Origin of the sequence: Caecibacteroides pullorum (assembly GCF_019239235.1) — a bacterium.
Lineage (GTDB): Bacteria > Bacteroidota > Bacteroidia > Bacteroidales > Bacteroidaceae > Bacteroides > Bacteroides pullorum.
Genome location: NZ_JAAZTS010000007.1, coordinates 1 through 57,671, shown reverse-complemented (window position 1 = coordinate 57,671; position 57,671 = coordinate 1). Strand labels below are relative to the sequence as shown.

The window sequence follows — 57,671 nt, the reverse complement described above, 5'->3', positions numbered from 1 at the left end:
GGTGCAGCGGTTGCAGCGTATGATGTTCGAAGATGCCGAACATCTTTTTCTCGAGCGGATATTTCGCCACGCCATAGTGGTGGTAGAGTCCCGCCTGCGCCGCCCAGCAGATATAGAGCGTCGAGGTCACGTGTGTGCGTGCCCAGTCGAATATTTCCGTAATCTCGTTCCAGTAGCCCACCTCTTCGAAGTCCATCTGCTCCACGGGCGCCCCTGTGATAATCATGCCGTCATACTTCTCGTTCCTCATGAGTTCGAAGTCCGTATAGAAAGCCTTCATGTGTTCGATGGGCGTATTCTTGGGCGTATGACTTTTTATCTTCATGAAAGAGATCTCTATCTGTAGCGGCGTGTTAGACAGCAGCCTGACGAGGTCCGTTTCCGTTGTTATCTTCAGGGGCATCAGGTTGAGGATGACGATTTTCAGGGGTCGTATGTCCTGTCGCGTGGCTCGCGAGTTGTCGATGACGAATATGTTTTCCCGCTTCAGCAGTTCGATGGCGGGCAGTTTATCGGGCAAGTTGAGTGGCATGGCATTTACATCTTTAGTTTCAGAGGGTCAAAGATAGTGCAAACTGAGAGAAGCACAAAGCGAAAACGAAGTTTTCAGACTTTTAGATGAGGTAGTGAAGAAAAAAACGGCATTTTCACTTTTTAATATTTTTATTTTTTTTACTTTTGCCACCGATAACATTTCTAAAAAATTAATACCATGAAAAGACATCCGATTCTTACAGGTGTAGTCTATCGTTTAATGGGAGGAATTTTATTGCTCTTCCTATCCTGTAGTACTGAAAACAATGCATTTGACATGCAACCTGGCGACATCCCCATCACGTTCTCGGGCACTATCAGTGGACAATTACTCACAAAAGTTACCGCAACATCTTTCGAAACAAACGACCGTATCGGCCTGTTTGCCACGCTGACACCCAACTCTCTCGATGGGAAGAGATATATAGACAACCTGCAACTGACATGCAACAGCAACGGCAGCTCCTTCACGCCAGCGCGGACGGTCTTTTATCCCGAAGGAGGAGGGACACTGGACTTCGTAGGCTATCACCCTTACCAAAAGGAAGGACTCGAAGCAGGGAGCACTACTTTATCTGTCAGCATCCAGTCCGACCAAAGCACACCTGAGAATTTCTCGGCAAGCGACTTCCTGACTGCCAAAAAACAAAATGTGGGAAGCAGCGAAAACGACGTGACACTGAACTTCAAGCATCGATTTGCCAAACTGAAATTTACCATTATCCCTGGCGAAGGCGAGGATGCGGTGAGCATTCTGGAGGACGATCCGAACATTATCGTCACCAATATCTACTCGCAAGCCAGCTACAATCTGACGGACGAAAGCATCACCAATCCGCAGGAGCCTACAGACATCCTCACCTACGGTTCGTGGAGCAACAGCGGAGAAAAACTCACAGGCAAAGAAATAATCATCATTCCGCAAAGCTTGACACAAACGGACAATAGCATTCTTATGGAATGGAACGGAAGGGTATACACCTGCCTGATGCCGGAACAAGTGATGAAGACAGGTACCCAATGCGAAATATCCATCACCGCCACCCAACAGGGAGGAGAATTTCTGACCGGCATAGCAGGTACCGTAAGCGACTGGACTACCGTCGACGGGCAAACGACGGACAACAACCAGGAAAACGTAGCCATCCACACGGCCATCTTGTCTTTCCGAGAGTCTGACGTTTATCGCATCTACCACGAAGGGAAGGCCCTGGCAGATGTGTGCAAGGAATATTTAATTTCGGACGAACTGACCTCCAGCGCTGTCGTCTACTATCCCATATCGGAGGAAACAGGGCGGCCCGACCTGACACGAGGAACTGTCCTGCGGCTGATGGACACGCCCGATGCCATCTGCGGAGGAACAATCGTCTGGAATACGGAAGCAAACAGCTTCACTTACAACCAAGGGAGCCAAACGAGCATCAACAAATTTTACGTATCCGAAGACGGAACGATCAGCCTGACCTCGGGCAGCAATGCCGTAAGCTGCGACGTCGTGAGCCTGACCATACGCGACACCCGCGACGCACAACCGTCCTCCTACCCGATCGTCAAAATAGGAACGCAGTACTGGATGAAAGAAGATTTACGGGCAACCTGCTATAAGGACGGAACACCCCTGAAGAAATTGGAGAAACTCGGCACAGAAGCCGCCTACTTCAAGCCGGAAGGGCTGGAGTACTATTTCTACAATGGCGAAGCAATTCTGGCCGGCGAATTAAGTCCCGAAGGCTGGAGCATTCCAAGCGACAAAGACTGGGAGGCCCTAAAGAGTTACACTGGCGACAACACCTCGCTACTGAAAGCAGGAACATGGCTGCTTGAGACGGACAACGCCGGGCAGGAGCAAGAAGGAGACGTGGCTCCCGTCAACAACCTGACCGGGTTCAGCGTCTATCCACACGGTACTTGGCTCAGTAGTAAGCACAATAATAATGGCCGCCTGAACGGATATTGGGCACTGAAAGAAGGCAGTACGGAGATAGCCGACAAAATGATATTCTTCACTGGAGGCAGCAACAACTTCTACCTGTCCGATCCGATTGTAAATGGGAAAGACTACTACAAAGCCGCATCCATCCGTTGCATCTTGAAGTAACCCCAATAAATCACCCGCCCCTCATTCCCTGAGGCAGCGGGTGTTTCATTCAGTGTTTGTGTGTTGTCGCATGCAGCACAGGGCTACATCATGCAGCTGGTGATGCCCAGCGTAGTTCCAATAGCGGTCAGGATGGTGACCAGCGTCTGGATAATGGTTTTCCAGATTGTTTTCTTGTCCATTTCGTTAATTGAGAATTGAAAATTGAAAGTTGAAAATTTTAATTCAATTGAAAGTTGAGAATTGAAAATTGAAAATTAATTTCGGCCGCATTCTTCATTTTCCATTTTCAATTCTCCATTTTCAATTTACAGCGGGCTTCCTCCTTCTTCTTCGTCCTCGCCGCCGGGCTCGGGTTCAGGGGTAGTGTCTTCTTCGAGGGCGCCGCCGGCGGTGTAGACCGTCAGCTCGGTCAGGCGGGCGGACTTGCGCAGCTCGGCGTTGCTCCAGGTCTTGGTGTTGCGCACGTTCAGGTGGACGCCGGTAATGAGGCTGGTGGTCCACGCCTCGGCCGTCTCGGCTCCCTTCGAGGAGATGCCCACGGAGAAGAGGCCCAGGTCGCCCAGGCGGACACTTTTGCCGTCGAGCACCAGTTCCTTCAGGCAGGCGAGCATGTCGATGAGGACACCGTGGATGACGCCGCGCGAGTAGGGCGAGTTGTGTTCAGAAATGTGGGTGACGAAGTCTTCGAATTCCACCGTACGGTCCTGCACGGCGCGGGCGTACCACTTGGCGGGTGCGTCGGGGTCCTGCGGCGACTTGGCCGCGTAACGTCTGTACTTCAATGTTCCGATTGTTAACATAGCTTTGTTCGATTTAGTTCGTGTTGGTTGTTCGTGTTTATTCTCTCAGTTGGGAAGCTCCGCCGGGCCGGCATCCGTCGTGGTTTCCCCTTGTCGACAAAGCAAAGATAGGGCCTCTCCACCACGTGGCCAAATAAAAACAACCGCCAGAAAGTGAAAATGTGTTAACAAAACAATAGATTATGTTAATAAAAATAACACATTGATTTACAGTGTATAAAACAGCGTTTTCGCGTGCGGAAAGCATTGTTTTCTCATTTCCGGCACATCGGGCAGGTAGTTGTCTGTCTGCAAGAGGTGATGGAAATGGATTTTCGTAAACTGTCATCTGTCATTTGTCATTGCGAAGGTTGTTCGGCCGCCTTTCAATGACAGAAATGACAAATGACAGTTTTGTTTATTCGACTTTTGAGAGAGTGTGTGTTTTTATTTATATTATATATATAATATACTATATTAGTGCGCACGCACTTTTATGAAAAAAGAGAAACTGTCATTTGTCATTTGTCATTGAAGGTTTTTGTAAGCACCTGTATATTAATCATATAGGTGTTTTTGCAATGACAATTACAAATGACAGCATTAAAAAAAGGGAAAGAAAATGGCGTATTTATGGAGTTATTTTCCGCATTTTGAGAGGAAAATACGGACTAAATGTCGGAAACAGGTTAAAAATCGCCGCAAGAAATAGTCGTTGAATGCCTTTGTTTTTCAGCAAAAACGGATAGAAATTGACGAATTTATTCAGAAAATCCCTCTTAAGAAGAATTTTTCAACTTGTCTTTTGGGAGATTGAGCGACGTGAGAGATCAAAGACTCCATTACAAAAGCAACTATTCCTTTTTTCTATGGCCCCATTTCCTTATCTTTGCCCCACTATAGCAAACCTAAACAAGAAAAGAATGACGAAACACTGGATAGCCACCTACGGAGGACACTACCGCGCCCTGATCCGACTGGGACTGCCCATCGTGGTGGGACAGCTGGGCATGATCGTGCTGGGATTTGCCGACACCCTGATGATAGGGCACCATAGTACCACGGAACTGGGAGCGGCATCGTTCGTGAACAACCTGTTCAACCTGTGCATCATCTTCAGCACGGGATTCAGCTACGGACTGACACCCATCGTGGGAGGACTCTACGGCAACAAACGTCTGGCGGAAGCCGGACAGGCACTGAAATGCAGCCTGGCTGCGAACACACTGGTGGCGGGGGTGCTGGTGCTGCTCATGGGAGCGCTCTACCTGAACATCGGACGACTGGGACAGCCGGAGGAACTGCTGCCGCTCATCAGGCCGTATTACCTGGTGTTGCTGGCATCGCTGCCGTTCGTACTGCTGTTCAACGGATACAAACAGTTTACAGACGGCATCACGGACACGCAGACAGCCATGTGGATCTTGCTGGGAGGAAACGCCCTGAACATAGCGGGAAACTACGTGCTGATAAACGGTAAACTGGGACTGCCCGAACTGGGACTGCTGGGCGCAGGACTGAGTACACTGGCTTCGCGCATCGGCATGGTCATCGTGTTTGCCGCCATCGTGGGAAGAAGCCGACGATTCGCACGCTACCGGGTGGGCATGCTCAGAAGGCCGTGGGCGGCGGACGTGTTCCGACGGCTGAACGCGCTGGGATGGCCTGTCGGACTGCAAATGGGGATGGAAACGGCTTCGTTCAGCCTCAGCACGGTGATGGTGGGATGGCTGGGCACGCTGGCGCTGGCTTCGCACCAGATCATGCTGACCATCTCGCAGTTTACGTTCATGATGTTCTATGGCATGGGGGCGGCTGTGGCCGTGAGGGTGAGCAACTTCAACGGACAGCACGACACGACCAACGTGCGACGGGCGGCGTATGCCGGATTCCACCTCATCGTGGGCATGGGCATCGTACTACTGAGCATCGTCTTCGCCTGCCGAAGCCACGTGGGAGGATGGTTTACGGACAACGCCGAGGTGTCGGCCCTGGTGTCGGCCCTGTTCTTCCCCTTCCTGATCTACCAGCTGGGCGACGGACTGCAAATCAACTTCGCCAACGCCCTGAGAGGCATCGCAGACGTTAAACCGATGATGTTCATCGCATTTATTGCGTATTTTGTCATATCTTTGCCTGTAGGATACCTCTGCGGATTCGTGCTGGGCTGGGGGCTGCCGGGCGTATGGATGGCTTTCCCCTTCGGACTGACCAGCGCCGGCCTGATGCTGTGGCTGAGATTCCGCCAACAAACCAAGTAGACTATGCGAAACAAGAAAAACGTATCGCGCGTGAAAATCAGCCTGGGCTATGCCCTGATGCTGGCCGTACTGCTGTTCTCGCTGTTCTTCGTCAACCGCGAGATGGGAAACCTGACGCTCTCGACAGACCGGGACATGCAATGGGAGGACAGCCTGATGACGCTGCTGCGCGAGAAGGACAATAACACCATCAGACTGCTGCGCATGCTGAGTGCCGCCAGCGACAGCCTGATGTCGACCAACGACATCGAACAGGTGATAGCGCAGCACGACACCATCATCATCCGACAACGCGTGCAACAGCGCGTCGTAAAACGACAGGACACCATCCGTACTCCTAAAAAGGAGAAGAAAAGCTTCTTCCGCCGCCTGGGCGAGGCTTTCGTTCCCCCCAAGGAGGATACGACCATCCAGGTGCGCACGACGACGGAAGTGGCCATGGACACGGTGTATGACACGTACAACCCCGTGGACTCCCTGCAGGAACGGCTGAAGGCCGTGACCCAGAAGAGGCAAGAGAGGCAGGTGGGCCTGCAGCAACGACAACGCTACCTGCGCCGCCTGGACAAGATGCTGAACGCACGTATCGACAGCCTGCTGAAGGGCTACGAACGGGAGATGCTGAGGGTGGCACGCGAGACAGACATCAAGCAGGAGCAGATGAGGCAGCACTCGGCACGTATCATCGGAGGCATCGCCGTAGGAGCTGTGCTGCTGGCAGCCTTCTTCCTGGTACTGATAGGACGGGACGTGACACGCAGCAACCGCTACCGCCGCGAACTGGAGGAGGCACGCCGACGGGCAGAAGAACTGCTGGCCACGCGCGAAAAACTGATGCTGGCCATCACGCACGACTTCAAGGCGCCGCTGGGCTCGATCATGGGCTATGCCGACCTGCTCTCCAGGCTGACCGTGGACGAACGGCAGCGCTTCTACCTGGACAACATGAAGACATCGTCGGAACACCTGCTGAAACTGGTGGTGGACCTGCTGGACTTCCACCGCCTGGACCTGCACAAAGCGGAGGTGAACCGCGTCAGCTTCCACCCGGCACGCCTGCTGGAAGAGATCAGGGTGAGCTTCGAACCGCTGACGGCCGCCAAAGGGCTGGCCCTGCACTGCGAGACGGCGCCCGAGCTGGAAGGAACCTACATCTGCGACCCGCTGCGCCTGCGGCAGATCATCAACAACCTGCTGTCCAACGCCGTAAAATTCACGGAAAAGGGAAGCATCACCCTCAGCGCCCGCTACGAAGAACGACGGCTGGTAGTGGCCGTGACCGACACGGGTAAGGGCATGGAGCCGGGCGACCGCGAACGCATCTTTCAGGAATTTACACGCCTGCCGGGAGCACAAGGCAAGGAAGGATTCGGCCTGGGGCTCTCCATCGTACGCATGCTGGTGCAGCTGCTGGAGGGCGAAATCGAAGTGGACAGCAGGCCCGGCAAGGGAAGCACCTTCACGCTGCGTGTGCCTATCTATCCTGTACAGACCGGCAGCAACGAGGCAAGCACCCCCACCCCAACCGAGGAACCAACCGAGGCGATGGACGGAAGTCCTGCCACGGCAACGAAACGGGTGGTGCTGATCGACGACGACCGCATCCAGCTGACCTTGACGGAGGCCATGCTGAAACAGGGGGGCCTGGAGGCAGTCTGTTGCCAACAGGTAGACGAGCTGCTCGACGCCCTGCGTACACAAGACTTCGACGTGCTGCTGACGGACGTACAGATGCCGGCCATCAGCGGCTTCGACCTGCTGAGCCTGCTACGGGCATCGAACATCCCGCAGGCACGCACCATCCCCATCATAGCCGTCACAGCCCGCAGCGACATGCAGCGCGAGGAATTCGTGGCACATGGATTTGCAGGCTGCCTGCACAAGCCCTTTACCGTGGCCGAACTGCTGGCCGAACTGGCGCAGGAACAACCGAAGGAAGAAGAGCCTAGGCAGACTGTGCAACCGACTTCGGAAGGAACCTATAACTTCGCTGCACTGACAGCCTTTACGGAGAACGACCCGGAGGCTTCGCGCACCATCCTCGAAAGTTTTACGACGGAAACACGCCTGAACCGAGAACGAATGGAGCAGGCACTGGACAAGGCCGACATGAAGGAAGCGGCCGCCGTGGCCCACAAGATGATCCCCCTGTTCGTGCTGTTGGAAGCCCACCGTCTGGTAGCGGTCCTGAGGGAACTGGAAGCGGCGGCAGACGCACCCTTCTCGGCTGAATGGGAAGAAAAAATACGCACGATCCTGACGCTGACAGCCGAAGTGCTGGAATACGTTCCTTCCTGAGAAAACATTTGTTGAATTAATCGGAAACAAACCAACATTTCTCGCTGGAATTTGTTTACTTTGTAGTCAAAAACAAGTCTCAGAAGATCGTGACACAAGAAAACCCCATAGAGAATACAGAACCGAAGAGGAAAAGAAGAAAATGGTTGAGGGCAGCCCTCTGGGTGGTATCCACTCCGATTGTCCTGTTTGCCGTGCTGATGGTGCTGCTCTACATTCCGCCTGTGCAGAACTTCCTGCGCAAACAGGCCACAGCCCTGGCCTCCGAAGCCACAGACATGGATATCTCGGTGGAGCGCATCGACTTGCGCTTTCCCCTGAACCTGCTGGTAAGCGGCGCACAGGTAGTACAGCCCGCTGACTCGTCGGCAACACAACACCCCGATACCCTGCTCAGCCTCAACAGCCTGAACGTACGCATCCAGGCATGGCCCTTACTGAGGGGGAAGGTCGAGGTGGACAACATCACCCTGACCGGCGTCAAAGTGAACTCGGCTGACCTCGTGGAAGGAATGCTGATCAAAGGTGCCTTGGGGCGTTTCTTCCTGAGAAGCCACGGCATCGACCTGCTGAAGGAAGAAGTGACCCTGAACGACGTGGAGCTGGAGAACTCGCAACTGATGGTACAGCTGAAAGACACGACGGACGCTGAACCCGAAGACACGACCTCGACACCCGTAAAATGGAAACTGGCCCTGCAACACCTGAAGCTGAAGAACATAGCCGCCACCCTGGTCCTGCCACAAAACACGACTTCGCTATCGGCCTACATCGACGAGCTGGGCATCACCAATGCCGAAGCCGACTTGGGGCAACAACGATACGGCTGGCGACGTTTCCTGCTGGCAGGTGCCTCGTTCCGCTACGACGTGGGAACAGGGGAGGCTGCTGAGGGCTTCGACGCCTCGCACATCGCCCTGCGTGACATCAGGGTGGGTATCGACTCGGTCCTCTACTACGGACGTAACCTGAATGCTGTCATCCAGGAGTGTACCTTGAACGAACGGTCGGGCCTCAGCCTGTCGTCGTTCAGCGGACGGATCTTTGCCGACTCCACCCTGATACAGATACCCGAACTGCACTTGCTCACTCCTCACAGTGAAATCAAGCTGGGGGCGCAATCCTATTGGAAACTGGTGGAAATGCCTACAACAGGACACCTTTCGGCCCATCTGGAGGCTTACATCGGCAAGCAGGACGTCATGCTGTTTGCAGGCAACCTGCCCGAAAGTTTCAAAGAAGCATATCCCTTCCGCCCGCTCGTCATACGGGCAGGAACAGAAGGCAACCTGAGCCAGATGCAAATCTCGCGCTTCATGGCCGACCTGCCGGGCGCCTTCTCGCTGAGAGGCGGAGGAGAACTGTGGAACCTGACGGACAGCTTGCGCCGATCGGCCAAAATGGACCTGAACATGCAGACGCAAAACATCGGATTCCTCACGGCGCTGACAGGTACAGCCAACAAAGGAAGCCTGGCCATCCCCGACAGCATGGAACTGACAGCCAACCTCGGTCTGGAAGGAAGCCGCCTGTCCGCCCTGCTGGAACTGAACGAAGGAAAGGGACGAATGGCTATGGACGCTTCGTATGACCTGACATCGGAAGCCTACCACGCCGACCTGGCCATCGACTCCCTGCAACTCCACCACTTCCTGCCCAAAGACAGTCTCTACATGCTGACCCTGCACGCAGGAGCCAGAGGACAGGGTACAGACTTCACCTCACCACGCACCCATGCCGACGTAACCGTCAGTCTGGACGGCATCCAATACGGACGCTGGCACCTGAGCGGCGTAGATCTGAAGGCCAGCCTGAAATCGGCCCTGGCCACAGCCCAGCTGACCAGCAACAACGCCCTGCTGAAAATGACCACCCAGGCCAGTATGCGCCTCGGACGGAGATACATGGACGGACAGCTGCAGATGGACGTAGCCGATGTAGGACTGTATCAGTTGGGAATATTGTCGGCTCCCCTAACCCGACCGCTAGCCTTCAATCTGGAGGCCGAAGTGCGACGCGACACAGTAAGAATGGAAATGAAGGCCGGCGACATGAACATGTGGCTACGCGCCCAAGGGACCGTCAACCATCTGATAGAGCAAAGCAACCAGTTCGTCGCTCTCCTGATGAAACAAATTGACGATCGAAAACTGGACCACGCCGCCCTGCGTCGTGCGCTTCCGTCGGCAGGCATGTTTGTCAAAGCCGGCAAAGACAACCCCGTGAACGACCTGCTGGAACAGCATCACATGGGATTCAACGAACTCAAGCTGGGCTTCGGCTTTACCCCCGACTGGGGCATCAACGGACGTGCATCGATCGACGGCTTCCACACAGACTCCCTGCAACTGGATACCATTTTCTTCGCTGTCCATCAGGACACCACCCGCATCAGGCTGCAAAGCGGCGTCATCAACACACCGCAGAACCCACAAATCGCATTCCGCTCCCTGCTGACGGGCGAAGTGCGGAGTGAGGATGCCGAACTGACACTGGACTTCGAAGACGAAAAGGGCGAAAAAGGCATCCTATTCGGCATCAACGCACGCCCCCTGACCGAAGGGAACGGAAAGGGAAACGGCGTATTACTGAACCTAACACCTGAAAATCCTATCATAGCTTACCGCAAGTTTTCGTTTGCAGACCAGGCTAACTGGATCTACCTGCACAAGAACATGCGTGTCTATGCCAACGTAGACATGGATAGCGATGACGGAGTTTGTTTCCGCATGCAGTCCAACCGTGAAGATACCGTTTCCCTCCAGAACATCGGTGTTGAGCTGAGCCGCTTCCGATTGAGCGAACTGAGCAAGGTGATGCCTTACCTGCCACAACTGACAGGCCTCTTCTCCGCCGAAGCCCATTACATACAGACAGAAAATTCCCTACAGGTATCTGCCGAAGCAGACATAAAAAAACTGACTTACGAGAAACAGCCGGTAGGCGACATCGGCCTGGGAGTGACCTGGCTGCCTGGCGAAGGAAAGACACACTACCTGAGTACTTACCTCCTGTATAACAATCAGGACGTGTTGACTGCCGACGGGGCCCTGATGCAACAGGGAGAAAAAAGCCTGATGGACATCAGCGCAAATATCACCCGTCTGCCACTGGCCATGACCAATGCTTTCGTGCCCGACCAGATGGCCACCCTCAGCGGCAAGGCAGACGGCGAATTACAAATCAGTGGAAGCATGGATCAACCGACAGTGAACGGCAACCTGGCACTGGACAGCGCCAACGTCTACGTCAAAATGTTGGGGGCACGTTATTGGATGGACAACCGTCCGCTCCGACTGGAGAACAACCGCCTGGTGTTCGACAAGTTTGCCATCTACACAACCAGCAACAATCCTTTCGCCATCAATGGCTATGTAGACTTCCGCAACATGGAACGGCCGACAGCCAACCTCAACCTACAGGCCCGCAATTATACACTGCTCAACGCCAAACGGACCCGTGAAAGCATGGTCTATGGTAAAGTGCAGGTCGACCTGACGGGTACAGTCAGCGGTCCGCTCAACGCACTGAAGATGCGAGGCAACATGAACCTGCTCGGCACGACCGACGTCACCTACGTACTAACCGACTCACCCCTCACCGTGGAGGATCGTCTGGATGGACTGGTATCGTTCGTATCCTTCCGCGACACGCTGTCGGCAGCATCGGCTCCCGTGGCCAACGTGCCGCTTGGCGGCATAGACATGCTGATGTCTGTCCACATCGACGATGCCGTACGCCTGCGGGCCGACCTCAGCCCCGACCGCTCGCAATACATCGAGCTGGAAGGCGGCGGCGACCTCTCCTGGCAATATACCCCTCAGGGCGACATGAGCCTGACGGGACGCTATACCTTCAGCGGAGGCGTCATGAAGTTCTCCTTGCCTGTCATCCCGCTGAAAGCCTTCCAGATCGTGAGCGGTAGCTACGTGGACTGGCGAGGTGACGTCATGAATCCGACGCTGAGCCTGAAAGCCCAAGAGCGCATGCGCGCCTCCGTGTCTGACGGCGACGACGGCAGCGGATCGCGCATGGTGAACTTCGACGTGTCCATCGCCCTGAAAGGACGACTGGAAAGCCCCGAACTGGTGTTTGACCTCACTGCGCCCGAAGATGCGACCGTTGAAAACCAGCTACAAAGTATGGGAGCTGAAGAACGCAGCAAACAGGCCATCACCATGATGGCCACCGGCATCTACCTGAACGACAGTGGAAAAGGAGGAGGCCTGACGATGGGCAGCGCCCTGAACAGCGTGCTGCAAAGCCAGATCAACGCCCTGGCAGGCGGCATGAAAGGGGCCAGCTTCAGCGTCGGCATCGAAGACCGCACTTCTGCCGAGACGGGCGACAAACAGACTGACTACAGCTTCCGCTACTCGCAACGCCTCTTCAACGATCGCGTACAAATCATCATCGGCGGCAAGGTGTCTACCGGCGCCAATGCCACCAACGACGTGGAGTCTTTCATCGACAACATCTCGCTGGAGTACAGACTCGACCCCTCGGGCACACGCTACATCCGTGCCTTCCACAACAAGAACTACGAGAGCGTGCTCGAAGGGGAGATTACCGAGACCGGCCTGGGCCTCGTCCTGCGCCGCAAGATGGACCGCCTGAGCGAACTTTTCATCTTCCGAAGGAGAAAGTCGCAGGTACCCAAGCCCGAGGAACCCGCCGAGACGCCTGCCCGCCCCGCGTCCGAAACCGATAACCGTTTGTAAGAAATTGGATTTATGAAGAAGATTACAGCATACATGACCATCGCCCTGCTCCTGGCCGCCTGCTCCACCACGAAGCACCTGCCCGAAGGAGAAGTGCTCTACACAGGGCAGAAAGCGATGATTGTGCACAATCCCACCCCGACCAAGGTGGGCGAAACCGCCATCGAAGAAGTAGAAGCCGCCTTGGCGACTGCTCCCAACAACTCCCTGTTGGGCAGTTCGACCGTGCGTATCCCCTTTCCCTTCGGTCTGTGGGTCTACAACGGCTTCCAAAAATACGAAAAGGGGCTGGGTAAATGGATCTTCAACCGCTTCGCCGCCAAACCCGTACTGATGTCTGCCGTCAACCCCGACATCCGCATCAAAGCGGCTTCTAACCTGCTACGCGACTATGGCTATTTCAACGGGACAGTCAGTTACGAGACGTTCACCGACCCCAAAGACTCGCTCAAGGCCAAGATACAATACACGGTGGACATGCGTAATCCCTACGTGATAGACACTGTGACTTTTCGTGACTTCAGTCCCCGTACCCAACGCATCATGGAGCTGGGACGGCGCCGCTCGCTCATCAGTCCGGGCGAACAGTTCAATGTGCTCGACCTCGACGGCGAACGCACCCGCATCAGCACCCTACTGCGCAACGTAGGCTGCTACTACTTCCGCCCCGACTACCTGACTTACCAGGCCGACACCACGCTGGTGCCGGGCGGACACGTCAGCATGCGCATGGTGCCCGTGCCGGGTATGCCGTCTGTGGCCGAGAAACCTTTCTACCTGGGTCGAAAGACCATCGAGATCCTGGGCAAGAACGGCGAGGCGCCCAACGACAGCGTGGACTACAAGGGCCTGCGCATCTACTACCACGACAAGCTGCGCGTACGCCCCAACATGCTCTACCGTTGGACCGACTACAAAGGCTTCCGCCTCAAGCGCCAAGTGCAGGACAGCACCGGCATCAGCCGCCAGCGCTCTGCCGAGAATCTCTACAGCCTTTACAAACAGACGCGTGTGCAGGAACGCTTGGGCAATGTGGGTATCTTCCGTCTGCTGGAAATGCAGTTCACCCCACGCGACACGGCCTTCGTCTCCGACACACTCGACCTGAACATCCGCCTGGCACTGGACAAGCCCTACGACGCCGAACTGGACTTCAACATCAAGCTGAAGAGCAACAACCAGGTAGGGCCCGGTGCGTCGTTCACGCTGACCAAGAACAACGTCTTCGGCGGCGGTGAAAGCTGGAATGTAGAACTGACAGGTTCGTACGAATGGCAGACGGGTGCCGACCACTCGTCGCTGATGAACAGCTACGAGTACGGCATCTCTACGTCGCTCGTCTTCCCCCGTGTGGTCTTCCCCCGCATGGGCGACCGCGAGTATGACTTCCCCGCCACGACCACCTTCCGCCTCTATGCCGACCAAATGAACCGTGCCAAATACTACAAGCTACTGGCTTTCGGCGGCAACGCCACCTACAACTTCCAGCCGAAGCCCACCAGCAAGCATAGCCTGACACCCTTCCGCCTGACCTTCAACGTGCTGCGTGACCCGACACAGGCCTTCCTCGACCTGCAGGCGGAAAATCCCGCCCTCTACGTCAGCCTGCGCGACCAGTTCATTCCCGCCATGGAGTATACCTATACTTACGACAACCTGTCCCAGCGCAAGAACCGCCGCAGCAGCCATTGGTGGCAGACAACCCTAACCTCGGCGGGCAACCTGACCTCGTGCATCTATCGTTTGGCAGGGCAACCCTTTAACAAGCAGGAAAAACAACTCCTGGGTGTACCCTTCGCCCAGTTCGCCAAACTCAACAGCGAGTTCCGCTACAACTACCGCATCGACCGTAACCAGTCGCTGGCAGCACGTGTAGCAGCTGGCTGTGTCTGGTCGTACGGCAACATGCTCTCCGCCCCCTATACCGAACAGTTCTACATCGGTGGTGCCAACAGCGTCCGTGCCTTCGCCGCCCGCAGTATCGGCCCCGGTGGTTATGCCCCTGCTAATGCTGAGACTGACAAGTACGGCTTTATCAACCACGTGGGCGACATCCGTCTGGAAGCCAATGTAGAATACCGCTTCCACCTCATCGCCGACCTCCACGGCGCCGCCTTCCTCGATGCGGGCAACGTCTGGCTGCTCCGCCCCGATGCAGGACGCCCCGATGGAGCCTTCACGCTGAAGAAATTTCCCGAACAGATCGCCTTGGGCACCGGCATTGGTCTGCGCTACGACCTGGACTTCCTCGTCTTCCGCCTCGACTGCGGCGTCGGCCTCCATGATCCGTCGAAACTCTATCGTAACGGATATTACAACATCGGCAAGTTCAAGGACGGCCTGGCCCTGCATTTCGCCATCGGCTACCCGTTTTAGAAGAATTTTGTACGATATTGCCAAAGAATGTATCATTTTATTCCTCTTCCTGCCGTTTATTTCTTACATTTGCCAAGTGAAAAAGCAAGAACACACTAACCTTTAAATAATTAATTGATTATGAAACCTACTCTTTTCTTATTGGCAGCCGGCATGGGCAGCCGCTACGGAGGCTTGAAACAGCTGGACGGACTGGGTCCCAACGGCGAAACCATCATGGACTACTCCATCTACGACGCCATCAAGGCCGGATTCGGCAAACTCGTCTTCGTTATCCGCAAAGACTTCGAACAGGACTTCCGCGAGAAAATCCTCTCCAAGTATGAAGGACACATCCCCTGCGAACTTGTATTCCAGTCGCTCGACGCCCTGCCCGAAGGCTTCACCTGCCCCGAAGGCCGTACGAAACCCTGGGGAACAAACCACGCCGTCATGATGGGCGAGAATGCCATCAAGGAACCGTTTGCCGTCATCAACTGCGACGACTTCTACGGTAGCGACTCCTTCCAGGTAATGGGCAAGTTCCTGGCCAATCTGCCCGAAGGCTCAAAAAACGTTTATTCAATGGTAGGCTTCCGCGTAGGCAACACGCTGAGCGAGAGCGGTACCGTCAGCCGCGGTATCTGCACCACCAATGAGAAGCACCTGCTGACTTCCGTCGTAGAGCGCACCAAGATCCAGCGCATGGACGGCGAAGTGAAGTACATCGACGACAACGGCGAGTGGACTGCCACGCCCGACACGACTCCCGTCAGCATGAACTTCTGGGGCTTCACTCCCGACTACTTCGCCTACAGCAAGGAATTCTTCAAGACCTTCCTCGCCGACCCGAAGAACATGGAGAACCTGAAGAGCGAATTCTTTATCCCGCTGATGGTGGACAAGCTCATCAACGACGGCACGGCTACGGTCGAGGTACTCGACACCACCAGCAAGTGGTTCGGCGTGACCTATCCCGAAGACCGTCCCGACACCGTTGCCAAGATCAAGGCACTGGTAGACGCCGGCGAATATCCCAACAAGCTGTTCTAAACGGGCAAGGGATTTATACCTTTATATATAGAGCCGCCACGGTTGCAGACATGCAGCCGTGGCTTTTTTCATTTTATTACGTGACATATTAACACGATATTGTATGACTCCCTGACACAGTGCTTCGTTAAGGTGTCACGCAGTGCTTCGTTAAGGTGCCACGCAGTGCTTTGTTAGGATGCCATGCAGTGCTTTGTTAGAGTGTCATGCAGTGTTTTGTCAGAAGGTCATATCATAAGAATGGCCAACAGAGATGAGAAATATACATTGAACTGATAAATTGTATATTCTCGCTAAGATATGTATGTTGTATTACAGCGGTTGTTATGATTATTTGATTTGAATGTTTCTATAGCCGTAGCGTCGCGTCGCACTCCGCCGCGAGCGCTGGATGGTGGGTAACGAAGAGCAGCGTCCGTCCCGCGGCGTGGCGGCGGAGGCGGGCGATGAGCGTGCGCTCCGTCTCGGGGTCGAGGGCGGAGGTGGCCTCGTCGAGCAGCAGGATGCGGCCGGGGCGCAGCAGGGCGCGGGCGATGGCGATGCGCTGCGCCTGCCCTTCACTGAGGCCGCCACCCTGTTCGGAGAGCGGCGTGTCGAGGCCCTGCGGCAGGGCGCGGACGAAGTCGAGGGCCACGGCGGTGTGCAGCGCCTCGTCCAGCTCCTGGGGCGTAGCGTCGGGGTTGCCCATCAGCAGGTTGTCACGCACGGTGCCGCTGAACAGCGTGTTGCCCTGCGGCACGTAGACGAAGTTGCCGCGCGTGCGGGCCGAGACGGGGCAGGCCGTCGCGCCGTCGGTGAGGGTGATGCGCCCCTCCTGCGGCTCGGCCAGGGCCAGGAGCAGGCGCACGAGGGTGGTCTTGCCACGGCCCGTCTCGCCCATGATGGCGGTGCACGTGCCGGGCTCGAAGCGGTGGCTGAAGCCGCTGAACACGGGCGCGTCGCCCTCGGAGTAGGCAAAGCGCAGGTTCTCCACGGCCAGTACGGGCGTGCGGTCGAAGCGGATGGCGTCACCTCCGTCTTCGGCGGGCAGGCGCTCCAGCTCGAGCAGGCGGTCGGCGGCGGTCAGGGCGTTGACCACGGAGGGCACGAGGCGCGAGAGGTCGAACGCCGGACGCTGGATGCGGCCCACGAGTTGCAGGAAGGCGGTGAGCGTGCCCACGGTGATGCTGCCCGTGCTCAGGCGCAGGGCGCCCCAGATGAAGGCGGTGACGTAGCCTCCGGCAAAGGCGGCGGAGACGGCCATGCGGGCGGCCAGCGAGAAGCGCGTGCGGCTCAGCACCTGCGAGCGCAAGTCGTCCTGTAGCGTGCCGAGGCTGCGGATGCGTCCCTCGTCCTGCTCCAGCGTCTTGATGACGGTGCGGTGCTGCAGGGTCTCCTGGATGACGGCCTGGATACGGCTGTCGCTGCGGCGGATGTCGTGGGTGAGGCGCTTCATGCGGCGCAGGTAGAAGCGCGCGCCCAGCAGGAACAGCGGCAGGATGCCCACCACGAGCCACGGCAGCACGGGGTCGAGGACGTAGAAGAAGGCGAAGGCAGCCACGAGCTGCACGACGGTGACCACGGCGGTGGGCAGCGAGGCGGTGAGCAGGGTGACGATGGCCGTGGTGTCCTGCTCCACGCGGTTCACCACATCGCCCGTATGCAGTTGCTCCAGCGCGTTCCAGCGGCTGCGCAGCAGTCGGCCGAAGAGGCGGTGGCGCAGGGCGTTGGCGGCCTCCACCCCCATGCGGGCGGCGACCCACGTATCGGCGGCGCCACAAAGCAGTTGCAAGGCGAGCAGGCCGACGGTCGCGGCGGCCATCACGGTCAGGCTTCCGGCGCGGGCACCGGTGGCGATATCTATCAGCTGCTTCGACGTGTAGACGAAGCCCAGGGCAAAGGCGGTGCCCAGGATGCCGATGAGGCAACTCAGCAGGATACGTCCGCGCTGTCCGCGCGACAGGTCCCAGAGATAGGCCAGAAGGAAGCGGTTCGTTTTCATGGGCAAAGGCGTTTTTTCAGCAGGTTCAGCTGGATGGCCAGCGTCCCCTTGATGAGGGTCACGGGATAGAAGCAGGCTTCCACGGGGGCGTAGCCGTAGAGGCGGGCCACACGGCGCGTGGCGCGGCAGAAGGTGTGCCACTTGCCCCGCCAGTAGCCCTTGGGGCGCGGCGCGACGCGGCGGTCATGCTTGCCGAAGTTGCCCGTGGCGAAGATTTCGTCCACCAGGTCTTCGCCCAGGCGTCGGCAGCCCTCGGTGTCGAAGGGCAGGCAGTCGGACGGCAGGCCCAAGCGGCTGACGCAGACATAGCCGAAGGCACGGGCGGCGCGGAGCAGTCCCAGGCGGCGCAGGTCGCGAACGAAGCGAGCGTCGTCGATGTCAGCCCGGCGGGTGCGCAGCAGGCAGCACCAGTCGCACAGCTGGCGCAGGCCGATGCCGCTGTTCAGGAAGTGCTCGAAGGCGTGGAGGAAGATGTAGAGGGCGTTGAACGTGGGCGGCGGCGTGGGCATGCCGATGCGCCGCTCGGTGCCCTGCGGATACCACTCACGGACGAGGCGACAGAAGCGCCGGTTGGCCAGGGGATTGTTCGTGCGGTTGACGAGGCGGTGGTTCTCGATGTGTACACCGTCCAGCTCGTAGCTGGCGTGCTTGTCGGACTCTTCGCCCGTCTCCTGCGCTCCGGCCTCAAGCAGGAGGCGGTTGGCACGCGGCTGCCCATCCTTGCCCAGATAAATGTCGATGTCGCCGCACTGGCGGTGGCGGGGCTGGCGGTAGCAGGCGGCCATGCCCTGCCCCTTGAGCAGGACGGGGTGGAGGCCGGCATCAGTATAGAGTCGGTCGAGGCGAACAATCATGCGGTCGAGGCGATCGTTGGCCTGCTCGATCTGGAGCGTCTGCGCCGCCCATTGCAGGTAGAGCGGACGGGGCGGTCGCAGGTCGGCAGGCAGGGTGTTCAGCCCGTCGAACACGACGGCCAGCAGCGACTGCGTATGCGCCAGCCGGTGGAGCTCCTGCCACTGGGCGGGAGTCAGTCCTCGGAAGAGAGCCGCGTCGGCGGGCGTGCCCCACAGCCCGGCGCGGACAAGCGAGAAGAAGGCTTGCTGCATCATGGCTCGGTCAGCTGAGGATGCCGCAACGTTGCAGCGACTGGATGAAGGCTTCGGCGTCGCGGCGCGCCTGCTCGGAAGCCACGTCGTAACGCTCGGTCAGGGCCGCGGTCAGGGCGTCGACGTCAAAGTCTTCGTCGCGGAAGCGCTGCCACAGGTAGGCGGCCGTGCGGTTAAGGTTGATGATGCGGCTGAAGTCCACGTTCGTGGAGCCGTCGTGCATGACGATGTATTCCTCGCCAATCTGATGAAGCATGAATTCGGGTTTGATTTTCATATTCAATTATCCATTATCAATTATCCATTCTTATATTCTCCTGTATATCGCCAGTAACCACCGTCTGACGGGCGTGAGCCGCCGCCACCAGCGGGAGTAACGGAGCCAGACGGCACCGTCCGTGGGATACGTCCGCCCCTTGCGGATGACGGCGGTCAGCAGGCCGACGACGCGGCCGGTGTCTGTCCGCTCCGTCTGGTGCAGGTTGCCGTCGCCCAGCAGTGTCAGCTCGTCGCCCCGACGACACACGATGCGGTGGAGCACATAGCGATGGTCGTCCGTCAGGGCCAGTACCACGGCACCAGGTTGCAACTGGGCGTCGGTGCAGGGACTCAGTACCACGCGGTCGCGGCGGTCAACGATGAACGGGTTCATGCTGTTGCCGCGCGCTGTCAGCGTCACCGTGTGCCCTTGGCGGATAAGCTCGGCCACCTCGGGGATGAGCAGGTCGTTGGGCAGGCTCTTCTTCATGACGGCTGTCCTCCTCTGGCTTGAGTGACGGTCTGCATGCTGAGACGTGCGGCGGCCTCATCGGGCAGGCACTTCAGATGGCAGACAGGGATGCGGGTGGCGATGCGCGTCACGGTGTCGATGATACCTTTATAGATGGCCGCGTCCTGTTTGAGGCATGAGCACGAGGGCAGCAAGGCGGCGAAGGCGTGCGTGGCCGTCAGGCGGCTGATGTCGTTGGCGGGCGCCTGCTCCAGGCGAACGAAGGCGCCGACGGGCACCGACTCGTTCAGATAGCAGGGCGTCTTGCCACTCCAAGGCGTACCATAGACGGTGATTTCGCCCGTCTTGGGGTCGAGAGCCACCACGGGGTTGTCGTCGTTCAGCAGGCGGCTCCCTTCGATATGCTTCAGCCAGAGGCGGGTGTGCGTGCTCTTGCCCGTGCCGCTCTTGCCCAGGAAAAGATAGCCACGCCCTTCGTAGCAGATGACAGAGGCGTGCACCATCAGCGTCCCCCGCTCGGCGGTGGCGAAAGTGTAAATCATCATCAGGAAGTTGTTCACCACAAACGGCGCCATCGGGTGCAGAGCCTCGGGCAGGCTGATGACGTTGCGGCGGAAACGGTCGGTGCAGTCGGCATAAGCCTCGACGGCGAGGTTGTCCAGCGGGGCGATACCGATCCGATAGCTTCCGTCGGCCCGTCGCCGCAGGGTGCAGCGGGCATTCTCCCATTCGAAGGAGACGGGTTGCGGGAAGGTGTCTTCGACGTCAGTGACGGCAGTAACCTCACTCGGGCAGATGTCCACTTCGATGACTTTCGCGGCCTTCTCTCCCTCCTCCACGGGGAGGACGAACGGGGCGAACGAAGGCAGCAAGGCGGACGGCTCCAACGGCTCGGCACCGCCAATGCGGAGAACGTGCGGCCCGACGCGATAGTAGGTATTTGTCTGATTCATTTACGCTTTGTTTAAGGCTTCAAAGATAAGCAGAATTGTTGATAATTAATAATTGATGGGCGAGAATTGTCCACAGTTCGCCGCGAATCGTTACCTTTGCAGGCTCAAACGAAAAAAGACATTGACTCTATGATATCTGTAGAAGGACTGAAAGTGGAATTCAACGCCACGCCCCTGTTCGAAGACGTGTCTTACGTCATCAACAAAAAAGACCGCATCGCCCTGGTGGGCAAGAACGGGGCGGGCAAATCGACCATGCTGAAGATACTGGCCGGATTGCAGCACCCCACGGCGGGTACGGTATCCATCCCCCGCGAGTGTACCATCGGCTATCTGCCGCAGGTGATGGTACTGAGCGACGAGCGGACAGTGATGCAGGAAGCCGAGCTGGCTTTCGAACACATCTTCGAGATGCAGGCCGACATCGAGCGCATGAACCAGGAACTGGCCGACCGTACCGACTACGAGAGTGAGGACTATCAGAAACTCATCGACCGCTTCACGCATGAGAACGACCGTTTCCTGATGATGGGCGGTACCAACTATCAGGCCGAGATAGAGCGCACGCTCCAGGGCCTGGGCTTCAGCCGTGCGGACTTCGACCGCCCCACAAGCGAGTTTTCGGGTGGATGGCGCATGCGCATCGAACTGGCCAAGCTTCTGCTCCGCCGCCCCGACGTATTGCTGCTGGACGAGCCTACCAACCACCTGGACATCGAATCCATCCAGTGGCTGGAGAACTTCCTCGCTACGCGCGCCAACGCCGTGGTGCTTGTCAGCCACGACCGTGCTTTCCTGAACAACGTCACGACCCGCACCATCGAAATATCCTGCGGACGCATCTACGACTACAAGGTGAAATACGACGAGTTTGTCGTCCTGCGCAAGGAACGCCGTGAGCAGCAACTCCGTGCCTACGAGAACCAGCAGAAGCAGATTGAGGATACCGAAGCTTTCATCGAACGTTTCCGCTACAAGGCTACCAAGGCCGTGCAGGTGCAGAGCCGCATCAAGCAACTGGAGAAAATCGAACGCATCGAGGTGGACGAGGAAGATAACTCCGCCCTGCGCCTGAAGTTTGTCTGCTCCAGCCGTAGTGGCAACTATCCTGTCATTTGCGAGGATGTGGCGAAAGCCTATGGCAACCACGTAGTTTTCCACGACGTCAACCTCACCATCAACCGTGGCGAGAAGGTGGCCTTCGTGGGCAAGAACGGCGAAGGTAAGTCTACGCTGGTAAAGTGTATCATGGGCGAAATTTCCGACTACACGGGTAAACTGACGCTGGGACACAACGTACAGATAGGCTACTTCGCGCAAAACCAAGCGCAACTGTTGGACGGCGAGCTGACGGTGTTCGACACCATCGACCGCGTGGCTGTGGGCGACATCCGTCTGAAGATACGCGACATCCTGGGTGCCTTCATGTTCGGCGGCGAGGCATCGGACAAGAAGGTGAAGGTACTCAGCGGAGGCGAGCGTACCCGCCTGGCCATGATCAAGCTCTTGCTCGAGCCGGTGAACTTCCTCATCCTCGACGAGCCGACCAACCACCTGGACATGCGCTCCAAGGACGTGCTGAAGGAAGCCATCCGCGACTTCGACGGCACGGTAATTATCGTGAGCCACGACCGTGATTTTCTCGACGGGCTTGCGACTAAAGTCTATGAGTTCGGCGGCGGAGTGGTAAAGGAACATTTGGGTGGTATCTACGACTTCCTGAAAAAGAAACAGATCGAGAACCTGAACGAATTGCAGAAGTCGCCTTCCCTGTCGGAATCACCTACGGGAGCCAAGAAACCGTCGGCGGCGGAAGCTCCCCAAGTCTCAGCGGGCCGCCTGTCCTACGAAGAGCAGAAGGAACTGAACAAACGACTGAAGAAACTGGAGCGACGCGTAGCCGATTGTGAGGCCGAAATCGAACAGACAGAGGCCGCCATTGCCATCCTCGAGGAAAAGATGGCTACGCCTGAAGGAGCTTCGGACATGTCGCTCTACGAACAGCACCAGAAGCTGAAGCAGCAACTCGACCGCGTGATGGAAGAATGGGACGCCGCTTCGACCGAACTGGAGGAAGCCAAAAAATAAGCAAGAAAATGTAAACTTTTAAACAATAGAGATTATGAATTTGAAGTATTATTTCCCCGTTGCAGCCCTTTGCCTGGCATTGGCATCCTGCAACACAGGCAAGCAGCAGACGGCTCTGACCGCCGGCATCGACCTTGCCAACCTGGACACAACCAACCTGCCGGGTACGGACTTCTACCGCTATGCCTGCGGCGGTTGGATCAAGAACAATCCGCTAACCGACGAGTATTCCCAGTATGGCTCGTTCACCGTCCTGGCCGAAAACAACCGCAAGCAGATTCAGGGCCTTATCGAAGAACTGGCCGCTACACAACACGAGGCAGGCTCTGTCGCACAGAAGGTGGGCGACATGTATAAGATTGCCATGGACAGCGTCAAGCTGAACCAGGAAGGCGTAGCTCCCATCAAGGCCGAACTCGACCAGATTGCCGCCCTGAAGGACAAGAAAGAGCTTTACCCGTTGCTGGCCGAAATGTACAAGAAAGGTATCGCCGCCTACCTCGCCATCTATGTAGGTGCCGACGAGATGAACAGCAACATGAACGCCGTACAGATGGCCCAATATGGCCTGAGCATGGGCGACCGCGACTATTATCTGCTCGACGATGAGGCTACCGTAAAGATTCGCGAGGCCTTCAAGGAACATGTAAAGAAAATGTATCAGCTGGCCGGCTTCGACGCCGCTACCGCCGAGCAGGGTATGAAGGCCGTGATGGACGTGGAAACTCGTCTGGCCAAGGCCTTCCGTTCGCGTGTAGAGCTGCGCGATCCGCATGCCAACTACAACAAGATGGCGATGGACGACATCAAGAAGCAATACGCCACTTTCGACTGGGATGCCTATCTGAAAGGACTCGATCTGAACGATGTGAACGAAATCATCATCGGACAGCCCGCTTCGCTCGAGGCATCGGTCAAGATTATTGATACTCTGCCCCTCGACCAGCAGAAACTCTATCTGCAATGGAAGCTGATTGACGCCGCCGCCAGCTACCTGAACGATGCCATGAAGGAGCAGAATTTCGACTTCTATAGCCGTACGATGTCGGGTGCACAAGAGATGCAACCCCGTTGGAAGACGGCCGTAAGTGTGGTTAGCTCCATGCTGGGCGAAGCTGTAGGTCAGATGTATGTGGAGAAATACTTCCCTGCCGCCGCCAAGGAACGTATGGTGGGTCTTGTGAAGAACCTGCAGACGGCCTTGGGCGAACGTATCCAGGCCCTCGAATGGATGGGCGACTCTACCAAGGTGAAGGCTCTGGAGAAGCTCTCTACCTTCCACGTAAAGATTGGCTATCCTGACAAATGGAAAGACTATAGCGCACTGGAAATCAAGGACGATTCCTATTGGGCAAACATCGAACGTGCCAACCTATGGGGACATGCCGAAATGGTGGCCAAGGCCGGAAAACCTGTTGACAAGGACGAGTGGCTGATGACACCTCAGACGGTAAACGCCTACTATAATCCGACAACCAACGAAATCTGCTTCCCTGCCGCCATCCTGCAACCGCCGTTCTTCGACATGAACGCAGACGATGCCTTCAACTACGGAGCCATCGGCGTAGTAATCGGCCACGAAATGACGCACGGATTCGACGACCAGGGCCGCCAGTACGACAAGGACGGTAACCTGAAAGACTGGTGGACGGAAGAAGACGCCAAGAAGTTTGAAGAACGTGCTAACGTGATGGTAGCATTCTTTGACAGCATCGAAGTAGCTCCTGGTGTACATGCCAACGGTAAGATGACGCTGGGCGAGAACATCGCCGACCATGGTGGCTTGCAAGTTGCCTTCCAGGCCTTCAAGAACGCTACGGCTGGTGCTCCGCTCGAAGTGAAAGACGGCTTTACACCCGAACAGCGTTTCTTCCTGGCTTATGCAGGCGTATGGGCCAACAACATCCGTCCTGAAGCGGTACTTCAGATGACGAAGATCGACGTACACTCGCTGGGCGAATGGCGTGTGAACGGCGCCCTGCCTCACATCGGTGCCTGGTATGACGCCTTCGGCATTACCGACAAGGATCCGATGTTCATCCCCGCCGCCGAACGCGTGTCCATCTGGTAAAATATCTTTCATTGCCGAAACGCATGGCGTATCGGCAGGAAAACTTTTGAAAATGCCCGAACTTCTCGTTGTGGAAGTTCGGGCATTTCTTGTCAAACAGAAAAGCATCGTTTTCCGAGGCGGAAAGCACCGCTTTTCGAGGAAGAAAGCAATGCTTTCCCAACAAGGGGCAACTGGGACGAAAAAACATAAACCGCTCATTCTTTTAATTATAGTAAATTTCTTGCCAAGGTGTATATGGGTAAACCAACAAAATTTGTAACTTTGCGGGGTTATTATATAATACGCATAAAAACCATATAGCCATGACGGAAGCAAAGAGAATCAAAACAGCATTGGTATCCGTTTACCATAAAGACGGTTTGGACGAAATCATTACCAAACTGCACGAAGAAGGTGTGGAATTCCTCTCAACAGGCGGCACACGCCAGTTCATCGAAGGACTGGGTTATCCCTGCCGCGCGGTAGAAGAACTGACCACCTATCCGTCCATCCTGGGCGGCCGCGTAAAGACGCTCCACCCGAAAGTGTTCGGAGGCATCCTGTGCCGCCGCGACGTGGAGCAGGACCTGCAACAGATCGAAAAATATGAAATTCCCGAAATAGACCTCGTTATCGTAGACCTCTATCCGTTTGAGGCAACCGTAGCCAGCGGAGCACCCGAAGCCGACATCATCGAGAAAATCGACATAGGCGGCATCTCGCTCATCCGCGCCGCTGCCAAGAACTACAAGGATGTGGTCATCGTAGCTTCGCAGGCACAGTACCAGCCCCTGCGCGACATGCTGATGGAGCATGGCGCAACGACTTCGATTGAAGAGCGCCGCTGGTTTGCCAAGGAAGCTTTCGCCGTTTCGTCACACTACGACTCGGCCATCTTCAACTACTTCGACGGCGGCGAAGGAAGTGCCTTCCGCTACTCGGCCAACAACCAGAAGACCCTGCGTTATGGCGAAAACCCCCATCAGAAGGGATATTTCTACGGCAATCTGGACGAAATGTTCGACCAAATCCACGGCAAGGAAATCTCCTACAACAACCTGCTGGACATCAACGCTGCCGTAGACCTCATCAACGAATTCGGCAATGACACGACGTTTGCCATCCTGAAGCACAACAATGCCTGTGGTTTGGCTACCCGTCCGACGGTGCTCGAGGCTTGGAAGGACGCCCTGGCAGGCGACCCTGTATCAGCTTTCGGTGGTGTGCTCATCACGAACGCCGTCATCGACAAGGCTGCTGCCGAGGAAATCACGAAAATCTTCTTCGAAGTCATCATCGCTCCCGACTATGACGTGGACGCCCTCGAAATCTTGGGTCAGAAGAAGAACCGCATCATCCTGGCCCGCAAGCAAGGCGCACTGCCCACGAAGCAGTTCCGTTCGTTGCTGAACGGCGTACTGGTACAAGACCGCGACCTCAAGGTAGAAACTCCCGAAGACTTGAAAGTAGTGACCGTCAAGGCTCCTACCGCACAGGAAATCGACGACATGCTCTTCGCCAACAAGATTGTGAAGAACTCCAAATCGAACGCCATCGTCCTGGCCAAGGGACACCAGTTGCTGGCCAGTGGCGTCGGTCAGACAAGCCGTGTGGATGCGCTGAAACAGGCCATCGAGAAGGCCAAGAGCTTCGGCTTCGACCTGCACGGAGCCGTAATGGCCAGCGACGCTTTCTTCCCCTTCCCCGATTGCGTGGAGATTGCGGGCAACGAAGGCATCACTGCTGTCATCCAGCCGGGCGGAAGCATCAAGGACCAGCTGAGCTTTGACTACTGCAACGAGCATGGCATCGCCATGGTGACAACAGGTTTCCGTCACTTCAAGCACTAAAAATAATGAAGAATGAAGAACGAAGAATTTGAGCGCATCGAAGTGCCTGCCTGAATTCTTGTTTTCCGTTCTTCATTCTTAATTCTTCATTCTTAATTCTTCATTAAAAAGATGGGATTATTCTCTTTTACCCAAGAAATAGCCATGGACCTGGGCACGGCCAACACCATCATTACCTCCAACGGTAAGATTGTGGTGGACGAACCTTCGGTTGTGGCCCTCGACCGCCGTACGGACAAGATGATTGCCGTGGGCGAAAAAGCCAAGCTCATGCACGAGAAGACGCATGAGAACATCCGCACCATCCGTCCCCTGCGCGACGGCGTTATCGCCGACTTCTACGCTTGCGAGCAGATGATACGCGGACTTATCAAGATGGTGAACACCCGTCACCGTCTCTTTTCGCCTTCGCTCCGCATGGTCATCGGCGTGCCTTCGGGCAGTACCGAAGTGGAGCTCCGTGCCGTGCGCGACTCGGCCGAGCATGCTGGTGGACGTGACGTTTACCTCATCTTCGAGCCCATGGCCGCCGCTATCGGTATTGGCATCGACGTAGAAGCGCCTGAAGGCAACATGATTGTGGACATAGGAGGTGGCTCGACCGAAATCGCCGTCATCTCGTTGGGAGGTATTGTGTCGAACAACTCCATCCGCATCGCGGGCGATGACCTTACGGCCGATATCCAAGAGTACATGAGCCGCCAGCACAACGTGAAGGTCAGCGAGCGTATGGCCGAGCGTATCAAGATCCATGTGGGAGCCGCCTTGACCGACCTGGGCGACGATGCCCCTGAAGACTATATCGTACATGGCCCGAACCGCATCACGGCCCTGCCTATGGAAGTGCCCGTATGCTACCAGGAAGTGGCCCACTGCCTCGAGAAATCCATCTCGAAGATCGAAACGGCTATCCTCAGCGCACTGGAGAACACACCACCCGAACTGTATGCCGACATCGTACACAACGGTATCTATCTGGCTGGTGGAGGCGCTCTGCTTCGCGGACTCGACAAGCGTCTGACAGACAAGATCAACATTCCTTTCCATATCGCCGAAGATCCTTTGCACGCCGTTGCCAAAGGTACAGGCATTGCGCTGAAGAATGTAGATCGTTTCTCGTTCCTGATGCGATAAATAATCAGCGGTTAGTGGTAAGCGGTTAACGGTGAGTAGCCATCTGAATGGGGATACTAACCGTTAACCCCTTACCACTAACCGTTCATCATTAACCACTAACCGTTATTAAGAGACGTGCGTGACCTCCTTAACTTCCTGTTAAAATACAACCACTGGCTCCTCTTCCTGTTGCTTGAGGCAGTCAGCTTGTTTTTGTTGTGCAACACCGGTCCTTACCAGCACAGCGCGGCTCTTTCGTCCGCCAACCTGATTGCGGGAAAAGTCTACGAAGTAACGGGAAGCATCACGTCCTATTTCCACCTGAAGGATGCCAACGAAGACTTGCTCGACCGCAATGTATGGCTGGAACAACGAGTCTTGCAACTTGAAAGCGCTTTATCCGGATACGTAGGCGACTCTGCCGTCCGCCAAGCGCTGGATCGCGACATGCCGCCAGGCACAGGAATCGAACAAAGCTTCAAGGCGCATGTGATAAAAAACAGCCTGAACCGAACAGACAACTACATAACCCTCGACCAAGGGAGTGCAGCTGGTGTCAAGCCCGACATGGCCGTAGTAGGTGCAGCCGGTGTAGTAGGAATTGTTTACCGCACTTCTCCAAGCTATTCGTTGGTCCTTCCTCTGCTCAACAGCAAGTCCAGCATCAGTTGCAAGATCCAGGGAAGCGACTATTTCGGCTATCTGAAATGGGAAGGAGGCGATCCCCGCTATGCCTATCTGAAAGACCTGCCTAGACATGCAGAGTTCAATTTGGGCGACACCGTTGTCACCAGCGGATTTTCATCTGTCTTTCCGCAAGGACTTATGGTAGGAGTCGTCGACGACATGGCCGACTCCAACGACGGGTTGTCTTACCTGCTCAGAATCAAACTTGCGACAGACTTTGGCAAACTGGGTTCTGTCCGTATCCTTGCCCGACGTGGCCAGGAAGAACAAAAAGCATTGGAACAAGAACAATGAGTTCTAAATTCAGAAATAAAAAAAATGACAATAACCTATCTACATAAAGCAGGATGGCTTGTCGCACTGGTTTTGTTGCAGGCATTGATATTGAACAACCTCCACATCGGCGGTTATGCCACCCCTTTCCTGTACATCTACCTGCTTTTGAAGTTTGAGGCAGACGTGCCGACAAACAGGCTGATGTTATGGGCATTCGTACTGGGGTTGATGGTCGATATCTTCTCAGACACCCCTGGATTGAATGCAGCCTCAACAGTACTTCTCGCTTTCGTCCGTCCTACCCTACTGAGACTTTTCGTTCCCCGTGACCTCCAAGAGACACTTGTCCCTGCCATCCATACCATGGGAATAAATGTCTTCCTGAAATATGCGACCACAGCTGTGTTACTGCACCACGCCGTATTGCTCTCACTTGAATCATTCTCCTTCGCCCATCTGCCAGAGTTGTTACTGCGGATCATCTCCAGCACCCTCTTTACCATGCTTTGCGTACTGGCTTTAGAAATGCTCTTCCAAAAAGGTAAACGATGAAACGAACTAAAAAATAAACAGACTGATGGCGAAAGATTATACATTCGAAAAACGGAAATACATCCTCGGCGCAATTGTCGTTTGCATCGTCCTGATATACATTCTCCGTCTGGCAGGACTCCAGATCTTCTCAGACAAGTACAAGCGCTACGCCGACAGCAATGCTTTCCTCAATAAAATACAATACCCCTCACGTGGAGCCATTTACGACCGAAACGGCAAACTGCTCGTTTTTAACCAACCGGCCTATGACATCACATTCATTCCACGTGAAGTGACACAACTCGACACACTCGATTTTTGCCGCTCACTGGGAATCACACGCGAACAGTTCCTGCAACGCATGGAAGAAGTCCGCAACTTCCGTAAAAATCCGGGCTACTCCAAATACACCCCACAAGTGTTTATGACGCAACTTTCGGCCGAAGAATGTGGCGTGTTTCAGGAAAAGCTCTATAAGTTCCCCGGCTTCTCCATCCAACGACGCACCATCCGCCAGTACTCCTACAATTCGGCCGGTCATGTCTTAGGCGATATCGGTGAGGTATCCATGCGCGACATTGAAAAAGACGACTATTATATCCGCGGCGACTACATCGGCAAACAGGGAGTCGAACGTTCCTACGAAAAATACCTTCGTGGCGAAAAAGGCGTAGAAATCCTGTTACGCGATGCACATGGCCGCATACAGGGACATTATATGGACGGACAACTGGACCGTCCGTCGGTACCTGGCAAGAACCTGAAACTGGGTATCGACATCGATCTTCAAATGTTGGGCGAACGTCTGATGCAAAACAAAATAGGCGCTATCGTAGCCATTGAACCTAAAACGGGCGAAATTCTCTGCATGGTGTCTTCTCCCAGCTTCGATCCACACATGATGATCGGCCGGCAGCGTGGAAAAAACCACCAACTTCTGGAAAAGAATCGCCAAAAGCCTTTATTGAACCGAGCCATCATGGGTACCTATCCTCCCGGCTCAACTTTCAAGACAACACAAGGTCTGATCTTTTTGGAGGAAGGCATTATTCAGGAAGACACCCCTTTTCCATGCTCCCATGGCTTTATTCACCGCGGGCTGCGGGTCGGATGCCACGGACATGCAGCTCCCCTCCCGCTTATACCGGCCATTGCCACTTCGTGCAACTCCTATTTTTGCTGGGGATTATACAAAATGATCGGTGACAAGAAATACGGTTCTCCGCAGGAAGCGCTTACCGTATGGAAAGACGATATGGTGTCACAAGGCTTCGGCTACCAGCTGGGAGTGGACCTGCCAGGAGAACTACGAGGCTTCATCCCCAATTCACAATATTACGACCGCATCTACCGAGGCTCTTGGAACGGATTGACAATTATCAGTATCGCCATCGGCCAGGGAGAAATTCTGGCCACCCCATTACAGATTGCTAATCTGGGAGCAACAATTGCCAACCGCGGCCACTTTATCACCCCACATGTCGTAAAAGAAATACAGGACAACCCGCTAGACAGCCTTTACCAGACAGTACGCACTCCGACAATCCGAAAGGAATATTACGAGGACATCGTGAAAGGTATGCGGGCAGCCGTTACGGGTAGTACAGGAAGCGGAACATGCCGGTTGGTAGGCACATTGCTTCCCGGAGTAGAAGCTTGCGGAAAGACCGGTACAGCACAGAATCCGCATGGCAAAGACCATTCCGTTTTCATGGGATTCGCTCCGATGAACGATCCCAAGATAGCCATCGTCGTTTATGTAGAAAACGGAGGTTGGGGAGCGACTTACGGTGTACCTATCGGTGCATTAATGATGGACCAATATCTGCATGGCAAACTTTCGCCACAGAACGAGATACTGGCCGAAGATTTCAGTAACCGAGTAATTATTTATGGCAACGAGGAGAGATAGTATTTGGAAATCGCTAGACTGGATGACGGTTGTCATCTATCTGCTACTGGTCATTTGGGGCTGGTTCAGTGTCTGTGGTGCAAGTTATGATTATGTAGACCGCGATTTTCTGGACTTTTCCACCCGCGCAGGCAAACAGTTCGTATGGATTATCTGTTCCTTCGGTCTAGGCTTTGTATTATTGATGCTGGACGATATGTTCTATGATACCTTCGCCTATATCATATACGCGGGCATGCTGGTATTGTTACTCGTTACCATCTTCATTGCACCCGACACAAAAGGATCGCGTTCATGGCTCATACTGGGACCGGTAAGTCTGCAGCCGGCCGAGTTTGCCAAATTCGCTACGGCACTGGCTTTAGCCAAATTTATGGGAGCTTATGGCTTTGTTCTCCAAAACTGGCGCAACGTGCTGACCATTGCTTTCCTGATAGCCTGCCCCATGCTGCTCATTGTAGGACAGCGCGAGACGGGGTCAGCCCTGGTCTATCTGTCTTTCTTTCTGATGCTTTACCGCGAAGGTATGCCGGGGGCGATTCTGTTTGCCGGAGTATGTGCCGTCGTTTACTTTGTTGTAGGTATCCGCTACGCCGATGTCACGATGCTCCATGACTCCACTTCCGTGGGCGAGTTCGCCGTGTTGTGCCTCATTCTGATTTCCGCCCCTATCCTGCTTCAGGTCTATCAACGCAACCGTGCCATAGTCAGTCAGATGACAATCACGTGTATTGCAGTGGTAGCCTTAGCCTGTGCCATATCCGGCTGGCTATGGACATTCAACGTGGTCTATGTGCTTTGGGGACTTTGCGCATGTGCTGCGGGATGGCTTGTATTTTTAGCCTTGCGCGAACGGAGGAAGATCTATGTACTTGTCTCGGCATTCATGATAGCCTCGGTAGGCTTCTTGTACTCGTGCGACTATGTTTTCAACCAGGTCCTGGAACCTCATCAACAGATCCGCATCAAAGTAGTACTGGGGTTGGAAGAAGACTTGGCCGGTGCTGGCTATAATGTCAACCAGTCGAAAATCGCCATCGGCTCGGGCGGTCTTTGGGGCAAAGGTTTCCTGAATGGAACACAAACGAAACTGAAATACGTGCCCGAGCAGGACACCGATTTTATTTTTTGTACGGTAGGTGAAGAGGAAGGATTCGTAGGCTCGGTATTCGTACTGTTGCTCTACATGTGCCTGCTCTTGCGTCTGATCCATTTGTCCGAACGCCAGCCTACCGTCTCGGGACGTGTCTATGGATACTCCGTGCTGGGAATCTTCTTCTTCCACCTGTTTATCAACATAGGCATGGTACTTGGCCTGACACCCGTCATCGGCATCCCGCTTCCATTCTTCAGTTACGGCGGTTCTTCTTTATGGGGATTTACTATTCTGCTGTTCGTATTCCTGCGGATCGATGCGGGGCGTGGGAAGAGGATGAGATAACCATCCTGACTCCAACATCGCTCACGCCTTGCAGAAGTGAGTCTTGCATAACTGGCAACAGGACAAAACGGCAAGTGGCAGGTGTATCCAGCCGAACCGTCGTCACATAGGATGCGTTATGATAAAGATTGGCAAACCCTTCTCCTGTCCACCGTCCTTCGCTATCGGCCAGCATCAATCGCAAGGTATCTGTACGGACAAGAGAATCCGCCGGAGAAGACAACATGCTGGTCAATGACAGAGCCAGATTGCGGTAAGGATAATTATTGCCATGACGCACATCCACATAGACATCCAGGCTTTTGTCGGGAACCGTAACAGTGGTTGTAAAGGACAGGGTGTCGTTCTTTCTCCACCCCCTGCCCTCTACAGCCTCATAATGGCTATACACGACGTTTTCTCCACAAGCCGTCAACAGGATTACGGCTGCCGTTGCCGCCACAAGCCGCATTACATCAACCTTGTGCATTACCGCTTCCTTTTTCTTCCCGCTTGCCATCATTCTTAACCGCAGGCTTGGCGTTTTTTTTCGACCTGTTGCGGCGGTTTTTCGAGCGTGAAGGTTCGGCCGTTTTTTCTGTCGAGGCCTCTTTATTTTCTTTCTTGGCCTCTACCGGAGCCTGTGCGGTTCCTTCCTGCTTTGCTTCTTGAGCCAGTACATCACCGCCTCCTTTATTTTTCTTCTTTTTCTTCTTGCCTTCTCCGTTTCCGCCACCTTTGTTTTCGTTGCCCCCCTTTCCTTTGCGGTTGCGATCAAAGCGGGTCACGCTTTCCTGTTCCAACAAGTCGGCCGAAACCTGCTTCTTTTCATTATCCGCTTCTGCCAACGTATCAGGCGCCGCTCCTTTGCGATTCATATTGATTACCTCAAAAGCACGGCGGGCAGGAATGGTAACCAAGTTGGCAGGAATAGACTTATCGCTCGAATAGGTCACCTGTCCGGCCAGAATATCCGCCTTAAAGTAGAACCACTCGGCATCCTTGGTACGCAGCGTAATCTCCTTGCTGGGCAATCGTTTCTGAGCTTCGACATAGACATCCACCTCATAGTTGAGGCAACATTTCAGTTTGGCACATTGCCCGGCCAGCTTCTGCGGATTGGGCGAAATGTCCTGATAGCGTGCGGCTCCTGTAGAGACAGATACAAAACTGGTCATCCACGTGGCACAGCACAACTCACGGCCACAGGGTCCTATGCCTCCAATGCGTCCGGCCTCCTGACGGGCTCCGATCTGTTTCATTTCGATACGTACCCTGAAAGCCTCGGCCAGCACCTTGATGAGCTGACGGAAATCCACACGACCTTCGGCTATATAATAGAAGATGGCCTTATTACCGTCGCCCTGATACTCCACGTCACCGATTTTCATGTCCAGCCCCAGGCTGAGTGCTATTTGCCGGGCACGTATCATGGTAGAATGCTCGCGCGCCTTGGCCTCAGCATACTTCTCCATATCAGCCGCTTTAGCCTTACGGTAGATACGGCGGATATCGGCTTCGTTGCGCACTCCGGTTTTCTTCATCTGCAGGGGTACAAGGCGGCCGGTCAAAGTCACGACACCGATATCGTGGCCAGGTGTAGCCTCAACCGCCACAATATCTCCTTTCGCCAGTTCCAGGCGGTTGGAGTTGCGGAAATAGCCTTTCCTCGTATTCTTGAACTGCACTTCGACATACTCCGACTCGGCTTCATTGCCGGGAATGTCTGCCAGCCAGTCATACGTATTCAGCTGCCTGTCCTGCCGTCCGCAACTGCGGAGGCAAAGCCGCCCGCTTCCGTTATGTAGTGTAAAATCAGTCATAATGTATAATTTTCAATTCTCAATTTTTCATTTTAATCAGCACCGTCATGTTCAGTATCAGATCGAAGAACACCATTCGCGGATTCACATTCTGCTGGATGTGTTCCTGAGCCTTACCGAGCAGGTCGGTCATCCCGACGATGTTCCGCTCGTTGACGAAAGGAGCAAAACGCGTAGCAAACTGCTGTTCGTCAGGTCCCATATAGTTCATTTCTCCCCGGTGGAAGTTTGCAATAAAATTCTCACGTACCATCCGCTGGGCATATTCCAGAAACATCTTCTGCCGTTCACGCCCCAAGACAGCCACCTGCTCACTCCAGGCCTTCATGCCACGTATGTCACGCTGCCAGGCCAGACGCATCAGCCGGGTAAAAAGTTCGAAACACAAAGCCTGCTCGCCGCTCTGCCCCATCATTTCCAGCACCTTCAGGAAACTTCCGTCAGCCCTGTGAGCCATCGAATGCGCCTCTTCCTCGGTCTGTCCGTATCGGGTTGTCAATACACGGACCATATCCTCTTCCTCAATGCGGGGCACGTAGATACGCTGCGTGCGGCTCACGATGGTAGGCAGCAACCGTTCGGGCTCTTCGCTCACCATCAGGAAAGCAGTCCGCTCGGGCGGTTCTTCCAGCAACTTCAACATCTTGTTGGCGCAAGCCTCGTTCATGCGTTCGGGCAACCACACCACAACGACCCTCCATCCGCCTTGGCTGGACTTCAGACTCAGTTTACGAAATGTCTGGTCGCTTTCGGGAGCATAAATCAAAGGTTGCGTATTTCCGGCGTCTATCAGTTCCATCCAGTGCCCCAGGTCGGTATAGGTACTTTCCATGAGCATCTTCCGCCACAAGGGCAGGTAGTCGTCGCTCACCTTCTTGTTGTTCACGATGGGAAAGACAAAATGTACGTCAGGATGAGCCAGTTTTTCCCACTGACGACACGAGACACACTGTCCACAAGCTTCCCCGCCTTCGGGGTGCATGCAGCACAGACGCCGTGCCAGCGCCAGCGCCAAAGGCAGCTTTCCCGCTCCCCTCGGCCCCGTCAACAGCAGTGCATGGGCCGTACGCCCCTGCTCCACCTCCGCTTTCAGACGGCCGACCACATCCTTTTGCCCTATGACATCCTCGAAACCGAACATTCTCAATTTTCCATTTAAAAAATCTGTTTCGCCACCTCGCGTATGCTGTCTTCAGCCGCCACAGAATAGAAATGCAGGCTCGGCACACCGTGGGCCATCAGCTCGCGACATTGGCGCACGCACCACTCGATGCCCACCTGTTTCACCTGTTCGTCGTCCTTGCAACGCTCCACTTCCTCAGCCAGTTCCTGTGGAATGTCCACCTTGAATGTCTTGGGGATAATGCTCAACTGTGCAGCGCGTTTCAAGGGCTTGATGCCCGGTATGATAGGCACCGTAATACCCGCCTTGCGGGCACGCTCCACGAAGTCGAAGTAACGATTGTTGTCATAGAACAACTGCGTCACGGCATACTGCGCACCGGCATCCACCTTCCGTTTCAGCCACATCAGGTCGCTCTCCAGGTTGGGAGCCTCGTCATGTTTCTCGGGATAACAGGCTACGCCGTAGCTGAAGGGCGTGCGCGTCACGGTCATCGGACTTCCATCCTCGAAGATGCCCTGGTTGAAACGGTTGATCTGTTCTTCCAGTTCGATGGCATGTGAATACCCGCCCTCTTCGGGCACAAAGCGCGCCTCGTGCTTCGCCTTGTCGCCGCGAAGCACCAGCAGGTCGGTGATACCCAGGAACTGAAGATCCAGCAGGACATACTCCGTGTCCTCGCGCGTAAATCCGCTGCACAACAAGTGGGGAACCGTAGTCAGTCCGTATTTGTTCTGTATGGCTGCCGCCACGGCTACCGTGCCCGGTCTGCGTCTCAGGCGCTTCCGCTGGTAAAGTCCGTTGCCCAGTTCCTGATAGACATACTCGCTCCGGTGGGTGGTGATATTGATGTATTTGGGGTCGAACTCGCGCAGGAGGTCTATGGTGGCGTACAGCTTCTCGATGCCTGTCCCCTTCAGAGGTGGAAGTACCTCGAAGGAGAAGGCGGTATGCTGGTTACTGTTTATCAAGTCTACTACTTTCATTGGCTATGCCGTTTGTTTAGTTATTCTGCGATGCGCCCATAAGCGCATATTGGGACAAAAGTAAGAAAAAACTAACAAACAACAGGGCTTTTTCCTCGATTTCTTTATTTCCCCACCAAGCTATCCATTCGCTGCATCAGTTCATCGCCCGTCAAATCAACAGCGATAATCTTTTTCTGCTTATCCAACAGGAAATTGCGCGGGATTCTTTCGATACCCAACAAACGTACTTCCGGCACCACTTCCCGCAAGTTATTTGCCCCTGTCACATGTACAAAATCCTCCGTCCCGTCTTTGGCAATCGCTTCTTTCCACAACGTGTGGTTCAAATCAATGGAAATGGCGTAGACGGTCAGAGAGCCTGCATATTTCTCATGCACTTTCTTGATAGTGGGGAACTGTCTCCGGCAAGGACCGCACCAGCTGGCCCAAATGTCCACATACATATAAGCCGTATCCGGCAAATCGTCCAACGAAACGACTTTCCCGTCCACATTCCGCAAAGCAAGCTTCAAGCGGTTGCCAAGCTTTGTATTTCTCAGAACATTTTCATTGATGTTGCGGCGCATATTTATTTCCTTAATCTTATTGGCTTGCACAAGACCTTCCGGCGAAGGATCGTGTGCATAATCGGACTGTGCACGCGGATCATCAGGATACCGTTCCATTACATAATTCTTGAAATAACGGATGGAATCCGAAGTCACGATATCTTCGAAATACATATCGATCATACCAACTCCCGAAAAGGCCAAATAGGGAGACTTTGCATGATAAATCTCATCCTTATAAGCCTCTATCAATTTCCGGTTGTAGTAACAGATACTGTCCTCATTTTCCAATTCGTCCGCCTCATGCTTCTTAATCCAATCGGGACGCTTCGACAGAATACTTTCAACACAATCATTATGAAAATCACCTTCTTCTGCCTTCTTGAACACCGTATTCCGGTCTCTGCTTCCCACACGCATTTTCACCCGATCGCCTGGATTGGCATACACATTCAAAGAACTCGGTCCTATCTTGTCAAAGATTACCTTAAAATAATTACCTGCAGGAGTATAGGCCCGCAAAGTAACCGAATCCGAATGAGGAGCCACATACACAGAGTCCCATATCCGCTGTTCGTTCCCAGATATGAAAGACCATACAAACACATTCTGCCCTACCTCGGTCATGTCTTTATCCAGAAACAAAGTGATTTCTACGTTTTTCTTTTCATCCTTACTGCCCGACGAATAGGCGGACAGAACTAACAAGAGGAAGATAAACAACAGATTACAAAGTAATTTTCTCATAAGCATTAAAAACATATCCTATTTATTGGTTCATCAGACTGTCCAACAATTGCATCAGTTCATCGCCATGCAAATCTTTAGCGATAATACGTTGGTTCTTATCAAGAAGCAAATTCTTCGGAATGGAATGCACTCGCATTCGTTTCATATTTTGTGTAGGTTGTCCGTTGGGATACGTACCGATTACATGTACAAAACTTCCGGTACCATCTTTACCAATAGCTGCCTGCCAGGCTTTTCTATCCGTATCCAAAGAAATGGCATAAACAAGTAACCGCTTACCATATTGCTCTTGAACTTTCTTTATATCAGGCATTTCCTTTCTACAAGGTACACACCAACTTGCCCAAAAATCTATCAGTACAAAATCCTCAGCACGATGATCAGTAGTAAGTTCATTTCCCATAGCATCTGGAAAAGACAAAATCAATTCATCGCCAATCTTTTGAGGATAAAATAGGATGTCTTTCCTTTTTTTCCTTAACTCCTGTATACGCAAAGAACATTTTCGAGCTTCTGCAGTTGCAGGTAAGCCCTTTTTCTTATGCATATACTCTTGAATCAAACCTGACGTAGGAAACTTTAAAGCAATTTGCTCTAATATATCAGCAACTTCCTCTGAATAAGAACGAAAATCAATCTTCAAGCAAACGGCCATTTCATAAGCTTCTTCCGCCACATCAGCATTCAACAGCATCGTACACCGTTTTTCAAAGGTATTTCTTTCCAAACGTTGTGCTTCCTCTGCTTTTTTCTCTTGATGCAATGTTCCGATTCGCCGTAAATATTCCGATCTTTCTTTCAGGAAATCATGTAAACGGTTATTTAACGAACCACCTTGCCCAGCTCTTTTAAAGATGGAAACATCACCATCCTCTTCACACACAGTTATCCCCAAACTGGAATTCGGTTCTATCGCCAGCTGCATATTGAGTGGTCCTTGTTTCTCAAAAAGAATATTCACGGCTTGGGCTTCTGGAATATATGTTTGCAATTGGACGACATGCTCTCCTTGGGCAACAAATACAGAATCGAAAATCGTACATTCGTTTCCGGAAACCCAGTCCTTATAACCATGTAAATAAACCCACTGACTTTCACTACAAACATAGTCGTCCAGATACAGCTTTACAATAGTGGTTCCTCCCTCATTCTTTTCTACAGAGGTTTGAGCAAAGGAATTTCCCGTCCATAAAGAAATTAAAAATAGAATCAATGCCTTCATTTGTTAACTATGTATTTTGCTTTTAATACTCCAAAATTAGCCCTTTGAAATCACCGGATTTGTGGAATTTTTGTGGAATTTTCGGGTTTCCACAAACTTTTTTAGGTGGAAAAGTGTGGAACGGGGCTATTTGATGCTTTTCAACACCTTTTCCAGCTTTTCGTCGCCCGCATCCGGGAAATATTGATGCAGGAGACGTTTCTGCCGCTTGTACACACCGGAGCGGTCTTTTTCCAGCAGGACGGCAATCTCCTGAGTGGACCATCCTAACAGATGAAGCCCGCAAAAGCGGAGGTCGTTCTCCGAAAGCGAAGCCTTCTTCTTCAGTCGGGTGATGAATCCGTCGGTATAAAGGTCGATGTAATGAAGCAGCTGGTCCTGATCTTCCACGGTGAAGTGTTCCTCATAGTCCGCATACGATTTATAATGAGCCAGGATACGTTTGGCTTTGGCGTACGGTTCCGTCTCCTGCAGACAAGCCGACAGGTTGTCGAAGTTGAACGCCGACTGTTCCTCCCGTTCCGCAGGAGGAGGCAGAAGCCTCACTTCCGGTTCGGCCGCCGACGGTTCTGCGGACAAGAGTATCCAATGTTCCTGCCACCAGTACTTCATCAACGTATCCATCTGCCTGCGGCGGCGTTTCCGCTCCCTGATCCGCCATCCCAACAACAGCACAATACAAACAGCCAATACACCAATCGCCGCCAAACAAATCAGAATCAGCCGCTTCATTTGCGCCTGTTCCTGCTGATGTGCCTGATCCTGTTCCGTTAATCGGATCTCGGCCACCTGCTGTGCCCGCCCGGCAAGGTCATATTCCGCCTGCTGATATTTTTTCTGATACATCAATGCTTTTTCCACATCTCCCAGTTCTTCGGCAATATCAGCCAAACGCATATAGGCTGCCGAACGAACAGCCAGAGAAGGACGGCACACAACCGTCCTTTCCAGCCAAACCATAGCGGAGTCATAATGATTCAGTTTATAATGAGCCTCACCTATCAGCAAACTGGACATATACCTCCGTGCGGTATCCGATTCCAGCCTCCAAGCCTCACGAGCAAATTGCAAGGCACGTCTACCGTCCTGCATATAGCTATACAACTGGCTCAAAGTAAGTACACTTTTCTTTTGATGATTTATTAATTGCTTATGATTAGCTAATCGATAAGCTTTTAACAATAATGTTTCTGCTCCCTTATAACAATCCTCACCTTTAGCAATCAGATAAATACTCCTTCGTTCTAAAATTTCAAGCCACAATGCAGTATCGCCCACTTGCACACATATTTGTTCCGCCTTGCAATAGAGAGAATCAGCCTGCGAAAGCATCCCCTGACTGTGATAGATATAAGCCATGCGGCCATACGTCCGCCCAAGCCACCAGGTATTTCCACATTGTTCCATCAGTGTCTTTACCCGCTGGAAGATGTCCAACGCCTGCCCCGCCTGCCGATGATTCTGATAAAGGATGCAGCCGCGGTTGTACTCGCCCCGCGCCTCCCAAAAGACATCGCCTGCCTGATGGAAATAGCCGATGACCGGCCACAGCAAGGAGTCGCTGGCCGGCATCTGTCCGTTACGGCACTCCGCCTCCACCGTCAGCAACCGATGGCGCATGCGGTCGCCCTCGTCCAGATTCGAGGGAGAGATATCCTGCAACAGGCGGAGGGCACTGTCGGGGTACAGGTCCATCACACGGTCGGCTTCGACCATCCGTCGGGAATAGTCGGCATGGGTGCAGGCGGTCCACAACAAGACTGCCAGCACGCACAAGGGATAGAGGGGCTTTATTACACGGTCATGTATCATACGCGTGCAAACATACAAAAAAATCAGCAGATTGACTTCGTAGAAGAATGATTTCAAGAATATTCGGTCGGAAAAATGTATTATACATCAAAATATTCGGTCAGGAAAATGCGCATATCCCATTAAAGTTCGGTCGGAAATATGTATTTTTGCATCGGAATCATCAGAAATACAAGGATTATGCATAGAAACATCATTGAGCAACTAAAAGTCTGGAAAAACAAAAAAGGCCGGAAGCCTCTTGTATTGGCCGGAGCGCGTCAGGTGGGAAAAACTTACATCCTTAAACATTTCGGAGAACAAGAGTTCGCCAATGTCGCTTATATCAATTGTGACAACAACGAACTGGCCAGAAATCTGTTTTCGGAAGATTACGACATGCGGCGTATCTTGTTGGCCATCGGCGCCATTACCGGGCAGAGTATCGAAGCCGGTAAGACATTGATTATTCTGGACGAAATACAGGAAGCACCGCGCGGTTTGTCGGTCTTGAAGTATTTCTATGAGAACGCACCGCAATATCATGTTGCCGTGGCAGGTTCACTGTTGGGAATAGCCATGCACCGGGGAGAATCTTTTCCGGTTGGCAAAGTGGACGTATTGCACATCTATCCCATGACCTTTGATGAGTTTCTGTTGGCCAAAGGAAAGAAACAAATGGTTGACATCCTACGGGCTAAGGACTGGGCTACTGTCAAGCTTCTCAAAAACGAGTATGTCAAGTCTTTGAGAGAGTATTACTTTGTGGGAGGAATGCCGGAAGCTGTGGCTGAGTTCGTATCATCAAATGATGCCAGGAAAGTAAGGACGGTACAAAACAACATACTCTTTACCTATCGGCAGGATATGTCAAAACATGTATCCGCCTCGGAGGCTAACCGCATAGGTATGGTCTGGCAGTCGATGCCTTCCCAACTTGTAAAGGAAAACAAGAAATTCATCTATGGCGTTGTCCGTCCCGGTGCACGGGCCAAGGATTTCGAGGCAGCCATTCAGTGGCTGCTGGATGCAGGTCTGGTGTACAAGGCCGAAAGAATTTCCCAACCCAAGATTCCATTGAAATTTTATGCCGACATCTCTGCTTTCAAACTGTTCCTTTTGGATTGTGGACTGCTGGGCGCCATGAGTGAAACACCGGCAGAAAGACTGTTGATTGCCGACAACGGCATGGAGGAAGCCAAAGGCGCATTTACGGAAAACTATGTCATGAGCCAGCTGACAGCCACATGCGAAAGTTCTGTATTCTACTACAGCAACGATGCAAAACTGGAGATTGATTTTATCATACAGCATGGCAGCGACATCGTTCCGATAGAAGTAAAGGCGGAGGAAAACCTGCGTTCAAAATCCTTAGCTTGTTTTGTCGCTGCCAATAAAGGGTTGCACGGCCTCCGTTTTTCCATGTCCGATTACCGCAACCAGGATTGGATGACCAACGTTCCGCTATATGCCGCCTCCATTCTGTTTCGAGATAACTGAAACACGTATTTGAGGCATTGGGTATATGTATCCATCATTAGCGCGCCAAAGTCCATAGTTAGCGCGCTAAAGTAGATAGTTAGTTGCCTAAAGTCCATAGTTAGCACCGAAGACCTGCCATGTTGCCGAACAGAAGTGAACGAAGTTTGTCCGATTCCGGCTTCACGCTTTCACAACAAGCTAAACAAGCTAAAAATCAAATATTTACAGTGAAAGATAAGGTTTCACGGAGGTGAAACATGAACTAAAATACAACTTGGGCGTATTCTTCGCTCAGTTTGTGTATCTGACATAAAATCTGATTTTCCCGTTCCTTCGACGGTTTCTTGAAACCGTTGATATAATTACGCAAAAGGGTGGCGTTTATCCCGACAAGTCTCGCAAATTCGGACACATTAATTTCCTTATGCAGAAGGAAGAACCGTTGCAATTTGGTAGGTTCCGCATCTTCGTATTCAAAGCTCTCAAAGCTTACATCCACATCAAGCGTACGCCAATGTATCCCGACTACACTCATCGTATAATCTTCCCTTTCCGCTTCGTTTGCCTGCATCAATCCGGGATACCATAGCAAGGATTGACGATAGGTCTTCCCATTATCCCCCAGACCATAAAGATATTCACCATCAAACCATATTCTCGTAATCTTCATTGTCAGCCTCCTTTCCAAAATACTTGTTCCAATGCCTAATGATTATATCGCTATTTTCCTCTATCATCATGCCTATTCTCTTCAAATCCTGAGCCTTGATTCCGCGTTGTTCGTAGAAAACAAACTCGTTTCCATCCCATACATATTTCGCCATGCCGTCTTTTCCTACGGCATGCACATGTATCGGTTCATGTTCGCGACTAAAAAACATGAACGAAAATCCAAAGGCTCTGAATATTTCCGGCATACCCTAATTCGCTTTTATCACAAGACAAATATAGGTATTATTTACGATACCTCCAAACGGCAGAACAAGTTTCAACGCAACGTTCTAATATACAAGCGAATACGGTGAAACTTCACCGGAAAAAAGTCGTCAAAAGCGTTGTTTCACAGCAATTTAATCTTTCAAACACCCAATAGGAACAACATAAACTCCATCTGTCCGCCTGTAAGCAAAGTCACCTACACCGGTCAATACCATACAAAATGCAGGTGCTTTCATTCGGGAGGTATCAATAATATTGGCAAGTGCGATTAATGTCTTTGCGCCTTCTTCAATAAGTTTGTCTCCGCCTAATTTTATTTCAACAAGACCATACGCCCCATTACGCAAATGCACCACCGCATCACATTCCAAACCATTTTTGTCTCTATAATGATAGACCGATCCATCCAAAGCATCTGCATAAACACGAAGATCCCGGATACACATCGTCTCAAAAAACAATCCGAAAGTATTCAGATCATTAATCAAGTCATTAGGACCAAGTCCTAAAGCAGCTACTCCCACCGAAGGATCGACATAATACCTTGTGTCGGATGTGCGTACCGCGGTTTTACTTCTTAAATTAGGATTCCATGCAGGCATATCCTCTATAACAAATATTTTTCGCAAAGCAGTAAGATATGTTCCTACCGTTTCATCGCTAACCTCTTCCGTCTCATTTGTTGATATATCCGCAAGAATTGTTGCAATACTAGCCTGTGAACCTTGATGTCGGGCATATGACCTCATGATTCTCTTTGCCCGCTCCTCGTTTCTTTTCACATTATCAACTCGCGATATGTCACTGCTTGTAATGGCTTTATAATATTCCGCTGCTTGCAGCAATGCTGCCTTTTCCGATTTTTTAGCCAAAGATTTAGGCCACCCGCCACGGCAAACAACAAATGCAAGCATTGGTAATGTAAGTTTATTTAAAGCACCTATTTTGTCCGGCGCAAGAAACAAATCTGACAAACTGATTTCACCGGTAGATTCACCAGATTCCCACAGAGTCATAGGGCGCATGGTAAGCCATCCATATCTTCCAGTTCCTGTGTGATGTATTTCTTTAGCATCAACAGGTACGGCAGACCCTATAAGCATGAATTGCCCGTCTTCATCTCTATGATCCACCTCAAACCGAATGGCATCCCAAAACTGAGGAACTTGTTGCCATTCATCAATCAGGCGTGGAGTTTTTCCTTCAAGCAAAAAACGGATGTTAGTCTGTGCCATCTGTTTATATTGTTCTTGTTTGGCTGGGTCATCCATATAAATGATGCTCTTAGCCTGTTGTTCAGCCGTAGTGGTTTTACCACAAGCCTTGGGACCCTCTATTAAAACAGCCCCCATTGCTTCTAATTTATCACGCAATAATTTATCTGCTATTCGATTTCTATATTCCATGAATACTTAGTTTTTGCAAAGATACGGAAATTGCCTGAAAATCAAACAAATCATAATACAAATTTGGCAATTTGGCGGAAAATCGTTTGGTAATTTGGCGTAATTTCGTTTGGCAATTTGGCAAATCAAGATTATTTCCATCCCAAGGAAGATCGTACCATTCCGGCCTCACGCTTTCAAAACAACTGCAACACACGAACAATCAAGAATTTGCTTGAAAGGCAGGAAAAGTCACGGAGGTGAAACATGAACCAGCAGGCAAATTTCAACACAACTCGCTAATATACAAGCGAATACAGTGAAACTTCACCGGAAGAAAGTCGTCAAAAGCGTTGTTTCACAGCATCGGTCAGCCTTTGCGATAGTGGAGCACCACGCCGTTTTCGCGACGGAAAGCCCGATCGGCCACCTGACGCAGACGGTCGGCCGTGACGGCACGATAGTTGTCTACCTCGCGGTTGATGTCGTCGGCCTGCCCCGTCAGTTCGAACCAGGCGAGATTGGTGGCTACGTTCAGGTAATTCATATTACCAAATATCTGGGAAGCCTCGAACTTGTTTTTCACCTTCTCCAGTTCCGGCTCGTCTACAAGCTCCCGACGGAGCAATTCCAGTTCGGCACGGACGGCGGCCTCGGCTTCGTCGAGGGAAACACCCGGCGAGGGCTTGCCGCTGATGTGAAGCAGACCGGCATCGCGGCTGCCGGAAATGTAGGCGTCGATGCTGGAGAAGAGTTTGCGCTCCTGCACCAGGCGGAGGTTCAGGCGGCTGGAGCGGCCGTTGGAAAGAATATCGGACAGAATGTCGAACGCGTAATAGTCGGGATCGTCGCGGCGGCACATGTGAAAAGCCATGAAGAGCGCGTCGAGGGGAACGGGACGCTCCACGCAGAGGCGGCGTTCTTCGGTCTGCTCAGGTTCCTGCGGCAAGCGGCGTTCGGGCACTTCGCGACGGGGGATGGGGCCGAACCATTTCTGCGCAAGGCGCACGGTTTCTTCCCAACCGATGTTGCCCGTGACGGCCAGCACGGCATTGTTGGGCGCATAGTGGCGGTAGAAGAAGTCCTTCACCTCGTCGAGCGTGGCCTGTGCAATGTGCTCCAGCTCCTTGCCGATGGTGGGCCACTGATAGGGATGGACACGATAGGCCAGCGGACGGATGAGATGGCCCACGTCGCCGTAGGGCTGGTTGAGGCAACGCTGCTTGAACTCCTCCATCACCACCGCACGCTGTACCTCCAGGCTGCGCTCGCTGAAGTCGAGGCCCAACATGCGGTCGGACTCCAACCAGAAGCCCGTCTCCACGTTTGCCTTGGGCACGGTGAGGTAATAGTTGGTGATGTCGTTGTTCGTCCAGGCGTTGTTCTCGCCGCCCGCCAGCTGGAGCGGCATGTCATAGTCGGGGATGTGCAGGGAGCCTCCGAACATGAGGTGTTCGAAGAGGTGGGCAAAGCCGGTGTGCCGGGGATGCTCGTCGCGTGCACCGACATCGTAAACGATGTTCAGCGCCACCATCTGCGTACTGGCATCCTCGTAGTGCACCAGTTTCAGGCCGTTGTCCAGTGTCAGTCGGTTAATCTTGAACATACCCTGCTCTCCCCCAGACCTTTCAATCCAACACTTCGACCTTGATGATCTTCACGTCTTCCTCGGGACGGTCGTTGCGGTCGGTCTTCACCCGCTGGATCTTGTCGACCACTTCCATGCCTTCCAGCACTTCGCCGAAAACGGTGTATTCGCCGTCCAGATGGGGTGTACCGCCCACGGTGGTGTATGCCTTCACCTGCTCGGGTGTAAAGCGGAACTCGGGCTGGCCGGCCAACTGCTTCTCTACCTGCGCAATCAGGGTGTCCTGCAAGTTCATCAGTCCTTCCTGATCGCCTGCCTTGCGCATCTTGTAAATGTCCTTGGCATGCTTGGAGGCCAGCGTGTTGAACAGGTTGTTGAAGCGCATCTGGTTCATCTGCTGCTCCATGCCCAGCAGGGTGGAATCGCTATAAACCTTGCCGGTCACGATGTAGAACTGGCAACCCGACGAAGCTTTCTCAGGGTTGACATTGTCTCCCTGGCGGGCAGCGGACAGGGCGCCTTTCTTATGGAAATACTTGGGATAGACAAACTCGGCAGGCACGGTGTAGCCCACGTCGCCCGACCCCAGCATCTGACCCTTGGCAGCGTTCTTCGACTCGGGGTCGCCTGCCTGGATCATGAAGTCCTTGATGACACGATGAAAGAGGGTGCCCTCGTAGGTGCCGTCCTCGGCCAACTTGATAAAGTTATCACGGTGTTTCGGCGTTTCGTTATACAGTTTCACCACGATGTCGCCGGCGGTGGTCTCAATCTTCAGTCTGGTTTCTTCGCTCATGTTTCTGGCTTTTTTCTCTGACTTGCAGGCCACAAGGCAGCAAGTCAGTATGGTTAATAATACAAATGAAATCCTTTTCATTCTATCTTTTTGTTTAATTTAAGTCTGCAAATATACTAAAATCAGCCAAAACCACTTACCTTTGTAACATTAAAATAAAATTCAGGCTATGAAATCTATATTAATAGTAGAAGATGACATCACTTACAGCATGATCCTGAAGACATGGCTCACGAAGAAAGGTTTTCAGGTACAATCGGCCAGCAGCATCGCGCGTGCCCAGAAAATGGTCGAATCGGATGCCATAGACCTGATATTGTCGGACCTCCGCCTGCCCGACCGCGACGGCATCGACCTGCTGAAGTGGATGAGGGAACAGGGACGACAGACACCACTGATCATCATGACCGGCTATGCGGACATCCAGTCGGCCGTACAGGCCATGAAGCTGGGAGCGCAGGACTACGTAGCCAAGCCCGTCAATCCCGACGAACTGCTGAAGAAAATGGAGGAAGCGCTGAAGACTCCCCTACGGGAAGCGGCCGCCAAGTCACAGGAAGAAGCTCCGGCCAAACCGGCGCATGCCCCAGCCGAACCGGCGTCGGACTTTCTGGAGGGAGAAAGCGATGCCGCCAAGCAGCTCTACAACTACGTGAAGCTGGTGGCACCCACCAACATGTCCGTACTCATCAACGGTGCCAGCGGCACGGGCAAGGAGTATGTGGCTCACCGCATCCACCAGCTGAGCAAACGTGCCCAATATCCGTTCATCGCCATCGACTGCGGTGCCATCCCCAAGGAACTGGCAGCCTCCGAGTTCTTCGGCCATGTGAAGGGAGCCTTCACCGGCGCCCTGACCGACAAGACGGGCGCCTTCGTAGCGGCCAACGGCGGTACCATCTTCCTGGACGAAATCGGAAACCTGAGCTACGAAGTACAGATACAGCTGCTCCGCGCCCTGCAGGAACGCAAGATACGCCCCATCGGCTCGAACAAGGAGATACAGGTGGACGTGCGTCTGGTGTCGGCTACCAACGAAAACCTGGAGCAGGCTATCGAACGCGGCCACTTCCGTGAAGACCTGTACCACCGCATCAACGAGTTCACCCTGCGCATGCCACAACTGAAGGACCGCCACGAGGACATCCTGCTCTTCGCCAACTTCTTCCTCGACCAGGCCAACCGCGAAATGGACAAGCATCTGACGGGATTTGACGAAGCGGCTTCCAAAGCCCTGACCGAATATCATTGGCCGGGCAACCTGCGCCAGATGAAGAACATGGTGCGCCGCGCCACCCTGCTTGCTACAGGAAAGTTCATCACCATGAACGAGCTCTCCGACCTGCAGCAGACGGCCAACACGCCAACCGCCAACATATCCCTGCGCAACGAAGAAACGGAAAAACAACATATTCTGGAAGCCCTACGCCAGACCGGCAACAACAAAAGCCGCGCGGCCCAGATGCTGGGAATCGACCGCAAGACGCTATACAACAAACTGAAACTCTACAACCTGTCGGACTCATTGTAGAATAAAAGTGGGGAAATATTCCCCACCCGCCTCCACACATCCACAACCTTTTCCACACTTCCCCTCCAGCCAGCTAGATTCTAATAGACTGTTTATCAAAAACATAAGAAAACAGTGAGTTTTCTGGCACACTATTTGAGCCTTTCTACATGTAAGCAAACGCTTGCTTGAACAGACTAACTTAAACCTAAACAATATATATATACTCAAAAGCAAGTGAAAGTAAAACGTTAGTATTGTAGCAGCCCTGTTTATGTTTGTTTGTGGAGAGCTCTCTTTGGCACACTTCCCTTCAGGAAGTTGCCAGGAGAGCTAAATTCAAAAAACCGAAGATTTTCAGCCCTACTATTCATCGGTCATGAAACAATCCATCCCCATCAAACTAAACATCTGCCCAAGTTGCTGAACAACAGTAAGCCACTAACAAGAAAAAAGCCGCCCCGTCTTGTCTATTCTGGGGGCGGCTTTTTCTTTTTTATCGTTTTGACGTTTTTCTACGCTTACCAATGACGTTCGGGATACAGGTCGTTCCACCATTCGGGGCTGTCCTGCAACCACTTGGCAAACCACGCCATGATAGAGTTGTGCCACTGGACACGTTTGTCGTAGTCGGCAATGAAGTGGTTCTCACCATCCACGGTAATGAATTCCACCGTCCGGCCCAGAATCTTCAACGCATTGTACAGCTGGATGCTCTCGCCGATGGGCACATTGGTGTCGGCCGTACCGTGCAGGAGCAACAGGGGCGTGTGGATCTTGTCGGCATTGAACAGGGCGCCGTGCTTGGTGAAGAGGTCGGGCTGCGACCAGGGATAACTGCCTGCAGCGGCAATGGCGTTGTAGGAATAGCCCCAATAGCCTTCACCCCAGTAGCTGGTGACGTTGCTGATGCCGGCATGCGAGGCGGCAGCGGCAAAGATGTCGGTCTTGGTCTGCAGATACATGGTCATGAAGCCGCCATACGAGGCACCCAGGCAACCGATGCGCTCGGCATTGACAAACGGATGGGCCTCACAGAATTTCTTGGTACCCTCGATGATGTTGTCGGCCGTATAGTCGCCCCAGGCATTGACGTGGCGGGCAGAGAATTCCTGTCCGTAGCCGATGGTACCGCTGGGCTGGATGACATAAACCACATAGTCGCGCGAAGCGAAGAGCTGCGGACTGTAGGGCGAGGTCATGCCACGCGTAGTGGGTGTAGTACCACCATAGTAGTAGACAATCAGCGGATATTTCTTCTCGGGATCGAAGTCGGGAGGCAGACACATCATGCCTTCAATTGTCGTACCGTCCGAAGCCGTGAAGTTCCATTCTTCCATGCGGCCGAACTCAATCTTGTCCAGCGTCTTCTGCATCGGATTGGCCAGCAGCTTGGATGTCTGTTTCTTGCCGTCGTACAGATAGGCCACGCCGGTCGAGGTGTTGCCACCGCCTACATAGGCTGCCACCTGGGGAGCCTTGTCGGCCAGCGTAAAGGACGAAATGACATCTTCGGCCAGGGGGAGCATCTCGAACGTGCCTTTCTTCGGCGTATAGCGGTAGATGTGCTGGCAGTCTTTGTCGGTGGTATTGAAATAGATGCAGCCGTCCGTACGGTTCCATTGCAGGAGAGACACCGACGGATTGAAGTCGCGCGTGATGGGCGTTATCTCCTTAGTAGTCAGGTCCATCAGGAAAGCCTGCGTGTCGAAGTCGTTGGCAATGGGATGCGAACCACAATTCTTGCCGATGCCACCGAAGGCCTCGGGACTGCCGATCAGCACCAGCTGACGGTTGTCGGGCGAATAGGAGGCGGAGTTGAGGTAGGCGTCCTCACGCACCAGCGTATCGGCCTTCATCGTGTTCAGGTCGATTTCGAACAGGGTGGTCAGGCTGTAGGGACACTTCGTGATGTTGGGTTTCGACGTGGTGCAAAGCAGCTTGGCACCGTCCCAGGAGATATCGTTCAGGTAGACGGGACGCGAACCATAGGTCAAGCGCTCGGAAACGCCCGTCTTCAGATCGTACTTCACCAGATAGGAGCGGTTGCGCGAGCCGGGGATGCGGTCGTCGGGCATCAGCATGCGCTTCAGGGGGCCGCTGACCTTCTCGCCTTCGTCTGAAGACGAATAAATGAGGTAATCTTCCGTGGGCGACCAGGTGAATCGTCCCTCCGGCAGGTTGGCCATCACCGTCTCCTCGCGCATGGTGGCGGGATCGAAGACAATCAAGTCGTTCTTTTCGTCACCCGTCACGGTATAGTAGAGCTTGCTGCTTACGGGCATCCAGCGGGCATTGGTGGGCACGTTGGGATGGATCATGCGACCGGTCTTCACTTCGGTCAGCTCCTGCCACGTGCGCGAGCGCTTGGTGGAATAGTTGTCCCAATAATAGGTCAGCAGGTACTTGCCGTCGGGCGAGAGGGAGACGGAGTAGACTTTCTGTCCGAAGGCGGTATTGTAGAGCGACAGGCGGCGCTTCAGGTCGGGAGCCATGTGGAAGGGCACGTTCTCGAAGTCCTTATCGCCCTCGAAGGTGCACTTCAATACGGGTTCGGCCTTGTCGTCGGCCGAGGCAAGGAGCTTGATGACGATTTCGTTATCGGCTTCGGGCTCCAGACGCAGGCTGATTTCAGCGGGATGCACCTGCGAGAGGCTGTCCTGAGCGGCATCCTTCACATGCTTGGACACGCCGTTGACGAACACTTCGAAGCGGACGGGCGAAGACACCTTGAGCTTGCCCTTCATGAAGTGCTCGGCACGCAGGTTGGTAGCAAAGAGGTAGAGCAGGTTGTCACGGTCGGCACGGGCTACACGGACATAGCCGGCGGTATCGGCCTCGACGCGGTCGTAAGTATAGGAGTCGAAATCCAAGTTCACTTTGGTTTTCAACAGTTCCTTCATGGCAAACTTGTCGCCCGTGAAGTTGATGCTATCCCCTTGGAGGGGTGCCCGCAACGATACGGCGGGACGCAGGTAGAAAGCAGACGCCTGCTGTTGCTGCGCCTGCAGGGACATTCCTGCACAGAGCAGCAATGCCGGGAGTATCAGTCTTTTTTTCATAGAAAATCAGTGTTTTCAAAATACAGGTTTTACAAAGAACTTGTGAGGCTGCGCCACAGATTGTCCGACGGAACGGGAGCCACCACATCGATCAGTTCCTTCGAAACAGGATGGACGAAGCGCACGCGGCGGGCATGCAGGCAGATACTGCCGTCGGGATTGGAGCGGGGAAAGCCATACTTCAGGTCGCCCTTGATGGGGCAGCCCATCTTGGCCAATTGGCAACGGATCTGATGATGGCGGCCTGTCTTCAAGTCCACCTCCAGCAGGCTGTAATTGTCCGAACGGGCGATGAGCCGATAGTGCAGGATGGCCTTCTTGCTGCCGGGCTTCTCGGTGTCGTAGGCGTAGCTCTTGTTCTGCTTCTCGTTGCGCACCAGGTAGTTCACCAGCTCGCCCTCGGTCTCGGCGGGCGTCTGCTTCACGATGGCCCAGTAGGTCTTCTTCACCTCGCTGTTCTTGAACATCTCGTTCAGGCGCGACAGGGCCTTGCTGGTCTTGGCAAAGACAACAAGACCGCTCACAGGGCGGTCCAGGCGATGGGTCACACCGATAAAGACGTTGCCGGGCTTGTGGTACTTCTCTTTCAGATACTGCTTGACGGTTTCCGAAAGGGGCACGTCGCCCGTCTTGTCTCCCTGAACAATCTCCGAAGCGGTCTTGTTGACGATAATGATGTGATTGTCCTCGTAAACGACGGTCATCTCAATGCTGCATTACATGTTCATACCACCGTCGATCTGGATCACCTGACCCGAAACGTAGGACGACATGTCGGATGCCAGGAAGGTAGCCACGTTGGCCACGTCTTCGGGCGTACCGCCACGGCGCAAAGGAATCTTCTTGCACCATTCGGCCTTCACTTCGTCGGACAGGGCGTCGGTCATGGCTGTGATGATGAAGCCCGGAGCGATGGCGTTGGCACGGATGCCGCGTGAGCCGAGTTCCTGAGCGATAGACTTCGCCAGAGCAATCATACCAGCCTTCGAAGCCGAGTAGTTGGCCTGTCCGGCATTGCCATGAACACCTACTACAGAAGCCATGTTGATGATGCTGCCGGCTTTCTGGCGCATCATGATGGGCGTACAGGCGTGGATGAAGTTGAATGCCGACTTCAGGTTCACGTTGATGACCATATCCCACTGCTGCTCGCTCATGCGCATCATCAGGCCGTCGCGGGTGATGCCGGCGTTGTTCACCAGGATGTCGATGCGACCGAAGTCCTGATGGATGGCCTCTACCACCTTGGCCGTATCCTCGAAGTTGGCTGCGTTCGAAGCGTAAGCCTTGGCCTTCACGCCCATGGCTTCGATTTCTTTGGCAGTATTCTCGGCGTTCTCGTCGATTAGCAGGTCCGTAAATGCTACATTGGCGCCTTCAGCGGCGAACTTCAATGCGATAGCCTTACCGATACCACGTGCGGCACCAGTTACGATGGCTGTTTTTCCAGTTAATAATCCCATAATCGTATTGTTTAAAAATTAAAAGTATCTTTTCTTCGTTGTAAAACTATCTTTTCCGCTCCGTATCACAGTGCTTTCGGATCCTTGCGGTGCAGGGCGCCGAAGACGATGCGTGCCACGTACTTGTCGCGTGTGGCGTCGTCCAGATTGGCTCCGATCTGTCCGCGGATATAGGGCACCTCGATACCTTTCACACAATAGTGCACCAGCTCGGCCGTCATGTCGAGGTCGTCTATCTGAAAGACGCCCGTCTCCATACCCTCGCGCAACACGTCCTTGAAGAGCTGCACCTCTTTTTCGTCGAACCGCTTGCGTGCCTTCTCCACCTTCCAGATGTCGCGGAAGAAGTCGGCACGGAGCGTACCGTTGCGGTAGACCACTTCCTTCACCACGTCCAGGCGGGTGTAGATCATCTCGAGCATCTTCTCGTCGGGCGAAATGTGCTTGTCGGCCACACGCTTCATGGTGTCCAGCAGGATGTCCAGCTGCGACTCGACCACGGCCAGGTAGATATCCTCCTTGCTCTTGAAGTAGGTATAGAGCGTGCGTCGTCCTTTCTTCGAAGCGAGGGCGATGTCGTTCATCGTGGTGTTCTCGACGCCCATCTTCGCAAAAAGCTGACGGGCGACGTCCACTAACTGGGCTCTGGTCTTGGATAACGGCATGGTTTAATAATTGCACATTGCGTATTAATCTGTGCAAAAGTAAGACATTTCCCATTATCACACAAGAAATAAAAAAAATATCTGCCGAATATTTGTTTTTTCAAAAATAAGTCGTACCTTTGCACCCGAAATCAAGAACATCGCGGAGTGGAGCAGTTGGTAGCTCGTTGGGCTCATAACCCAAAGGTCGTAAGTTCGAGTCTTGCCTCCGCAACCAATAAAAAAGGAATTGCAATCGCAATTCCTTTTTTCATTTTATCCTCTCCTCCCGCTTATTCACGCAGGAGGATTTCACTTGGATTCTTTATTTTCAGATTCAGCTTGGCATTCTTCGACAGGGGATTCCACAGAATACGACGGCATTCCTGCGGATCTGCCTGGAAGTCCACATTCCTTGAGCCGCTCAAGTATTCGGTATCGATGCGGAAGGAGTCTGTTTCAACCTTAAAATTATACAGTCCGCCCAAATTCAGATACAAACGGTCCACAGAACCGCTATTCAAACACAACTGACGCGACAAGGCAGACAGAGCACGGAAGTGGGAATTCTGCACAAACACTGTGGCAGGACTGTGGAGGAAATCAATGAACAGCGAATCGCGTTGCAAGTCCTGCAACTCTACTGCATCAAACACCTCTCCTTTCAAGCACTCAACGCTTTCGGGCAAGCGCAATTCCAAAGGCTCAGCCTGCAGGCTAAAATAGGAAGGTATTTTTCCATGTGGCATTTTCTTCTTCAATTTCTCGGGCGGAAAGCTGAACACAATGTCCAACGTATCTCCCTGCGATTGAAAGTCCATAAATTCCTCTATATCGGCTACATAAAAGAGGCTTCCAGCAGTAGTGTCTGCCGAAGTCACTTTCAGACGGATATTATTATTATTAACGGCCAAATAATAATTCAACTCGTCGTTGCCATCTTGTTTATGCAGCATTCTATCCATGCGGAATCTTATGACCTTACAGGCAGGCAACGGACGCACACGCTCTTCTCCTTCCAAACGGATGGTCATGTCCGACGCGCTTCCGCTGTGCGTTCCCCAATAGATAATGGTGGCACTCATACCAGCCAAAAGGGCCAGCAGCACACCCAATATTACATAAGTTGTTCGTTTCATAACTTGTTATTCTTTTCTTGATTCTTGGCATAATCGCGGTACATCGCCGCCAGTTCGGCATCGGAAATGCCCAGCGTGTACAGCTGTTTGAAAAAATAATCGACCTCGTTCGTCAGGAACTGCTCCTTGCGCAGGGCGAGAATCCGCTCGCGGGCACCCGCGGCCACAAAGTAGCCGATGCCCCGCTTGTTGTAAATGATACCCTGCGACTGGAGCTGATCGAACGAACGCATCACCGTGTTGGCATTCACCTCCACCACGGCGGCATACTCGCGCACCGAGGGAATGCGGCCGTCTTCGGCAAACTTTCCCACCAGTACTTCGTCGCAGATGCGGTCGGCAATCTGCAGATAAATAGCTTTCGTATCTCTAAAATCCATACTTACCAACGATTAATGATTTCTGCTTCCTTCAAACGATAATAGGCCGTCACCCAGCAGAAGATGGCAAAGGCAAACAAGAGGCAAGTGAACAGCGTCATCACCGTTTCTTCCTCCATGTCGGGACCATAAGGACCGAAGGTCAGCGATTTGACCAGCGAAACCAGTACGGCCACAAAGATAGAGATAACAACAATCAAAGCTGCCGAGGTCTTAATGAACGCATTCTTCGGCCACAAGGCGCTGCCCAGCACATAGGCGCTCTGGACGGCAAAGTAGAAGGAAAAACTAAAGAGCGTCCACCGTCCTGTACTGAAGAAATGAGGAAATATGGTTTCATCTCCCAACCGTCCGTAGGGGAACGTCTGTATCACTTGAGTGAAATCAGGATAGGCCAGCGAATAGACCAATACACGTGTCAGGTCCGCCAATACAAAAGCTACGGCATAGGCTAGCAGAAAGACCAGCGTATAAATGAACCAACGGGAGAAGTACTTCTCGAACATCGTGGCCGGCAGCATCAGAGCCGAAATCCGACGGCGCTTGTCTTTCATGAATTCCATCACGAACGAGGCACTCAAAGTTCCCATGATAAAGATAAGGAAACATCCTACTCCAAACTGGGCACCCCAAACCGGGTCCCTGTATTGGGAATCCGACATTTGAAGTCTTTCCAGATAGAGAGTTGCATTGCTCGAATCCCAATGATATTCCAAATAGCCCATCCAGATGAATATGACAGCCAAAGCGCCATACATCACTACCAGCCGCAACACATTCGTCCGCCAGTTCTCCACCAAATCTTTCTGACAGTAATCCAGAAAACGCGGCATGCTGAAAAAACGATCACGCATCATCTCTCCTCCTCCACTTTAGAATGAAACAATTCCTTTATCTTCTCGGGGTCGGCCAATACGGCACCGAAGAGCAGCTCCAGATTGAGCTTCGTCTCTACGCCCTCGCGGTTGGGCAGCAGCAGGCTGTTGCCTTGAACCGAAGGCAGTTTGTACAAAGCCTCCTCGGCCAGAGCAGGGCTATCGCTCTCCACAAAAGCCAACCGTTCAGTCACGCGGACGATGGACTCGTCGAGCAGCACGCGGCTGTTGTTCATAATCACCACATGGTCCAGCACATTGTCAATGTCTCTCACCTGATGGGTGGAGATTACAATCGTCCGCTCGTCCGACATGCCCGAGGCGATGAACTTACGGAACTGGCTCTTCGCCATGATGTCCAGTCCGTTGGTCGGTTCGTCCATCAGCAGCAGCGAGGTATGCGTGGCGAGTGCAAAACTCATGAACACTTTCTTCTTCTGCCCCATCGACAACCCGCCCAGATGGATGTTCCAATCCATCTCGAACAGATGCAGATAGGTCATCATGTCCTCCTTGCTGAAGTTGGGATAGAACGGGCTGTTCAGCTCCACAAACTGAACCAGTGAAACGGCAGGCAAGTCAAATTCCTCGGGTACCAGAAATACATCCCGAAGCGTTTCGGGCAGGCGTCTCCGCATATCCACCCCATGATACATCACGCGGCCATGCTTGGGCGTCAGCAGTCCGCACATCAGATACAACAGAGTGGACTTGCCCACTCCATTTTTCCCCAACAGCCCATACACCCGGCCTTTCTCCAGGGAAAACGAAAAGTCCGACAACACCTCGGGCTTCCTGCGTCCATAACTGAACGAAATATTCTCTACTTGTAGCATAACATATTAATATTTGATGTTCCATCACCAGTATCCTCCTGAAATAACGGATTAAAGGCCTATCACCCATAACTTCTGAAGAACAATAGTGTATTAGATTAATAGTACACTGCAAATGTAGTAAAAGAATGTACATGCACAAAGAAAAAGGAAAAAAACTTAGCAAGAAAAATAGATTTTATACAGAAAGGCAGAAAACAGAAGCTAGGAATGCAACGAAGCACTGGATAAAAGAATGACGAAGTACAATATGAGGGTGCAACGAAGCACTGCGTGAGGATGTGACGAAGCACTTGCTGAGGGCATAACGAAGCGCTTCATGAGGAGGCCAGAAAGCACTGCATGGAAGAGATAGGGATTCTCCCGGCGGGCATAAAAAACAAAGTCCCCCGCAACAAGATTGTTACGGAGGACTTCTGAAGGAAAACGGCGGCGACCTACTCTCCCACTGTTACGCAGTACCATCGGCGTGACCGGGCTTAACTTCTCTGTTCGGAATGGGAAGAGGTGGAACC

44 protein-coding genes, 1 tRNA gene and 1 rRNA gene (1 of these 46 running past the window's edge) are annotated in these 57,671 nt (G+C 53.3%); 17 read left to right on the top strand and 29 right to left on the bottom strand.

The genetic code is table 11. The features are described 5' to 3' along the window. On the bottom strand, positions 1-532 hold the 5' portion of the coding sequence (gene metA, locus HF894_RS06820; protein ID WP_204971961.1) for a homoserine O-acetyltransferase MetA. The gene continues 389 nt to the left of window position 1, outside the view; the window shows 532 of its 921 coding nt (coding positions 1-532); its start codon is at positions 530-532; its stop codon lies off the left edge, out of view. A 180-nt stretch (positions 533-712) separates the two neighbouring features. Here metA and HF894_RS06815 point away from each other — a divergent pair, with 180 nt between their 5' ends. Continuing rightward, positions 713-2,635 carry a fimbrillin family protein gene (locus HF894_RS06815; protein ID WP_204971959.1) on the top strand — a complete coding sequence of 641 codons (1,923 nt, stop codon included), beginning with the start codon at positions 713-715 and terminating at the stop codon, positions 2,633-2,635. Between the two features lie 83 nt (positions 2,636-2,718). Here HF894_RS06815 and HF894_RS06810 read toward each other — a convergent pair whose 3' ends face one another. Both HF894_RS06810 and HF894_RS06805 read right to left on the bottom strand, forming a co-directional pair. Next, complete coding sequence (locus tag HF894_RS06810; protein WP_204971957.1) at positions 2,719-2,817, bottom strand: smalltalk protein; 99 nt, start codon at positions 2,815-2,817, stop codon at positions 2,719-2,721. Between the two features lie 126 nt (positions 2,818-2,943). Then, positions 2,944-3,438 (bottom strand): HU family DNA-binding protein, encoded by a 495-nt coding sequence (locus HF894_RS06805; protein WP_218417848.1) that lies wholly within the window; start codon positions 3,436-3,438, stop codon positions 2,944-2,946. Between the two features lie 902 nt (positions 3,439-4,340). Here HF894_RS06805 and HF894_RS06800 point away from each other — a divergent pair. From HF894_RS06800 to HF894_RS06780, 5 genes are all read left to right on the top strand, one after another. Beyond that, entirely contained in the window at positions 4,341-5,678 is a 1,338-nt protein-coding gene (locus HF894_RS06800; protein ID WP_021848727.1) for an MATE family efflux transporter, read from the top strand. A 3-nt stretch (positions 5,679-5,681) separates the two neighbouring features. Continuing rightward, positions 5,682-7,976 (top strand): hybrid sensor histidine kinase/response regulator, encoded by a 2,295-nt coding sequence (locus tag HF894_RS06795; RefSeq protein WP_204972708.1) that lies wholly within the window; start codon positions 5,682-5,684, stop codon positions 7,974-7,976. Positions 7,977-8,176: 200 nt separating this feature from the next. After that, positions 8,177-12,697, top strand: coding sequence for a translocation/assembly module TamB domain-containing protein (locus HF894_RS06790; protein ID WP_204972720.1), 4,521 nt, complete (start codon positions 8,177-8,179; stop codon positions 12,695-12,697). A 12-nt stretch (positions 12,698-12,709) separates the two neighbouring features. Then, positions 12,710-15,073: a translocation and assembly module lipoprotein TamL gene (tamL, locus tag HF894_RS06785; RefSeq protein WP_204972706.1), complete on the top strand. Its 2,364-nt coding sequence runs from the start codon at positions 12,710-12,712 to the stop codon at positions 15,071-15,073. Between the two features lie 120 nt (positions 15,074-15,193). Continuing rightward, positions 15,194-16,105, top strand: a complete 912-nt coding sequence (locus HF894_RS06780; RefSeq protein ID WP_204972704.1) for a glycosyltransferase family protein — start codon at positions 15,194-15,196, stop codon at positions 16,103-16,105. Between the two features lie 349 nt (positions 16,106-16,454). On the opposite strand, the gene HF894_RS06775 is transcribed toward HF894_RS06780, so the two are convergent. From HF894_RS06775 to HF894_RS06755, 5 genes are all read right to left on the bottom strand, one after another. Further along, positions 16,455-18,086: an ABC transporter ATP-binding protein gene (locus HF894_RS06775; RefSeq protein WP_204972702.1), complete on the bottom strand. Its 1,632-nt coding sequence runs from the start codon at positions 18,084-18,086 to the stop codon at positions 16,455-16,457. Continuing rightward, positions 18,083-19,195: a nucleotidyltransferase domain-containing protein gene (locus tag HF894_RS06770; RefSeq protein WP_246593161.1), complete on the bottom strand. Its 1,113-nt coding sequence runs from the start codon at positions 19,193-19,195 to the stop codon at positions 18,083-18,085. Before HF894_RS06770 ends, HF894_RS06775 begins: the two co-directional genes overlap by 4 nt. A 7-nt stretch (positions 19,196-19,202) precedes the next feature. Continuing rightward, entirely contained in the window at positions 19,203-19,469 is a 267-nt protein-coding gene (locus tag HF894_RS06765) for a PqqD family protein (protein WP_204972700.1), read from the bottom strand. Positions 19,470-19,499: 30 nt separating this feature from the next. Further along, positions 19,500-19,844, bottom strand: coding sequence for a hypothetical protein (locus tag HF894_RS06760; RefSeq protein WP_394369825.1), 345 nt, complete (start codon positions 19,842-19,844; stop codon positions 19,500-19,502). A 92-nt stretch (positions 19,845-19,936) separates the two neighbouring features. Then, complete coding sequence (locus HF894_RS06755) at positions 19,937-20,875, bottom strand: hypothetical protein (RefSeq protein ID WP_204972696.1); 939 nt, start codon at positions 20,873-20,875, stop codon at positions 19,937-19,939. 129 nt (positions 20,876-21,004) lie between these two features. Here HF894_RS06755 and abc-f point away from each other — a divergent pair, with 129 nt between their 5' ends. The 8 genes from abc-f (at position 21,005) to rodA (ending at position 32,832) form a co-directional block, all read left to right on the top strand. After that, on the top strand, positions 21,005-22,963 hold the full coding sequence (gene abc-f, locus HF894_RS06750; protein ID WP_204972694.1) for a ribosomal protection-like ABC-F family protein: 1,959 nt from the start codon (positions 21,005-21,007) through the stop codon (positions 22,961-22,963). Positions 22,964-22,997: 34 nt separating this feature from the next. Next, positions 22,998-25,034: a M13 family metallopeptidase gene (locus HF894_RS06745; protein ID WP_204972692.1), complete on the top strand. Its 2,037-nt coding sequence runs from the start codon at positions 22,998-23,000 to the stop codon at positions 25,032-25,034. Positions 25,035-25,339: 305 nt separating this feature from the next. After that, positions 25,340-26,866, top strand: a complete 1,527-nt coding sequence (gene purH, locus HF894_RS06740) for a bifunctional phosphoribosylaminoimidazolecarboxamide formyltransferase/IMP cyclohydrolase (RefSeq protein ID WP_075318778.1) — start codon at positions 25,340-25,342, stop codon at positions 26,864-26,866. 111 nt (positions 26,867-26,977) lie between these two features. Next, positions 26,978-28,000: a rod shape-determining protein gene (locus HF894_RS06735; protein ID WP_021848740.1), complete on the top strand. Its 1,023-nt coding sequence runs from the start codon at positions 26,978-26,980 to the stop codon at positions 27,998-28,000. Between the two features lie 117 nt (positions 28,001-28,117). Continuing rightward, complete coding sequence (gene mreC, locus HF894_RS06730; RefSeq protein ID WP_021848741.1) at positions 28,118-28,963, top strand: rod shape-determining protein MreC; 846 nt, start codon at positions 28,118-28,120, stop codon at positions 28,961-28,963. A gap of 24 nt (positions 28,964-28,987) precedes the next feature. Next, positions 28,988-29,497, top strand: coding sequence for a rod shape-determining protein MreD (gene mreD / locus HF894_RS06725; protein WP_021848742.1), 510 nt, complete (start codon positions 28,988-28,990; stop codon positions 29,495-29,497). Positions 29,498-29,522: 25 nt separating this feature from the next. Then, complete coding sequence (mrdA, locus tag HF894_RS06720) at positions 29,523-31,391, top strand: penicillin-binding protein 2 (protein WP_021848743.1); 1,869 nt, start codon at positions 29,523-29,525, stop codon at positions 31,389-31,391. Continuing rightward, positions 31,372-32,832, top strand: a complete 1,461-nt coding sequence (gene rodA / locus HF894_RS06715; RefSeq protein WP_021848744.1) for a rod shape-determining protein RodA — start codon at positions 31,372-31,374, stop codon at positions 32,830-32,832. Before mrdA ends, rodA begins: the two co-directional genes overlap by 20 nt. Here the strand turns inward: rodA and HF894_RS06710 are convergent. From HF894_RS06710 to HF894_RS06680, 7 genes are all read right to left on the bottom strand, one after another. Further along, positions 32,774-33,301 carry a gliding motility lipoprotein GldH gene (locus tag HF894_RS06710; protein WP_204972689.1) on the bottom strand — a complete coding sequence of 176 codons (528 nt, stop codon included), beginning with the start codon at positions 33,299-33,301 and terminating at the stop codon, positions 32,774-32,776. The two genes, rodA and HF894_RS06710, sit on opposite strands and share 59 nt — an antisense overlap. After that, a complete protein-coding gene (locus HF894_RS06705; protein ID WP_204972687.1) occupies positions 33,288-34,634 on the bottom strand; it encodes a PSP1 domain-containing protein in 1,347 nt (448 codons plus the stop codon). Before HF894_RS06705 ends, HF894_RS06710 begins: the two co-directional genes overlap by 14 nt. 19 nt (positions 34,635-34,653) lie before the next feature. Beyond that, positions 34,654-35,775, bottom strand: a complete 1,122-nt coding sequence (gene holB / locus HF894_RS06700; protein ID WP_204972686.1) for a DNA polymerase III subunit delta' — start codon at positions 35,773-35,775, stop codon at positions 34,654-34,656. 14 nt (positions 35,776-35,789) lie between these two features. After that, positions 35,790-36,743 (bottom strand): methylenetetrahydrofolate reductase [NAD(P)H], encoded by a 954-nt coding sequence (metF, locus tag HF894_RS06695; RefSeq protein WP_021848748.1) that lies wholly within the window; start codon positions 36,741-36,743, stop codon positions 35,790-35,792. Positions 36,744-36,847: 104 nt separating this feature from the next. Then, on the bottom strand, positions 36,848-38,041 hold the full coding sequence (locus tag HF894_RS06690; protein ID WP_204972684.1) for a TlpA family protein disulfide reductase: 1,194 nt from the start codon (positions 38,039-38,041) through the stop codon (positions 36,848-36,850). Between the two features lie 22 nt (positions 38,042-38,063). After that, positions 38,064-39,266: a TlpA family protein disulfide reductase gene (locus HF894_RS06685; protein WP_021848750.1), complete on the bottom strand. Its 1,203-nt coding sequence runs from the start codon at positions 39,264-39,266 to the stop codon at positions 38,064-38,066. Between the two features lie 126 nt (positions 39,267-39,392). Beyond that, positions 39,393-41,078: an ATP-binding protein gene (locus HF894_RS06680; RefSeq protein WP_204969978.1), complete on the bottom strand. Its 1,686-nt coding sequence runs from the start codon at positions 41,076-41,078 to the stop codon at positions 39,393-39,395. 180 nt (positions 41,079-41,258) lie between these two features. Between HF894_RS06680 and HF894_RS06675 the strand changes: the two genes are divergently transcribed. After that, complete coding sequence (locus tag HF894_RS06675) at positions 41,259-42,557, top strand: ATP-binding protein (RefSeq protein WP_204969979.1); 1,299 nt, start codon at positions 41,259-41,261, stop codon at positions 42,555-42,557. Between the two features lie 244 nt (positions 42,558-42,801). On the opposite strand, the gene HF894_RS06670 is transcribed toward HF894_RS06675, so the two are convergent. The 5 genes from HF894_RS06670 to HF894_RS06650 form a co-directional block, all read right to left on the bottom strand. Beyond that, entirely contained in the window at positions 42,802-43,209 is a 408-nt protein-coding gene (locus HF894_RS06670; RefSeq protein WP_021848753.1) for a DUF2442 domain-containing protein, read from the bottom strand. Continuing rightward, the gene (locus HF894_RS06665) at positions 43,184-43,456 is read right to left on the bottom strand and encodes a DUF4160 domain-containing protein (RefSeq protein WP_204972682.1); all 273 of its coding nucleotides are present in this window, start codon (positions 43,454-43,456) and stop codon (positions 43,184-43,186) included. The genes HF894_RS06670 and HF894_RS06665 overlap by 26 nt, the downstream gene beginning before the upstream one ends. Positions 43,457-43,609: 153 nt before the next feature. Then, on the bottom strand, positions 43,610-44,884 hold the full coding sequence (locus tag HF894_RS06660) for an ATP-binding protein (protein WP_204972680.1): 1,275 nt from the start codon (positions 44,882-44,884) through the stop codon (positions 43,610-43,612). 349 nt (positions 44,885-45,233) lie between these two features. Further along, positions 45,234-46,469, bottom strand: a complete 1,236-nt coding sequence (locus HF894_RS06655) for a M16 family metallopeptidase (RefSeq protein WP_204972678.1) — start codon at positions 46,467-46,469, stop codon at positions 45,234-45,236. A gap of 22 nt (positions 46,470-46,491) precedes the next feature. After that, positions 46,492-47,328: a peptidylprolyl isomerase gene (locus tag HF894_RS06650; RefSeq protein ID WP_021848757.1), complete on the bottom strand. Its 837-nt coding sequence runs from the start codon at positions 47,326-47,328 to the stop codon at positions 46,492-46,494. Positions 47,329-47,416: 88 nt separating this feature from the next. Here HF894_RS06650 and HF894_RS06645 point away from each other — a divergent pair, with 88 nt between their 5' ends. Continuing rightward, positions 47,417-48,778 carry a sigma-54-dependent transcriptional regulator gene (locus tag HF894_RS06645; RefSeq protein WP_204972676.1) on the top strand — a complete coding sequence of 454 codons (1,362 nt, stop codon included), beginning with the start codon at positions 47,417-47,419 and terminating at the stop codon, positions 48,776-48,778. A 500-nt stretch (positions 48,779-49,278) separates the two neighbouring features. Here HF894_RS06645 and HF894_RS06640 read toward each other — a convergent pair whose 3' ends face one another. The 4 genes from HF894_RS06640 to HF894_RS06625 all read right to left on the bottom strand — a co-directional run bounded on the left by HF894_RS06640 (position 49,279) and on the right by HF894_RS06625 (position 53,947). After that, complete coding sequence (locus tag HF894_RS06640) at positions 49,279-51,819, bottom strand: S9 family peptidase (protein ID WP_204972674.1); 2,541 nt, start codon at positions 51,817-51,819, stop codon at positions 49,279-49,281. A 29-nt stretch (positions 51,820-51,848) separates the two neighbouring features. Beyond that, a complete protein-coding gene (locus HF894_RS06635; protein ID WP_021847650.1) occupies positions 51,849-52,523 on the bottom strand; it encodes an RluA family pseudouridine synthase in 675 nt (224 codons plus the stop codon). A 12-nt stretch (positions 52,524-52,535) separates the two neighbouring features. Further along, positions 52,536-53,282, bottom strand: a complete 747-nt coding sequence (gene fabG / locus HF894_RS06630; RefSeq protein ID WP_075318803.1) for a 3-oxoacyl-[acyl-carrier-protein] reductase — start codon at positions 53,280-53,282, stop codon at positions 52,536-52,538. Between the two features lie 65 nt (positions 53,283-53,347). Next, the gene (locus tag HF894_RS06625; protein WP_021847652.1) at positions 53,348-53,947 is read right to left on the bottom strand and encodes a TetR/AcrR family transcriptional regulator; all 600 of its coding nucleotides are present in this window, start codon (positions 53,945-53,947) and stop codon (positions 53,348-53,350) included. A 141-nt stretch (positions 53,948-54,088) separates the two neighbouring features. On the opposite strand from HF894_RS06625, the gene HF894_RS06620 reads away from it, so the two are divergent. Further along, positions 54,089-54,164: transfer RNA gene (locus tag HF894_RS06620), tRNA-Met, on the top strand. A gap of 55 nt (positions 54,165-54,219) precedes the next feature. Here HF894_RS06620 and HF894_RS06615 read toward each other — a convergent pair. From HF894_RS06615 to rrf, 5 genes are all read right to left on the bottom strand, one after another. Beyond that, entirely contained in the window at positions 54,220-55,065 is an 846-nt protein-coding gene (locus HF894_RS06615; protein WP_204972672.1) for a hypothetical protein, read from the bottom strand. Then, positions 55,062-55,445 (bottom strand): GntR family transcriptional regulator, encoded by a 384-nt coding sequence (locus HF894_RS06610; protein ID WP_075318805.1) that lies wholly within the window; start codon positions 55,443-55,445, stop codon positions 55,062-55,064. The genes HF894_RS06615 and HF894_RS06610 overlap by 4 nt, the downstream gene beginning before the upstream one ends. Positions 55,446-55,447: 2 nt before the next feature. Continuing rightward, positions 55,448-56,278 carry a hypothetical protein gene (locus HF894_RS06605; RefSeq protein WP_204972670.1) on the bottom strand — a complete coding sequence of 277 codons (831 nt, stop codon included), beginning with the start codon at positions 56,276-56,278 and terminating at the stop codon, positions 55,448-55,450. Positions 56,279-56,298: 20 nt separating this feature from the next. Next, a complete protein-coding gene (locus HF894_RS06600) occupies positions 56,299-57,156 on the bottom strand; it encodes an ABC transporter ATP-binding protein (RefSeq protein ID WP_204972668.1) in 858 nt (285 codons plus the stop codon). A 424-nt stretch (positions 57,157-57,580) separates the two neighbouring features. Beyond that, positions 57,581-57,671 (bottom strand): 5S ribosomal RNA (gene rrf, locus HF894_RS06595); the annotation flags it as partial.

What these genes read in the sequence shown, in the direction of transcription:
- HF894_RS06765 (WP_204972700.1), bottom strand. Translation starts at nt 19,469, where the DNA reads ATGAAAATCAAACCCGAATTCATGCTTCATCAGATTGGCGAGGAATAC.
- HF894_RS06645 (WP_204972676.1), top strand. Translation starts at nt 47,417, where the DNA reads ATGAAATCTATATTAATAGTAGAAGATGACATCACTTACAGCATGATC.
- HF894_RS06760 (WP_394369825.1), bottom strand. Translation starts at nt 19,844, where the DNA reads ATGAACCCGTTCATCGTTGACCGCCGCGACCGCGTGGTACTGAGTCCC.
- holB (WP_204972686.1), bottom strand. Translation starts at nt 35,775, where the DNA reads ATGTTCGGTTTCGAGGATGTCATAGGGCAAAAGGATGTGGTCGGCCGT.
- purH (WP_075318778.1), top strand. Translation starts at nt 25,340, where the DNA reads ATGACGGAAGCAAAGAGAATCAAAACAGCATTGGTATCCGTTTACCAT.
- HF894_RS06710 (WP_204972689.1), bottom strand. Translation starts at nt 33,301, where the DNA reads ATGCACAAGGTTGATGTAATGCGGCTTGTGGCGGCAACGGCAGCCGTA.
- HF894_RS06805 (WP_218417848.1), bottom strand. Translation starts at nt 3,438, where the DNA reads ATGTTAACAATCGGAACATTGAAGTACAGACGTTACGCGGCCAAGTCG.
- HF894_RS06640 (WP_204972674.1), bottom strand. Translation starts at nt 51,819, where the DNA reads ATGAAAAAAAGACTGATACTCCCGGCATTGCTGCTCTGTGCAGGAATG.
- HF894_RS06685 (WP_021848750.1), bottom strand. Translation starts at nt 39,266, where the DNA reads ATGAAGGCATTGATTCTATTTTTAATTTCTTTATGGACGGGAAATTCC.
- HF894_RS06780 (WP_204972704.1), top strand. Translation starts at nt 15,194, where the DNA reads ATGAAACCTACTCTTTTCTTATTGGCAGCCGGCATGGGCAGCCGCTAC.
- HF894_RS06675 (WP_204969979.1), top strand. Translation starts at nt 41,259, where the DNA reads ATGCATAGAAACATCATTGAGCAACTAAAAGTCTGGAAAAACAAAAAA.
- metF (WP_021848748.1), bottom strand. Translation starts at nt 36,743, where the DNA reads ATGAAAGTAGTAGACTTGATAAACAGTAACCAGCATACCGCCTTCTCC.
- HF894_RS06680 (WP_204969978.1), bottom strand. Translation starts at nt 41,078, where the DNA reads ATGATACATGACCGTGTAATAAAGCCCCTCTATCCCTTGTGCGTGCTG.
- fabG (WP_075318803.1), bottom strand. Translation starts at nt 53,282, where the DNA reads ATGGGATTATTAACTGGAAAAACAGCCATCGTAACTGGTGCCGCACGT.
- HF894_RS06745 (WP_204972692.1), top strand. Translation starts at nt 22,998, where the DNA reads ATGAATTTGAAGTATTATTTCCCCGTTGCAGCCCTTTGCCTGGCATTG.
- HF894_RS06690 (WP_204972684.1), bottom strand. Translation starts at nt 38,041, where the DNA reads ATGAGAAAATTACTTTGTAATCTGTTGTTTATCTTCCTCTTGTTAGTT.
- mreD (WP_021848742.1), top strand. Translation starts at nt 28,988, where the DNA reads ATGACAATAACCTATCTACATAAAGCAGGATGGCTTGTCGCACTGGTT.
- HF894_RS06670 (WP_021848753.1), bottom strand. Translation starts at nt 43,209, where the DNA reads ATGAAGATTACGAGAATATGGTTTGATGGTGAATATCTTTATGGTCTG.
- HF894_RS06770 (WP_246593161.1), bottom strand. Translation starts at nt 19,195, where the DNA reads ATGATGCAGCAAGCCTTCTTCTCGCTTGTCCGCGCCGGGCTGTGGGGC.
- HF894_RS06600 (WP_204972668.1), bottom strand. Translation starts at nt 57,156, where the DNA reads ATGCTACAAGTAGAGAATATTTCGTTCAGTTATGGACGCAGGAAGCCC.
- HF894_RS06775 (WP_204972702.1), bottom strand. Translation starts at nt 18,086, where the DNA reads ATGAAAACGAACCGCTTCCTTCTGGCCTATCTCTGGGACCTGTCGCGC.
- HF894_RS06795 (WP_204972708.1), top strand. Translation starts at nt 5,682, where the DNA reads ATGCGAAACAAGAAAAACGTATCGCGCGTGAAAATCAGCCTGGGCTAT.
- HF894_RS06665 (WP_204972682.1), bottom strand. Translation starts at nt 43,456, where the DNA reads ATGCCGGAAATATTCAGAGCCTTTGGATTTTCGTTCATGTTTTTTAGT.
- HF894_RS06660 (WP_204972680.1), bottom strand. Translation starts at nt 44,884, where the DNA reads ATGGAATATAGAAATCGAATAGCAGATAAATTATTGCGTGATAAATTA.
- HF894_RS06625 (WP_021847652.1), bottom strand. Translation starts at nt 53,947, where the DNA reads ATGCCGTTATCCAAGACCAGAGCCCAGTTAGTGGACGTCGCCCGTCAG.
- rodA (WP_021848744.1), top strand. Translation starts at nt 31,372, where the DNA reads ATGGCAACGAGGAGAGATAGTATTTGGAAATCGCTAGACTGGATGACG.
- HF894_RS06810 (WP_204971957.1), bottom strand. Translation starts at nt 2,817, where the DNA reads ATGGACAAGAAAACAATCTGGAAAACCATTATCCAGACGCTGGTCACC.
- abc-f (WP_204972694.1), top strand. Translation starts at nt 21,005, where the DNA reads ATGATATCTGTAGAAGGACTGAAAGTGGAATTCAACGCCACGCCCCTG.
- HF894_RS06615 (WP_204972672.1), bottom strand. Translation starts at nt 55,065, where the DNA reads ATGAAACGAACAACTTATGTAATATTGGGTGTGCTGCTGGCCCTTTTG.
- HF894_RS06605 (WP_204972670.1), bottom strand. Translation starts at nt 56,278, where the DNA reads ATGCCGCGTTTTCTGGATTACTGTCAGAAAGATTTGGTGGAGAACTGG.
- HF894_RS06705 (WP_204972687.1), bottom strand. Translation starts at nt 34,634, where the DNA reads ATGACTGATTTTACACTACATAACGGAAGCGGGCGGCTTTGCCTCCGC.
- mrdA (WP_021848743.1), top strand. Translation starts at nt 29,523, where the DNA reads ATGGCGAAAGATTATACATTCGAAAAACGGAAATACATCCTCGGCGCA.
- HF894_RS06655 (WP_204972678.1), bottom strand. Translation starts at nt 46,469, where the DNA reads ATGTTCAAGATTAACCGACTGACACTGGACAACGGCCTGAAACTGGTG.
- HF894_RS06755 (WP_204972696.1), bottom strand. Translation starts at nt 20,875, where the DNA reads ATGAATCAGACAAATACCTACTATCGCGTCGGGCCGCACGTTCTCCGC.
- HF894_RS06635 (WP_021847650.1), bottom strand. Translation starts at nt 52,523, where the DNA reads ATGACCGTCGTTTACGAGGACAATCACATCATTATCGTCAACAAGACC.
- HF894_RS06735 (WP_021848740.1), top strand. Translation starts at nt 26,978, where the DNA reads ATGGGATTATTCTCTTTTACCCAAGAAATAGCCATGGACCTGGGCACG.
- HF894_RS06610 (WP_075318805.1), bottom strand. Translation starts at nt 55,445, where the DNA reads ATGGATTTTAGAGATACGAAAGCTATTTATCTGCAGATTGCCGACCGC.
- HF894_RS06815 (WP_204971959.1), top strand. Translation starts at nt 713, where the DNA reads ATGAAAAGACATCCGATTCTTACAGGTGTAGTCTATCGTTTAATGGGA.
- HF894_RS06790 (WP_204972720.1), top strand. Translation starts at nt 8,177, where the DNA reads ATGGTGCTGCTCTACATTCCGCCTGTGCAGAACTTCCTGCGCAAACAG.
- tamL (WP_204972706.1), top strand. Translation starts at nt 12,710, where the DNA reads ATGAAGAAGATTACAGCATACATGACCATCGCCCTGCTCCTGGCCGCC.
- HF894_RS06800 (WP_021848727.1), top strand. Translation starts at nt 4,341, where the DNA reads ATGACGAAACACTGGATAGCCACCTACGGAGGACACTACCGCGCCCTG.
- HF894_RS06650 (WP_021848757.1), bottom strand. Translation starts at nt 47,328, where the DNA reads ATGAAAAGGATTTCATTTGTATTATTAACCATACTGACTTGCTGCCTT.